Annotated in this window: 49 protein-coding genes and 1 pseudogene (1 of these 50 cut by a window edge); 20 read left to right on the top strand and 30 right to left on the bottom strand. The window is 67.5% G+C overall.

What is annotated here, in order from left to right; all coding sequences use genetic code 11:
• The 18 genes from JANGC3_RS0100260 to JANGC3_RS0100175 all read right to left on the bottom strand — a co-directional run.
• A protein-coding gene (locus JANGC3_RS0100260; protein WP_017874468.1) for an NAD(P)/FAD-dependent oxidoreductase crosses the window boundary here: on the bottom strand, nt 1-1,045 show its 5' portion. 212 nt of this gene lie to the left of the window's left edge; the window shows 1,045 of its 1,257 coding nt (coding positions 1-1,045); the start codon lies at nt 1,043-1,045; its stop codon lies off the left edge, out of view.
• Nucleotides 1,030-3,357, bottom strand: coding sequence for an MMPL family transporter (locus JANGC3_RS0100255; RefSeq protein ID WP_051068349.1), 2,328 nt, complete (start codon nt 3,355-3,357; stop codon nt 1,030-1,032). The genes JANGC3_RS0100260 and JANGC3_RS0100255 overlap by 16 nt, the downstream gene beginning before the upstream one ends.
• A gap of 32 nt (nt 3,358-3,389) precedes the next feature.
• Entirely contained in the window at nt 3,390-4,001 is a 612-nt protein-coding gene (locus JANGC3_RS0100250) for an outer membrane lipoprotein carrier protein LolA (RefSeq protein WP_035787499.1), read from the bottom strand.
• Nucleotides 3,998-4,432, bottom strand: coding sequence for an acyl-CoA thioesterase (locus JANGC3_RS0100245; RefSeq protein ID WP_017874465.1), 435 nt, complete (start codon nt 4,430-4,432; stop codon nt 3,998-4,000). Before JANGC3_RS0100245 ends, JANGC3_RS0100250 begins: the two co-directional genes overlap by 4 nt.
• Nucleotides 4,425-5,981, bottom strand: a complete 1,557-nt coding sequence (locus tag JANGC3_RS0100240; protein ID WP_017874464.1) for an HAL/PAL/TAL family ammonia-lyase — start codon at nt 5,979-5,981, stop codon at nt 4,425-4,427. Before JANGC3_RS0100240 ends, JANGC3_RS0100245 begins: the two co-directional genes overlap by 8 nt.
• Complete coding sequence (locus tag JANGC3_RS0100235; RefSeq protein WP_081611975.1) at nt 5,968-6,912, bottom strand: LpxL/LpxP family acyltransferase; 945 nt, start codon at nt 6,910-6,912, stop codon at nt 5,968-5,970. The genes JANGC3_RS0100240 and JANGC3_RS0100235 overlap by 14 nt, the downstream gene beginning before the upstream one ends.
• Nucleotides 6,909-7,652 carry a glycosyltransferase family 2 protein gene (locus tag JANGC3_RS0100230; protein WP_035787949.1) on the bottom strand — a complete coding sequence of 248 codons (744 nt, stop codon included), beginning with the start codon at nt 7,650-7,652 and terminating at the stop codon, nt 6,909-6,911. Before JANGC3_RS0100230 ends, JANGC3_RS0100235 begins: the two co-directional genes overlap by 4 nt.
• A gap of 50 nt (nt 7,653-7,702) precedes the next feature.
• A complete protein-coding gene (locus JANGC3_RS0100225; RefSeq protein ID WP_035787497.1) occupies nt 7,703-9,493 on the bottom strand; it encodes an AMP-binding protein in 1,791 nt (596 codons plus the stop codon).
• Nucleotides 9,486-10,031, bottom strand: coding sequence for a membrane protein (locus tag JANGC3_RS0100220; protein ID WP_017874460.1), 546 nt, complete (start codon nt 10,029-10,031; stop codon nt 9,486-9,488). Before JANGC3_RS0100220 ends, JANGC3_RS0100225 begins: the two co-directional genes overlap by 8 nt.
• Before the next feature lie 3 nt (nt 10,032-10,034).
• Entirely contained in the window at nt 10,035-10,307 is a 273-nt protein-coding gene (locus JANGC3_RS0100215; protein WP_232429630.1) for an acyl carrier protein, read from the bottom strand.
• 10 nt (nt 10,308-10,317) lie between these two features.
• Nucleotides 10,318-10,572 (bottom strand): phosphopantetheine-binding protein, encoded by a 255-nt coding sequence (locus tag JANGC3_RS0100210; RefSeq protein ID WP_017874458.1) that lies wholly within the window; start codon nt 10,570-10,572, stop codon nt 10,318-10,320.
• The gene (locus tag JANGC3_RS0100205) at nt 10,565-11,338 is read right to left on the bottom strand and encodes a lysophospholipid acyltransferase family protein (RefSeq protein ID WP_026132351.1); all 774 of its coding nucleotides are present in this window, start codon (nt 11,336-11,338) and stop codon (nt 10,565-10,567) included. Before JANGC3_RS0100205 ends, JANGC3_RS0100210 begins: the two co-directional genes overlap by 8 nt.
• On the bottom strand, nt 11,331-12,089 hold the full coding sequence (locus JANGC3_RS0100200; protein ID WP_017874456.1) for a beta-ketoacyl synthase chain length factor: 759 nt from the start codon (nt 12,087-12,089) through the stop codon (nt 11,331-11,333). The genes JANGC3_RS0100205 and JANGC3_RS0100200 overlap by 8 nt, the downstream gene beginning before the upstream one ends.
• Nucleotides 12,090-12,614: 525 nt before the next feature.
• Nucleotides 12,615-13,688 carry an ABC transporter ATP-binding protein gene (locus JANGC3_RS0100195; RefSeq protein ID WP_026132350.1) on the bottom strand — a complete coding sequence of 358 codons (1,074 nt, stop codon included), beginning with the start codon at nt 13,686-13,688 and terminating at the stop codon, nt 12,615-12,617.
• Between the two features lie 21 nt (nt 13,689-13,709).
• Nucleotides 13,710-15,485, bottom strand: coding sequence for an ABC transporter permease (locus tag JANGC3_RS0100190; RefSeq protein WP_017874454.1), 1,776 nt, complete (start codon nt 15,483-15,485; stop codon nt 13,710-13,712).
• Between the two features lie 148 nt (nt 15,486-15,633).
• Nucleotides 15,634-16,719, bottom strand: coding sequence for an ABC transporter substrate-binding protein (locus tag JANGC3_RS0100185; RefSeq protein WP_017874453.1), 1,086 nt, complete (start codon nt 16,717-16,719; stop codon nt 15,634-15,636).
• A 55-nt stretch (nt 16,720-16,774) separates the two neighbouring features.
• Nucleotides 16,775-17,746: a tripartite tricarboxylate transporter substrate binding protein gene (locus JANGC3_RS0100180; protein ID WP_026132349.1), complete on the bottom strand. Its 972-nt coding sequence runs from the start codon at nt 17,744-17,746 to the stop codon at nt 16,775-16,777.
• Nucleotides 17,747-17,834: 88 nt separating this feature from the next.
• Nucleotides 17,835-18,881, bottom strand: a complete 1,047-nt coding sequence (locus tag JANGC3_RS0100175; protein ID WP_026132348.1) for a porin — start codon at nt 18,879-18,881, stop codon at nt 17,835-17,837.
• Between the two features lie 199 nt (nt 18,882-19,080).
• Here JANGC3_RS0100175 and JANGC3_RS0100165 point away from each other — a divergent pair, with 199 nt between their 5' ends.
• The 3 genes from JANGC3_RS0100165 to JANGC3_RS0100155 all read left to right on the top strand — a co-directional run bounded on the left by JANGC3_RS0100165 (nt 19,081) and on the right by JANGC3_RS0100155 (nt 24,012).
• Complete coding sequence (locus tag JANGC3_RS0100165; RefSeq protein ID WP_035787494.1) at nt 19,081-19,785, top strand: response regulator; 705 nt, start codon at nt 19,081-19,083, stop codon at nt 19,783-19,785.
• Between the two features lie 34 nt (nt 19,786-19,819).
• Complete coding sequence (locus JANGC3_RS0100160) at nt 19,820-21,268, top strand: sensor histidine kinase (protein ID WP_035787947.1); 1,449 nt, start codon at nt 19,820-19,822, stop codon at nt 21,266-21,268.
• Between the two features lie 494 nt (nt 21,269-21,762).
• Nucleotides 21,763-24,012: a M9 family metallopeptidase gene (locus JANGC3_RS0100155; RefSeq protein ID WP_035787946.1), complete on the top strand. Its 2,250-nt coding sequence runs from the start codon at nt 21,763-21,765 to the stop codon at nt 24,010-24,012.
• Nucleotides 24,013-24,109: 97 nt separating this feature from the next.
• Here JANGC3_RS0100155 and JANGC3_RS0100150 read toward each other — a convergent pair whose 3' ends face one another.
• On the bottom strand, nt 24,110-24,532 hold the full coding sequence (locus tag JANGC3_RS0100150) for an Lrp/AsnC family transcriptional regulator (protein WP_026132345.1): 423 nt from the start codon (nt 24,530-24,532) through the stop codon (nt 24,110-24,112).
• Between the two features lie 156 nt (nt 24,533-24,688).
• Between JANGC3_RS0100150 and JANGC3_RS0100145 the strand changes: the two genes are divergently transcribed.
• Both JANGC3_RS0100145 and ctlX read left to right on the top strand, forming a co-directional pair.
• The gene (locus JANGC3_RS0100145; RefSeq protein WP_017874445.1) at nt 24,689-25,756 is read left to right on the top strand and encodes an ornithine cyclodeaminase; all 1,068 of its coding nucleotides are present in this window, start codon (nt 24,689-24,691) and stop codon (nt 25,754-25,756) included.
• Nucleotides 25,757-25,790: 34 nt separating this feature from the next.
• Entirely contained in the window at nt 25,791-26,708 is a 918-nt protein-coding gene (gene ctlX, locus JANGC3_RS0100140) for a citrulline utilization hydrolase CtlX (protein WP_232429764.1), read from the top strand.
• Between the two features lie 189 nt (nt 26,709-26,897).
• Here ctlX and JANGC3_RS0100135 read toward each other — a convergent pair whose 3' ends face one another.
• Together JANGC3_RS0100135 and JANGC3_RS0100130 are read right to left on the bottom strand one after the other, a co-directional pair.
• A complete protein-coding gene (locus JANGC3_RS0100135) occupies nt 26,898-28,220 on the bottom strand; it encodes a homoserine dehydrogenase (protein ID WP_017874443.1) in 1,323 nt (440 codons plus the stop codon).
• Between the two features lie 59 nt (nt 28,221-28,279).
• Complete coding sequence (locus JANGC3_RS0100130; protein ID WP_017874442.1) at nt 28,280-29,509, bottom strand: pyridoxal phosphate-dependent aminotransferase; 1,230 nt, start codon at nt 29,507-29,509, stop codon at nt 28,280-28,282.
• Between the two features lie 290 nt (nt 29,510-29,799).
• Here JANGC3_RS0100130 and JANGC3_RS0100125 point away from each other — a divergent pair, with 290 nt between their 5' ends.
• The 9 genes and pseudogenes from JANGC3_RS0100125 (at nt 29,800) to JANGC3_RS0100085 (ending at nt 39,847) form a co-directional block, all read left to right on the top strand.
• A complete protein-coding gene (locus tag JANGC3_RS0100125) occupies nt 29,800-30,189 on the top strand; it encodes an Mth938-like domain-containing protein (RefSeq protein ID WP_017874441.1) in 390 nt (129 codons plus the stop codon).
• Entirely contained in the window at nt 30,186-31,841 is a 1,656-nt protein-coding gene (locus JANGC3_RS0100120; RefSeq protein ID WP_017874440.1) for a glycosyltransferase family 39 protein, read from the top strand. Before JANGC3_RS0100125 ends, JANGC3_RS0100120 begins: the two co-directional genes overlap by 4 nt.
• A gap of 160 nt (nt 31,842-32,001) precedes the next feature.
• Nucleotides 32,002-33,141: a DegT/DnrJ/EryC1/StrS family aminotransferase gene (locus JANGC3_RS0100115; protein WP_026132343.1), complete on the top strand. Its 1,140-nt coding sequence runs from the start codon at nt 32,002-32,004 to the stop codon at nt 33,139-33,141.
• A gap of 11 nt (nt 33,142-33,152) precedes the next feature.
• Nucleotides 33,153-34,139 carry a glycosyltransferase gene (locus tag JANGC3_RS0100110; protein ID WP_017874438.1) on the top strand — a complete coding sequence of 329 codons (987 nt, stop codon included), beginning with the start codon at nt 33,153-33,155 and terminating at the stop codon, nt 34,137-34,139.
• Entirely contained in the window at nt 34,139-35,059 is a 921-nt protein-coding gene (locus tag JANGC3_RS0100105) for a formyltransferase (RefSeq protein ID WP_017874437.1), read from the top strand. Before JANGC3_RS0100110 ends, JANGC3_RS0100105 begins: the two co-directional genes overlap by 1 nt.
• A 22-nt stretch (nt 35,060-35,081) precedes the next feature.
• Nucleotides 35,082-36,134 (top strand): bifunctional UDP-4-keto-pentose/UDP-xylose synthase, encoded by a 1,053-nt coding sequence (locus tag JANGC3_RS0100100; RefSeq protein WP_017874436.1) that lies wholly within the window; start codon nt 35,082-35,084, stop codon nt 36,132-36,134.
• A gap of 4 nt (nt 36,135-36,138) precedes the next feature.
• A pseudogene (locus tag JANGC3_RS27895) lies at nt 36,139-37,114 on the top strand (polysaccharide deacetylase family protein).
• A gap of 117 nt (nt 37,115-37,231) precedes the next feature.
• Nucleotides 37,232-37,702: a peroxiredoxin gene (locus JANGC3_RS0100090; RefSeq protein ID WP_081611714.1), complete on the top strand. Its 471-nt coding sequence runs from the start codon at nt 37,232-37,234 to the stop codon at nt 37,700-37,702.
• Between the two features lie 264 nt (nt 37,703-37,966).
• Nucleotides 37,967-39,847, top strand: coding sequence for a PhoH family protein (locus JANGC3_RS0100085; protein WP_026132342.1), 1,881 nt, complete (start codon nt 37,967-37,969; stop codon nt 39,845-39,847).
• Nucleotides 39,848-40,042: 195 nt separating this feature from the next.
• On the opposite strand, the gene JANGC3_RS0100080 is transcribed toward JANGC3_RS0100085, so the two are convergent.
• Entirely contained in the window at nt 40,043-41,770 is a 1,728-nt protein-coding gene (locus JANGC3_RS0100080) for an alpha amylase C-terminal domain-containing protein (protein WP_081611713.1), read from the bottom strand.
• A gap of 364 nt (nt 41,771-42,134) precedes the next feature.
• Between JANGC3_RS0100080 and JANGC3_RS0100075 the strand changes: the two genes are divergently transcribed.
• Both JANGC3_RS0100075 and JANGC3_RS0100070 read left to right on the top strand, forming a co-directional pair.
• Nucleotides 42,135-42,506, top strand: a complete 372-nt coding sequence (locus tag JANGC3_RS0100075) for a hypothetical protein (protein WP_035787492.1) — start codon at nt 42,135-42,137, stop codon at nt 42,504-42,506.
• Between the two features lie 148 nt (nt 42,507-42,654).
• Nucleotides 42,655-43,086, top strand: a complete 432-nt coding sequence (locus JANGC3_RS0100070) for a MarR family winged helix-turn-helix transcriptional regulator (protein WP_017874431.1) — start codon at nt 42,655-42,657, stop codon at nt 43,084-43,086.
• 43 nt (nt 43,087-43,129) lie between these two features.
• Here JANGC3_RS0100070 and JANGC3_RS0100065 read toward each other — a convergent pair whose 3' ends face one another.
• On the bottom strand, nt 43,130-44,488 hold the full coding sequence (locus tag JANGC3_RS0100065; RefSeq protein ID WP_026132341.1) for a DUF3422 family protein: 1,359 nt from the start codon (nt 44,486-44,488) through the stop codon (nt 43,130-43,132).
• 531 nt (nt 44,489-45,019) lie between these two features.
• Here JANGC3_RS0100065 and JANGC3_RS0100055 point away from each other — a divergent pair.
• The 3 genes from JANGC3_RS0100055 to JANGC3_RS0100045 all read left to right on the top strand — a co-directional run bounded on the left by JANGC3_RS0100055 (nt 45,020) and on the right by JANGC3_RS0100045 (nt 47,679).
• Nucleotides 45,020-45,961 carry a bestrophin family protein gene (locus JANGC3_RS0100055; protein ID WP_017874428.1) on the top strand — a complete coding sequence of 314 codons (942 nt, stop codon included), beginning with the start codon at nt 45,020-45,022 and terminating at the stop codon, nt 45,959-45,961.
• 73 nt (nt 45,962-46,034) lie between these two features.
• A complete protein-coding gene (locus JANGC3_RS0100050) occupies nt 46,035-46,235 on the top strand; it encodes a heavy-metal-associated domain-containing protein (protein ID WP_017874427.1) in 201 nt (66 codons plus the stop codon).
• 103 nt (nt 46,236-46,338) lie between these two features.
• Nucleotides 46,339-47,679: an erythromycin esterase family protein gene (locus JANGC3_RS0100045; RefSeq protein ID WP_017874426.1), complete on the top strand. Its 1,341-nt coding sequence runs from the start codon at nt 46,339-46,341 to the stop codon at nt 47,677-47,679.
• Nucleotides 47,680-47,691: 12 nt separating this feature from the next.
• On the opposite strand, the gene JANGC3_RS0100040 is transcribed toward JANGC3_RS0100045, so the two are convergent.
• Entirely contained in the window at nt 47,692-47,991 is a 300-nt protein-coding gene (locus JANGC3_RS0100040) for a zf-TFIIB domain-containing protein (protein WP_157406377.1), read from the bottom strand.
• Between the two features lie 42 nt (nt 47,992-48,033).
• The gene (locus JANGC3_RS0100035) at nt 48,034-48,762 is read right to left on the bottom strand and encodes a glutathione S-transferase (protein ID WP_017874424.1); all 729 of its coding nucleotides are present in this window, start codon (nt 48,760-48,762) and stop codon (nt 48,034-48,036) included.
• Between the two features lie 171 nt (nt 48,763-48,933).
• Here JANGC3_RS0100035 and JANGC3_RS0100030 point away from each other — a divergent pair, with 171 nt between their 5' ends.
• Nucleotides 48,934-49,695: a sulfite exporter TauE/SafE family protein gene (locus tag JANGC3_RS0100030; RefSeq protein ID WP_017874423.1), complete on the top strand. Its 762-nt coding sequence runs from the start codon at nt 48,934-48,936 to the stop codon at nt 49,693-49,695.
• Between the two features lie 101 nt (nt 49,696-49,796).
• Here the strand turns inward: JANGC3_RS0100030 and JANGC3_RS0100025 are convergent, their stop codons facing one another.
• From JANGC3_RS0100025 to JANGC3_RS27890, 5 genes are all read right to left on the bottom strand, one after another.
• Complete coding sequence (locus JANGC3_RS0100025) at nt 49,797-50,975, bottom strand: chromate transporter (RefSeq protein ID WP_026132340.1); 1,179 nt, start codon at nt 50,973-50,975, stop codon at nt 49,797-49,799.
• A complete protein-coding gene (locus tag JANGC3_RS0100020; protein WP_026132339.1) occupies nt 50,972-51,949 on the bottom strand; it encodes a chromate resistance protein ChrB domain-containing protein in 978 nt (325 codons plus the stop codon). The genes JANGC3_RS0100025 and JANGC3_RS0100020 overlap by 4 nt, the downstream gene beginning before the upstream one ends.
• A 59-nt stretch (nt 51,950-52,008) precedes the next feature.
• Nucleotides 52,009-52,425: a Cu(I)-responsive transcriptional regulator gene (gene cueR / locus JANGC3_RS0100015; RefSeq protein ID WP_017874420.1), complete on the bottom strand. Its 417-nt coding sequence runs from the start codon at nt 52,423-52,425 to the stop codon at nt 52,009-52,011.
• Nucleotides 52,422-54,854 carry a heavy metal translocating P-type ATPase gene (locus JANGC3_RS0100010; protein WP_017874419.1) on the bottom strand — a complete coding sequence of 811 codons (2,433 nt, stop codon included), beginning with the start codon at nt 54,852-54,854 and terminating at the stop codon, nt 52,422-52,424. Before JANGC3_RS0100010 ends, cueR begins: the two co-directional genes overlap by 4 nt.
• A 263-nt stretch (nt 54,855-55,117) precedes the next feature.
• Nucleotides 55,118-56,152 (bottom strand): hypothetical protein (locus tag JANGC3_RS27890; protein WP_035787484.1); only part of this gene is annotated, 1,035 nt, incomplete at its 5' end.

Below are 56,152 nucleotides of genomic sequence, written 5' to 3'. Positions count from 1 at the left end.
GCGGCGCGCCGAAGTCGGCCTGCCAGTCCACCGCCTCGCCGGCGAACTGGCGTTGCAGCGCCGCCGCCGCCAGGCTGGCCGACTTGAAGGCGATCGTCACGCCGGACGAGAACACCGGGTCGAGGAACTCGCCGGCGTTGCCCAGCAGCGCGTAGCCGCGGCCCCACAGCTGCTCGACGTTGGCCGAGTAGCCGACGATTTGCCGCGCCGGCGTGTCCCACTTGGCGTTGGCCAGCAGCGCCCGCAGCGACGGCTCCTCGGCGACGATGGCGCGCAGGCGCTCGGTTTCCGTGCCTTCGTAGCGGGCCAGGAAGCCGGTCTCGGCGACCACGCCGAGCGAGCAGCGCCCGCCGGCGAAGGGAATGGTCCAGAACCAGACGTCGCAATGCCTTGGATGCACCGTCACGCGGATCTTGTTGCGGTCGAAGCCGGGTTCGTCGATGCCGTCCTCGACGTGCGTGAAGAGCGCGCCGCGCACCGGGAAGTTCGACGGCGTCTCCAGTTTCAGCAGCCGCGGCAACACGCGCCCGAAACCGCTGGCGTCGAGCATGAAGCGCGCCTCGATTTGGTACGCCCCGCCGTCGGCGCCGTGCACCGTCACGCGCGGACCGCGCGCGTCGCCCTCCTCGCCCAGGTCGACCGCGGTGACTGCGTGGCGGTAGCGCACCTCGGCGCCGAAGCGCTCGGCCTGCTTGGCCAGCACGTGGTCGAAATCGGCCCGCTGAACCTGGTAGGTGGTGCCCCAGCCCTGCGAAAACTTGTCGCGGAAGTCGAAGTCGGTGTACTCGCCGTTGCGCATGAAGGCGGCGCCGTTCTTGTGCTGGAAGCCGGCTTCGACCACCGCCTGCAGCATGCCGGCCTGCTCCAGATACGCCATGCTTTGCGGCAGCAGGCTCTCGCCGATGGAAAAGCGCGGGAACTGCTCGCGTTCGATCACCAGCACTTGGCGGCCCTGCTGGCGCAGCAGCGCGGCGGCCACCGATCCGGCCGGGCCGGCGCCGACGATGAGGATTTCGACATGTTCAAGCTTCAGTGTGTCGGACATGGTTCGCTTTCAGTTTGGGTGGCGAAACAGGGCACCAGCAGCCACACCAGCGCGGTGCCGAGCAGCATGGTCAGGCCGAAGGCCTGCAAGGCCGGGGTGCGGCTCAGGCCCAGCAGGCCGAACGACAAAATGGTGTTGGCGGCCGACAGGCCGACCGCCAACCACGGCGTGCGGTCGCGCCGGTCGGGGTGCTCCTGCATGAAGATGCCGTAGTCGATGCCGACGCCGAGCAGCAGCATCAGCGCCAGCACGTGGAATAGTTGCAGGTTCTGGCCGGCGAAGCCCAGCAGCGCCAGCGCGGCCACGCTGGCCGCCGCGGTCGGCGCCAGCACGCGCCAGGTGCGCCGGCCGTAGCGCGGCGACAGCAGCAGGAACAGCACCGCGTACGCCGCCAGCAGCACCCAGCCCATGTACTGGCGGTAGCTGCCCAGCACCGAGGAAATCTCCTGCACCTTGTCGACCCATTGTACGCCGTCGAGGCCGGCGCCGGCCTGGCGCAACTGGGGCAGGCCGGCGTAGTCGAGGCCGCGCAGCGCGACGATGCTGGCGTAGCCGCCGCCCGCCACCCGGCCCAGCCACAAATGGCGCCACGGCTCGCTGGCCGGCGCCGCCAGGAAGGCCTCCACCGTCAGCGCCGCGCCGGCGCCGACCAGGCCGGCGCGGGTCGCGCCGACCCAGCGCGGATCTTCGCCGATCCGCGCCGCCAGCGCGCTGAGCGCGGCGCCGTCCTTCAGCAGCTTGTCGTCCAGCAGCGCGCGGCGCGCCGCCTGGGTGCGCGCCGACGGCACCCAGTTCGACATCGCCTGGTAGCCGGAAATGCGGCGCTGGCCGACCAGCGCGTCCAGGCGCAGCTTGAGCGCCTCCTCGCGTTCCAGCACCGCGTCGACCGAGCCGGCGCGCACCAGGTAGAACTGCACCGGCGTCGGCGCGTCCAGCAGTTTGCTCAGTTTCAACTGGTCGCTGAGCAGCCGCGGCGGCGGGGTTTGCAGCAGGCGGATGTCGTCGTTGACGCCGAGCCGGGACACGCCGGCGGCGGCCAGCGCGGCGAACAGCGCCAGCGCCGCCAGGCTGGCCTTGTTGCGGCCCAGCCGCGGCCAGCGCGCCCGCGCCGCGCCGTAGCGGCGCACCAGCGCGCCGCTCTGGAGCGCGCCGGCGCCGACCAGCGGCGGGAACCAGAACACCACGGTGAGCCAGGCGAACACCAGGCCCAGCGCCGAGAACACCGCCATGTGGCGCAGGCCGGGGAACGGCGTCAGCGCCAGGCCCAGGTAGCCGATCACGGCCGCCAACAGCGTCAGGGCCAGGCCCGGCAGCAGGCGCCGCAGCAGCGCGCGCGAATCGAGCGCGGGGTCGGCGCCGAGCCGGTTGCAGAGGAAATAGATGCCGTAGTCCTGGGCCACGCCGATCAGGCTGGCGCCGAACACCAGCGTCAGCAAATGCACCCGGCCGAACAACAACCAGCACACCGACAGCGCGCCCAGGCAGCCGACGCCGATCGACAGCAGGATCAGCGCGATCGGCTTGAGCGAGCGGAACGTCAGCCACATCAGCAGGATGATGCCGAGCAGCGAGCCGATGCCGATGGTCGACATCTCGCGTTCGGCCTGGGCGCCGGCGGCGGCGGCGTGCAGGATCACGCCGGCGCTGACCAGCTCGACCCGCGGCGTGGCGGCGCGGGCGGCGCGGGCGGCGCGTTCGAGCAGCGCCAGCACGGCCTCTTGCGCGCGCATGGAAAACGCCGGCTGCTTCAGCGTCAGCGCCAGCAGCACGTACTGGCGCTGGTCGTCGGCGACGAACAGGCGGCCGTCGCGCGGGCGCACCGGGGTTTCCCGCGCCCTTTCCTGGGCCCAGCCGGCGAACAGGCCGAACGGGTCGTCCTGCCAGGCGCCCAGTTTGGGGCCGCCGAACGGACTGTATAACTTGGCCAGCGCCGCCTCCAGCCAGAACTGCGCCGGCTCGCTGCGCAACTGCGCCTCCTGCTGCGCCGTCAACAGCGTCAGGCGGTGCTGCTGGAACAGCGCCAGCCAGTCGCCCTGGGTTTTCTCGTCGACGGCGGCGGCCTGGAACAAGTCGGCGCGCCCGGCCAGCACGGCGCTGTAGGCGTCGGCGGCGCGGGTCGCGTCGGCCCAGTCGGCGGCGCCGACCAGCACCACCAGGCGCTGCTGCGCGCTGTCGACCATGTGGCCGAACGACTGCTGCAGCACCGGGTCGCGCTGCTGCACCGGCAGCAGCGCCATGATGTCGGTGTCGGGCACGATGCGCTGCACCAGCCACAGGTAGGCGTTGTGCCCCAGCAGCAGGCACACCACCATCGCCCACGCCAGCGCCAGGGTTTTACCGTGTTTCAAAACAGCGCCGCCTCTTCCGCCGTGATGGCGGCGTCGCCGCTCTGGATCGCCGAAAAGACGATGCCGGTGCGGTCGCCGCCGGCCTCGCTGATGCCGATGTTCTTGACGTAGGCGCCGCCGTCGAGCTTGATGCTGCCGATGGCCTTGGCCAGCGCCGGCTGGCGCGCCTTCAGCGCCACCTTCCAGTTGGCGCCGTCGATCTCGCCGTCGACCTCGAACAGGGCTTCGAGCTGGGCCAGGTCGCCGGCCAGCAGCGCGAACAGCACGCTGTTAATCATGCGCACCACCGGCTCGGTCTTGGCGTCGAGCCGCAGCGCCACGCGCTCGCCCTGGAAGTGGACGATCTCGTCGCGCGTCAGGCGCAGCGTGTTGGGGAAGGGTTGCAGCGTGCGCCACAGTACGCCCTTGCCGGCGACCACGCAAAAGCGCCCGTTCGAGGCCAGCGCCTTCTTCATGCCGGTCAACTGCTTGGTCTGGTCGAAGCGGCCGCACAGCACCTTCGGCTTGGCCAGCAGCGCCTGGATGTTGGCGACCGAGGCGCGCTCCGGCGCGGCGGCGGCGACGGCCGCGGCGGCCAGCAGCAGCGCGCCCAAAAGAATTCGTTTCATGTGGCTTGCACTCCCAGTTTGTCAAACAATACCGGCGGCGAAACGAAGCACATCGCGCCGCTGGCGATCTCCACGGCGACCTGCGCCGTGCTGGCCCTGGTCAAGCGCTTGCCACTGTCGGCGTCGCTGATCAGGTAGTCGATCTTCAGGCGGTTTTCCCATTCGACCAGGTCGGCGCGCAGCTTCAGGCGCTGGCCGAAGGTGGCCGGCGCGACATAGCGCAGGTGCAGGTCGATCACCGGCCAGGAAAAGCCGGAGGCCTTCATCTGCACGTAGTTATAGTCTATCTTGTCGAGCAAGGCGCAGCGCACCACCTCCAGGTACTTGACGTAGCGGCCGTGCCAGACGATTTCCATCGGGTCGAGGTCGAAGAACTGCACTTGCATCTCGACCTCGGCGAACCAGCGGCTCTGCTTGGCGGCCCTACGCATACAACTCCCAGTGCCGGCTGCGGATGCGTTCCAACAGCAGGCGCAGGTCCGGCTCCAGGCGGCGGTCCTCCTCGACCACGGCGACGTCGGCGCCGAGCGCCTCCATCATCTTCGCCAGCTTGGCCTGCGGCGCCAGCGCCGGGTTGACCCGGCAGCGCAACCAGACGCCCTGGCGCACCGTGATCAACAGCGCGGCGACGACCTGCTCGGTCAGTTCCAGCACGCGCAGGCAGTCGCGCGCGGCGATGGTGCCCATGCTGACCTTGTCCTGGTTGTGGCACTCGGTCGAGCGCGAGAACACCGACGCCGGCATGGTCAGCTTGAGCGCCTCGGCGGTCCAGGCCGAGGCGCTGATCTGCAGCGCCTTCAGGCCGTGGTTGATGGCCGCGCGCGCGCCGGTGGCGCCGGACAGGTTGGCCGGCAAGCCGTGGTTGTAGCGGCTGTCGACCAGCAGCGCCATCTGCCGGTCCAGCAGGTCGGCCAGGTTGGCCACGGCGTTCTTCATGCCGTCCATGGCGAAGGCGATGTGGCCGCCGTAGAAATGCCCGCCGTGCAGCACGCGCTCGTTCTCGGCGTCGATGATCGGGTTGTCGTTGGCGCTGTTGAGTTCATTTTCGATGGCGCCGCGGAAGAACGGCAGCGCGTCGGCCAGCACGCCGATCACGTGCGGCGCGCAGCGGATCGAATAGCGGTCCTGCAGGCGCTTGCCGTTGCGTTCCCACTGCTCGGTCGGCAGGTCTTGGCGCAACCAGGCCGCGACCTGCTGCATGCCGGCGTGCGGCTTGACCGAGAACAGCACCTCGTCGAAGTGGTGGGCGTTGCCGTCCAGCGCGAACGAGGCCAGCGCCGTGACGCGGGTGCACAGCTTGGCCAGGTAGTCGGCGCGGTCGTAGGCCAGGCAGGCCAGCGCCGTCATCACGGCGGTGCCGTTCATGATCGCCAGGCCCTCCTTCGGGCGCAGCCGCAGCGGCGTGATGCCGGCCTCGCGCAGCGCCTGCGCGGCCGCCACCTGGACGCCGTCGCGCCACACTTCGCGCTCGCCGCACAGCACCGCCGCCAAGTAGGACAGCGGGGTCAGGTCGCCGCTGGCGCCGACCGAGCCCTCGGACGGGATCAGCGGCAGCAGGCCGGCGTCGAGCAGGCGCGCGATCTGCTCCAGCAGTTCCACGCTGACGCCGGAAAAGCCCTTGCACAGCGAGGCCAGCCGGACCGCCATCACGGCGCGGGTCTGGGCCGGGTTGAAGTACTCGCCCAGGCCGCAGCCGTGGTAGGTGTACAGGTGGTGCGGCAGTTCGGCCACCAGCTCGGGCGGCACGGTGACGGTGCAGGAGTCGCCGTAGCCGGTGGTGACGCCGTAGACGGTGCCGTCCTCGCGCAGCAGGCGGTCGAGGAAGTCGGCGCCGCGGGCGATGGCGGCGCGGAAGGCCGGATCGTCCGACAGGCTGGCGTCGGCGCGGCCTTGAGCGATGTCGACGATGTCTTCGATTTGCAGGCGCTCGCGGTCAAAGCGCACGGTGCGCCGGGTGGGGGTCGGTTCAACAAGGTGCATCGGGGATATCCAGTTGGGGTAAATGCCAAAAATCGAAAAAATTGAACCACTGGCCGGGCGCGCGCAGGCAAAAACGCTCGAGCCGGGCGGCGTAGTCGGCCGCCAGCGCGGCCAGGGCGGCGTCGCGTCCCTGCCGCGGCAGCCGCAGCGTGTCGCGGAACAGCTCGAAATGCACCTCGTAGCGGCCGCCGCGGCGCATCGAGAACAACAGGTAGACCGGGCATTGCAGCACGCTGGCCAGCACGTACGGGCCGACCGGGAAGGCCGCCGGCGCGCCCAGGAAGTCGGCCCGCGCCACGCGCGGCTTGGCGGCGACCGGCACGCGGTCGCCGGCGACGACGACGAATTCGCCGCGGCCGACGCGCTCGGCCAGCAGCATCGCCGTGGCCGGCGTCATCTCGGTCACTTGCATCAGGTTCAACTGGCTCTCCGGGTTCAGCCGCGCCAGCACGCGGTTGAAGGCTTGCGCGTGCTTGGTGTGCACCAGCACCGTCAATTTCAGGCCGGCGCGCCGGCGCGACAGCACCCGGCACAACTCCAGGTTGCCGAAGTGCGAACACACCAGCAGCGCGCCGCGGCCCTGCGCCAGCGACGGTTGCAGCGACTCGACGCCGTGCAGGCGCACGCTGTCGGTATCGAACAGGCCACCCCACAGCAGCATCTTGTCGAGGATGGTTTCGGCGAAGGCGGCGAAGTGGCCCAGCACGCCCGGCACGGCCGCGCCCGGCGCCAGCGCGCGCACCCGCCGCAGGTAGTCGGCCGAGGCGTGCCGGGTGCGCGGCCTGGTCAGCAGATACCAGCCCAGCACCGGGTACAGCAGCGCCTGGAACGGCCAGCGCCCGCAGACGCGGGCGACCCAGAACATCAGGCGCATGCCGGCCACGAAACCGAGTTCGTTGATCTCGGCCCAGTGCCGCTGCGGCGCGCTCATCGCTGGCGCCAGGTGCGCGCCAGCAGGCGCGGCGCGCGCCACAGCATGCCGCACAACAGCGTCAGGTGCATGCGCGTGATCAGCACGTTGTCGCGCCACATGCGGAAATGCGAGACGCCGTCGCTCGGGTATACCACCCGGGTCGGCAGGTTGCGCACCTCCAGCCCGTCCCAGTACAGGCGCACCAGGATGTCGGTGTCGAAGTTCATGCGCGCGCCGATCGCGCGGCGCCGCGCCAGCGCCAGCACCGGCGCCAGCGGATACAGGCGGAAGCCGCACATCGAATCCCTGATTTGCAGCGACAGCGTGTTCAGCCAGACGCAGGCGTGGGTCAGGTAGCGCCCGTACAGGCGCACCCGCGGCACCGACGCGTCGAACACCGGACAGCCGGCGATCACCGCCAGCGGGTGCAGCCGCGCCTGCGCCACGAAACGCGGCACGTCGGCGGTGTCGTGCTGGCCGTCGGCGTCGATCTGCAAGGCGTGGCTGAAGCCGCGCGCGGCCGCCTCGCGCATGCCGTCCAGCACCGCCGCGCCCTTGCCCTGGTTGGCGCCGTGGCGCACCAGGGTGAGCTGCTCCGGGTGGGCGGCCGCCAGCGCGTCGAGCGCGCGCGCGCACGGCGCCGCGCTGCCGTCGTCGACCAGCACGCAGTGCAGCTGGTGGCGCAGCAGCGCCGCCACCACCGCGCCGACGGCGTGTTCGTGGTTATAGACCGGCACCACGATGCAGGGCTTAAACATGGGCCGCTGCGGTTGCGCGGGGGCGCCGGCGGGCGCGGAAAAGGCGGTCTTTAACATGCGTTCTTTGCGGGTGAGGTGGCGGCGGCGCCGAACAGGATGCGGCCGCTGGCGTGCTGGCCGGCGGCAGACAGGTAACGGAAGCCCAGGCTGCCCTTGTCGACGTCGTGCGTCAGTTCCAGCTCCAGGCGCACCGGCCGATCGACCTGTATCACTTGCTGGAACTTGAGCGCGTGCAGCGCGCGGAACTGCGCCGGCAGATCGAAGTGCGCGCGGCCGTAGGCGATGGCCCAGTCCAGTTGCACCACGCCGGCCAGGATGGGCGCGCCGGCGAAATGGCCGTCCAGGTAGAACAGGTCGGGCGCCACCGACAGCTCCAGCAGCACCCGCGCGGGCGCGCGTTCGAGCACGCGCAGTTGCGGCCGGCGCGGACGCGCCGCGGCGGCGGCGCCGGTGGCGGCCTCGTCGTCCAGCAGCGCCAGCAACTGCGCCTGGGTGGTCTTGCCCTGCGCGTTGATCGGCATCTGTTCCAGATAGCGCCAGCGGCGCGGCAGCGCGACCGCCTCGACGGCGCCGGCCAGGGCCGCGCGCAGCAGGCGGTTCAGCGCCGGCCTGCCGCCGGCGGCCAGGGCCGCGCGGCCGGCCGCGCTCGGCACGACGAAGGCGGCCAGGCGCTGGCGCTGGCCGCTGGCCGGCGCGCACAGCAGCACGCGCGCCGCCGCCACCAGCGCCGACGCCGTCAGCGCCGCCTCGACGGCGTCGAGCGAGACGCGTTTTTCCTCCATCTTGACGATGCGGTCGCCGCGGCCAAGCAGCTCGAAGCGCGCCGCGCCGCCAGCGCGCGCGCGGTCGGCCAGGCGCAGCCAATCCGGCTCCGCCAGGTGCGGCGAGCGCACCTCCAGCGCGTCGTCGGCGGCCACGCGCCAGTCGACGTTCGGGAAGGCCAGCCAGGACTCGTCGGCGCCGGGGGCGCGCTGGCGCCAGGCCACGCCGCCGGTTTCCGAGCTGCCGTAGACCTCGACCGGCACCCGTCCCAGCAAGTCGCCGGCGGCGTGCGCGGCCGCCAGCGGCAGCGGCCCGCCGGACGAGAACACGGCGCGCAGCTGCGTCCTGGCGCCGGCCCAGGGTAGATGCGCCGGCAGGCGCTGCAAATGGGCCGGGCTGGCCACCAGCACGCTGGGGCGCTCGGCCAACAGCTCGGCAAGTTGTTCGGGATAGCTGACGCTGTCGGCGACGATGGCGCGGCCGGCGCACAAGGGCCACAAGACTTTAAACAACAGGCCGTAGATGTGCTGGTGCGACACCGTCGCGACCACCACGGCGTCGTCCAGGCCGGCGCCGAACAGGCGTTCGAGCACCGCCACTTCGCTGGCCAGCTGGTCCAGCCTTTTCGGCACCGCCTGCGCGGCGCCGGTGCTGCCGGAGGTGTGCACCACCAGCGCGGCGCAGCGCGCCTCGAGCGCGACCGGCGCGACCTCGGTGGCGGCGCCGTCCTGCGCGCCGGGCAGCATCGGCCGCAGTTCGGCCGGGAACGCGCCGAGGAAGCCGTCAACCGCCGCGCCCAGCGCGGCGCAACTGCCGGCCAGCGTGTCGGCGCTGAGCCAGACGGTTTTTCCGGCCTGCCAGGCGCCCAGCAGGGCGGCGCCGAATTCGACGCTATCGTCCAGGTACAAGGCGAAATCGCGGCCGTCCTGGCGCCGCAGCAAGGCCGCCCAGGCTTGCACGCGCGCGCCGAAGTGGGCGTTGCGCACGGGCGCGCCGGCGCGCCAGCCGACGACGGCGTCGGGGCCGCGCGCCGCCAGTTGCACGGCCAGCGTGGCGAGGGCGTTCACGGCCTTAGACATGGTGCAGGCGCTTGAAACGGCGGCGCCACAAGCACTCGGCGCCAAACAACAGCGCCATCAGCAGATACGCGACGACGCCGGTGTAGAACGACCAGAGCGCCTCCGACGCCCACAGCGCGGTGGCCAGCGCGATGGCGCCATTGACGATGAAAAAAACGCACCAGACCTGGGTCACGCGGCGCGTGTAGCCGACCGCGGCGGCCGGCAGGTCCGGCNCGCGCAGGCGCGCCAGCCGCTCCACCATCGACGGCGGCGCCGCCAGGCTGTAGCCGAAGGCGGCCAGCAGCGCGGCGTTCACCAGCACCGGGTACAGCTTCAGCGGCAGCAGCATATTACTCCACACCGCGCAGGCGGCCAGCAGCAACGCGCCGGCCGCCGACCAGCGCGCCGCGACGCCCAGCCTGAGCGCCGGCAGGCGCGTGGCGGCCGCCAGCAGCAACAGGCAGGCCAGCCAGCGCGGCTCCACCTGCCCGCGGCCGTACCAGATCGCCAGCGGGTACAGCAGCGTGATCAACACCGTCAACGCGGTCAGCCACATCGCCTAGGCCGCCGGCTCCGCCGCCAGGGCCGCCAGCGCGTCGACCACGTCGTCGATGGTGCGGATGGTCTTGAACGCCTGCGGCGACAGGCGCCGGCCGGTCAGCTGCGTCAGCTTCACGGTCAGGTCGACCGCGTCGATGCTGTCGATGTCGAGGTCGGCGTACAGGTCCGACCGCGGCGTCAGCGTGGCCAGTTCCAGCCCGAACATCTCGGCCAGCAGCGCGCTCACCCAGGCCAGCAAACGCTCCCGGCTCATCTCGTTCAACACTACCATGGCGTCCCCCTTACTTCTTTCTGTGGCTGGCGACCAGCGCCGCCAGCGCCCGCACCGAGGCGAAATGGCGCCGCGTGTCGTCCGAGTCGGCCGACAGCGAGATGCCGTACTTCTTCTGCAGCGCCACCCCCAGTTCGAGGGCGTCGATCGAGTCGAGGCCGAGGCCGTCGACAAACAGCGGCGCGTCGGTGTCGATGTCGTCGACGCCGATGTCTTCGAGTTGCAGCACCTCGATGATGAGTTCCTTCACTTCCTGTTCAAGCATGGTGTTCTTGTTTCCCAGTAAAATATTGTTGCAAAAAATCGTTCAGCCTGCGCGCCGCCAGCGCCTCGGACACGCCGTCCGGCGCGAAGCCGCCGACCGCCAAATCCTCGCGCACCTCGATGGTGAAGCGGGCCCGGCGCAGCGGCACGCGCCACCATGCCTCGCCCTTGCCCAGCATCGACGGCTGGCAGCTGATCAGCACCGGCGTGACGTCGCGCCCGCCGCGCACGGCGATGTTGGCGGCGCCGCGCTTGAAGCGGACCAGGCCGCCGGCCGGGGTGCGGGTGCCCTCCGGGAAGACGATCAGGTTGTTGCCGCGCCGCAGGGAGGCGATGCAATCGGCGATCAGTTCGGGGCCGCCGGCGTTGTTGATGTACCCGGCCGCGCGCACCGGCCCGGCGGTGAACGGGTTGTGCCACAGCGCCGCCTTGGCGATACAGTCGGCGCGCTTGACGAAGGCCATCAGGAACACCGTGTCGAGCAAGGTCGGATGGTTGGCCAGAATCAGCAAGCCGCCGCGCTCGAGCTTTTCCAGGCCGCTGAGCTCGTAGCGCAGCACCCCCAGCGCCTGCAGCAAGGCGATAAAGCCGCGCAGCGTCAGGCGGATCGCGGCGCGCACCAGCGCCACGCGGCGCTCGCCCTGGCGCACCAGCAGACGCAGCAGCGGGAACGCCAGCACGCGCAGCAACAGCGCGGCGCTGCCGAACACCACGAAGCCCAGGCCCGTGGCCAGCACCCGCCAGCCGCGCGACAACAGCTCAAGCATGTTTGGCCCAGTGCCACAGGCGCGCGCCGGCGCCGCGCTCGAGCCGCGCCGCGTCGCCCAACTGGAAGCGCAGCACGTCCAGGCCGCCGGGCTGGGCCGGCGCGGCCGCGGCGGCGTCGTCCGGCCCGGCCGGCGCGGCGCGCGCCGACCAGGTCAGCGTGATGGGCGCTGCGCCGGCCGCCACCATCAGCCAGGCCCAGGCGTGCGGCTGCTCGGCGCAATCCTCGAATCGGCCGAACGGCGCCGGCAGCGGACAGTCGCTGGCCACCAGCAGCACCATGGGCGCGCCGTCGGCCAGCAGGCCGCAGGCCTCGATGACCGCGTGCTCGATGCTGCTGGCGCCGGCGGCCAGCGCGATGTGGTTGGCGCGGTCGGCGCGGGCGATGGAAAACAGGCCGGCGTTGGCGTTGTGCACGGCCATGCTGAAGGCCGTCGGCGACAGCGGCTCGCCGCGCGCCAGGCAGCCCAGCAACTCGACCGCGCGCAGCACCTCGCCGTGGCGCGAACAAAACACCGTGGGCACGTCGGCGCGCTGCTCCAGGCACTGGTAGGCCACTTCCAGCGCCATCTTGCCGAGCGCGCCGGCGCGGCGCCGCAGCATCGGCGCCATCATGCGCACGCCGGGCTCGTCGGCGCCGGCGATGGCAAACGGCGCGCGCGCCCAGTCCCGCCAGGCCTGGGGCGTGTCGAGCCCCGGCGCCCAGGCCGCATGTCTTGCAATCGAAAAACTTACGCCTTGTGTGCGCATCATTCCCTTACCCCGAGCGCGGATCAAAAAAGTAGCCCGCATCGCGTCACACTACGGTATTGCGTCAGCGTACTTGCTGGGGTGAAGTATAGACGAATGCGGCAAAATAGGCCGGGCAGAGTTCCGTAAGGAAACCACGACGGTCTCTTTTTTGCGCGTTTTGATGGGGAAATCCGACAAAGGCGCGGCCTGTGTCGCAACCGCCCCGGAACTGGCCCGCCTTTGGCGCCACCGGCGCGCGCCGATTGCCGGTGCCACGGTCGCGCCCCTGCTTGCGTATCCGTCTCGCAAAAAAGCCGGCTGCTAGCCGGCAATGCCGTTCAGTAATCCGACGCCGAGCCGCTGCCGACGCCAGTCGGGTTACGCCGTTCCGGCTAACCCGACCGACGAAAACCATTAGCTTAGCGGCATGACGGTCAGACCCCGGCTCCTTGCCCTGGCTTCATTTTCAACGTTGCCGGCTCGCCAACTGAACAGCATTGCAGCCGCCAACCGGCTTTGTCGCGCGCCCGGGTCGGGGCGCGCCACTTAAAACACCCAGAGCTTGTCGGCCGGCATGTGCAACCAGTACTTGCCGGCGTCCAGCTTGTACTTCGAGTAGGCGCGCAGGCTGATCTCGTTGTGGCCACCGCGGTGAAACAGGCACTCCCAGCGGTCGCCCAGGTACATGCAGGTCAGCAGCGGCAGCTCGATCGCGTTCTCGACCGCGGTCGCGCTGATCTTCACCTCCTCGACCCGGATCACCGTGTGCACGTCGGCGCCGGTGTTGACGCCGCGCGCCGTGCCCCGCATCGTCACGCCGTCGACGTTCAGGCGCACGGCCGCGCCGTCGCGCTGGATCACCTGGCCCGGCAGGCGGTTGTTGCTGCCCATGAACTCGGCGGTAAACAAGGTGTCCGGCGTTTCATACATGCTTTGCGGGGCGCCCTGCTGTTCGATCTTGCCGTTGTTGAGCAGCAGGATGCGGTCCGAGATCGCCATCGCCTCGGCCTGGTCGTGCGTCACCATCAGCGCCGACAGGCCGAGCCGCACGATCAGCTCGCGCAGGAAGGCGCGCGCCTCCTCGCGCAGCTTGGCGTCCAGGTTCGACAGCGGCTCGTCGAGCAGGATCACCGGCGGGTTGTACACCAGCGCGCGGGCGATCGCCACGCGCTGCTGCTGGCCGCCCGACAACTGGTGCGGGAAGCGCCCGCCCAGGTGCCCCAGGCCCAGTTGCGTCAACACCTCGTTGACGCGCGCGGCGATTTCCGTCGTCGCCATCTTGCGCAGCTTCAGGCCGTAGGCGACGTTGTCGAACACGGTCTTGTGCGGCCACAGCGCGTAGGACTGGAACACCAGGCCCAGGTTGCGCTGCTCGGCCGGCATCTCGAAGTTGCGCGCGCCGTCGAACACCAGCCGCTCGCCGATGTTGATGGTGCCCGCCTTCGGGCTTTCCAACCCGGCCACCGCGCGCAACAGCGTGGTCTTGCCGCTGCCGGACGGCCCCAGCAAGGCCACCACTTCGCCTTTTTTCAAGTGCATCGACACGCCCTTCAGGATCGCGTTGGCGCTGGCGCCGGTGCCGTAGTCGAGGTACAAGTCGTTGACTGATAATTCGTTCATGATGGAGTCTCGTTATATATATTAGTTATGCAGCTTGACGCCGAAGCGCAGCGCGATGCCCAGGCCGATCGCGACCAGGGTGATGTTGATGAACGACAGCGCCGCCACCAGGTCGGTCGAGCCGCCCGCCCACAGCGACACCAGCATCGCGCCGATCACCTCGGTGCCCGGCGTGAGCAGGTAGACCCCGGTCGAGTATTCGCGCTCGAAGATCAGGAACACCATCAGCCAGGCGCCCAGCAGGCCGAATTTGATCAGCGGCAGCGTGACGTCGCGGGTGACCTGGCCGCGGCTGGCGCCGACGGCGCGGGCGGCCTCCTCCAGCTCCGGCCCGACCTGCAGCAGCGCCGTGGAGATCAGGCGCATGCCGTAGGCCAGCCACACCACCGAGTAGGCCAGCCACAGCGCGAAGATGGTCGAACGCACTTCGCGCAGCAGCGGGATCACATGGCCGCTGAGCCAGACCGCGACGCCGTTGTCCATGGTTTTCAGCAGGCCGTCGAGCCAGGCCGGCACGAACAGGAACACCCACAGGAAGGCCAGGCCGGCCAGCAGGCCCGGCACGGCGCGCGGCACCAGCACGCTGTAGTCGAGCAGGCGGGTGATGCCGTCGGGCTTGCGGTGCATCGCCAGCGCGATGCCGCAGTAGCAGGCCACCGCCAGCGCGCCGCCGACGACGCCGATCAGGACGGTGTTGACGATGCCGCGCACCAGCGAGGGTTGTTCGAAGATGTCGCGGAAATGCTGCAAGGTCAGCACGTCGGCCAGCTTCACGCCCTCGCCCCAGTACTGCACGAAGGAGCGCAACACGATGCCCGACAGCGGCAGGACGATGGTAAACAGCAGCCAGCCGGCCAGCAGCGCGAACGCCAGCCACTTCCAGCGGCCCAGCGGCATGGCCTTGCTGCGCGCGCCCTTGCCCTTGATCGACACGTATTTGTTGGCCGACTTCAGCAGCCAGCGCTGCGCCATCACCAGCGGCATCGTCACCATCACCAGCGACACCGCGACGGCGGCCATCAGGTGGTAGGACGGCGTGCCGAGCTTGTTGGTCAGCTTGTACAGGTAGGTCGCCAGCACCAGGTGGCCCTCCGGGTCGCCCAGCACCAGCACCAGGCCGAACACCTCGAAGCCGAGAAAGAACACCAGCACGCCGGCGTAGGCCAGCGCCGGCATGATCATCGGCAGCGAGACGTTGAGCATCACCTGCAGCGGCGAGGCGCCGGCCACGCGGGCCGCCTCCTCGACGTCGGAGCCGAGGCTTTTCAACGCCGACGAGGCGTACAGGTAGACGTGCGGCACGTGGGTCAGGCCGGCGATGATGACGATGCTGGTAAACGAATAGATGTTCCACGGGATGAAGCCGAGCAGTTGCTTGGCCCACAGCGAGTAGAAACCCACCGGCCCCATCGAGACGACGTAGCCGAAGCCCATCACCATCGGCGAGACGAAGATCGGCACCAGCAGCATCGGCGCGATCCAGCCGCGCCCGGGCAGGTCGGTGCGCACCATCAGGAAGGCCAGCATGCCGCCCAGCGGCACGGCGATCGCGGCCAGGCCGGTGGCCAGGATCAGGCCGTTTTTGAACGCCATCGAGAAGTCCGGGTCGTCGAGGATGAAGCGGTAGGCGTCGAAACCGAACTCCTTGACCGGCATGAAGAACGGCGCCGACAGGAAGCTCTGGTAGAAAATCAGGAACAGCGGCAGGAAGATGGCGACGCAGGTGAGCGTCACCACCACGCCGCGCGGCCAGTTGAGGCGCGGCCGCGAGGGGCGCGCAAGTTGTGCAGTTTGCATGACGAAAGTCCGGTGGATTGGGGGGCGCCTTCCCGCGGCCGGCGTGGGAAGGCCCTTGGCGCCAGCTGCTGGCGTCAATGGGGTACTGCGGGTGCTGCGTTGTCGGGAACGGGCGCGGCCACCCGGACGGGCGCCGCGCCGCGCCGGGCTATTTCTTGCCGGCCGTTTCTTTCCACTGCTTCAGGAAGGCCATGCGCTTGGCCGGCCCGAGGAATTGCAGGATGATCGGGTGCACCGGCACCGGCTTGACGTTGGCCGCGCCGATGAGCTTGATCAGCTCGGCCGAGGTGGTCTCGCCGGTGACGTCGGCGCGGATGGCGAACAGCTTGGAGTGGTCGGCGATGACGCTCTGGCCGCGCTTGGACAGGATGTAGTCGAGCCAGAGCTTGGCGCCGTTCGGGTTTTTCGCCGCCTTGTTGATGAACTGTACGCGCGACAGTATCAGCGTGTAGTCCTTCGGCAGCACCACGCCGATCGACGGGTCGGTCTTGGCGCGCACCAGCGCGTACGAGCCGAGCACGTTGTAGCCGATCAGGTTCTCGCCCGACGAGATGCGCTCCATCATGGTGCCGGTGGACGACTGCACCCGCACCTTGGCTTCGCCGAAGGCGTTGAGCAGCTCGGTGAATTTCGTGTTCTCGCGCGCGTCCTGGGTCATGAACATGAAGCCGACGCCGGATTTTTCGATGTCGTAGGTGGTGACCTTGTCCTTGAACTTCGGCTGCGTGATCAGCTTGGCGAAGTCGGCGTGGGTCTGCGGCACCTCCTTGGCGTCGAGCATGCGCTTGTTGTAGACGATCGCCGCCGGCTCGAACGTGGTGCCGTAGGCGGTGTCGTCCCACACCGCCCAGCCGGGGATCTTGGCCGCCTCGACCGACTTGTACTTGAGCGCGTAGCCGTCCGAGGCCAGGCGCATCTGCAGGTCCATCGCCGACGACCACATCACGTCGGCGGTGTTGCCGCCGGCCGCCACCTCGGAGATGAAGCGGTTGTACACCTCGGTCGAATTCATGTCGTTGTACTCGACCGTGATGCCGGGGTAGAGCGCGTTGAAGTCTTTGATCAGGGGTTGCGCCGCCTTGCTGTCGGTGGCGCCGTAGATCACCACCTTGCCCTCCTTCTTGGCGCCGTCGATGATCTTCTGGTAGTCGGCCGGATAGCCGGCCGGCACCTGCGCCAGCGCCGACGAAGCCAGGGTTGCCAATGCGGCGCCGATCAAGGTTTTTGCGAACATGTGTCTCTCCGTTATAGTTGGTTTATTCTGTTACCGCTACTCGTCACTCATTTGCTCAGCGCACCAGCCCCAGCTCGCTGGCACGCCGGCCGTAGTCGTCCACGGCCTTCTTTACGTAATCGGTCAGCGCCGCGCCGGTCAGGCCGAACGGGTACAGGCCGTGCGCCGCGCGCAGCTGCGCAAACTCCTTGGTCTCCAGCATGCGGGCGAAGATCGCCACCCATTTCTGGTAATCCTCGTCACTCACCTTCGGCCCCATCCAGACGCCGCGGATCACCGGCCAGACCACGTCGATGCCCTGCTCGCGCGCGGTCGGCACGTTCGCCAGCACGCCCGGCAGGCGCCGCTCCGACAGCACCGCCAGCACGCGGGTGTTGCCGCGGCCGTCGTTCAGCGTGGCCTCCGAGGCGTCGCCCGGCACCACCTGGACGTAGCTGGCCTGCATCGCCGTGAAGGCTTCGCCGCCGCCCTCCAGCGCGACGAAACGCAGCACCTTCGGATTGATCCCGGCCTGCCTGGCCACCAGCGCCATCTTCACCCAGTCCTGGCTGCCGATGGTGCCGGAAACGCCGATCAGCACCTGTTCAGGATGCCGCTTGAGCGCGTCGATCAGGTCGGCCAGGTTCTTGAACGGCGAATCCTTGCGCACCGCGATCATGCCGTAGTCGGCCCCCAGCGCCGCCACCCAGCGCACGTCGGCGGCGCTGGCCTTGCCGAACTTGCCCTGCGCCAGATTCAGCAGCGAGCCGCCGGAAAACACCACCAGCGTATTGGCTTCGGCGCGCCGGCGCGCCGAAGCCATCGAATGCCAGGCCACCGCGCCGATACCGCCCGGCAGGTAGCTGATGCGCACCTCGCGCGGCGCCTCCGGCACCAGCTGGAAGCCCTTCTGCGCCAGCTTGCAGGTCAGGTCCATCGCCCCGCCCGGCTTGGACGGGACGATGCACTCGACCTGCGCGGCGGCCGCCGGGAAGGCCCACGCCAAGGGCGCCAAGGCCAGGGCCAGCCATACGAATAATGTAGTCATGCTGGTACCATCCCGATTCCCCGCGAACGTCCACTGTCGGCGCGGCCCGGCCCGGCCGCTTTTCCGGCCGGGCCGGGCGCCGCCCCGCTTAGAAGCGGTGCTGGATGCCGGTGATGACGCCGCGCTGGGTGTTGCCCAGGCCTGCGTCGTCGCGCGACAGGCCGGTCAGCAGGTCGTGCTTGGCCTTGCTGTAGGCGGCGGCGACGTACAGGTCGGTGCGCTTGGACAGCGCGTACTTGACGCGGCCGACATACATGACCGGATCGGCGTCGGCGTTGGCGGCGACGTTTTTCACGTTCAGCAGGTACACCGCGCCGGTCAGCGTAATCGCCGGCGTGCTCTGGTAGTTGACGCCGGCCCAGTAGGTAGTGCCCTTAACGTCGGCGCCGGTCGCGGCCGGGTCCTTCTTGTAGTCGCGCATCGCCGCCTGCAGCTTCAGCGGGCCGTTGCTGTACATCGCGCCCAGGTGGTAGACGGTGGTCTTGTCGCGCCCGGCGGCGACGCTGTTGCCGTTGACTTGCTCGTAGGTAGCCATGACGCTGACCGGGCCGAAGCCGTAGCTCGCGCCCAGCGCGTACTTGGCGCTGTCGCTGGTGCCGCCGGCCTGTTCGCCGAAGCCGTAGGTGGCGCCGAATTTCAGCTCGCCGACCTTGCCGCTGTACTTGACCAGGTTGTCAAAGGAGGTGGTCATGCCGTACTTGCCCTGCTTGGTGGTGGCGTTGGCCGACGTGCCCCACGAGTACAGGGGCGCATAAGCCATCGGGTCGTATGGCAGCACGAAGTCGTACGCGGTGGTGAAGGACTTGCCCAGCACGACGCGGCCAAAGTCGCCTTCCAGGCCGACGTAGGCCTGGCGCTTAAACAGCGGGCCGTCGGAAGTGCCGTTGTCGAGGAAGATGCCGCCTTCCAGATTAAAGACCGCCTTCAGACCGTTGCCCAGGTCCTCGGTGCCGCGGAAACCCCAGCGCGAAGTGTTCATGCCGCCCGACGTGACGCGCGTGGAGGCCGGGGCGTCGCTGGCGTAGTCGACGCCGGCGTCGATCAAGCCGTACACGGTCACGTTCGATTGCGCCTGGGCGCCGAAGGCTGCGCCCAGGGCGGCGACGGCGGCGAGCGACAATGCTGTTCTTTTCATTTGGATCTCCACAGATATAGTTATTGGTGATATGCCTGATCAATTACATGAATCAGGTGGCCACTATAGAGCTTGTTTCCTTTCAATTCCCTTTCAACGACAGCGCTGTCGCCGCCGCGCCACACAATTCGCCGGCGGCGCGGCGGCGGCGCCGCTTCGGGCTTACACTGCATCATTTCCAGGGCGGCGGCGGGCACATATGCGAATTTTATTAGTGGAAGACCATGTCGAACTGTCGCGCTGGCTGGCCAAGGCGCTGCGCGACGCCCACCTGACGGTGGAGACGGTCGACAACGGCGCCGACGCCGACGCCCTGCTGCACACCCAGGAGTATTCGCTGGTGCTGCTCGACCTGACGCTGCCGCGCATGGACGGCCTGGAGGTGCTCAAGCGCCTGCGCGCGCGTGGCGGCCCGCGCGGCAAGACCCCGGTGATGATACTCACCGCGCGCGGCGGCCTGGACGAGCGCGTGCAGGGCCTGAACCTGGGCGCCGACGACTACCTGGCCAAGCCGTTCGAGCTGGCCGAGCTGGAGGCGCGCGTCAAGGCGCTGCTGCGCCGCAGCCAGGGCAACGAGGCGCTGGTGCACCACTGCGGCGCGCTCAGCTTCGACACCGTCACGCGCATGTTCAGCTACGCCGGCGCGGCGCTGGCGCTGACGCCGCGCGAGCACGCCGTGCTGGAGGCGCTGATCACCCGCTCCGGCCGCGCCGTCTCGAAGGAAAAGCTGTTCGACGAAGTGTTCGCGCTGGAGGACGACGCCAACCTCGACGCCATCGAGCTGTACATCCACCGCGTGCGCAAGAAGCTCGAAAGCAGCGCGCCGGACGCCGCCGCCATCACCACGCTGCGCGGCATCGGCTACCTGCTGCAACCGCGCAGCGCGACGGCGGCGGCGCGCTGACGTGGCGCCCGCCCTGCTGGCGCGGCTGGGCGGCATGCTGGCGCCGGGGGCGCCGCTGGGCAGCCTGCGCAACGAACTGCTGCGCTGGCTGCTGATCCCGCTGCTGCTGCTGGTGGCGCTGAACGCCGTCTCGGTCTACCGCAACGCCCTCGACGCGGCCGACATGGCCTACGACCGCTCGCTGCTGGCCTCGACCCGGGCGCTGGCCGAGCGCGTCTCCGTCGTCGGCGGCAAGGTCGTCGCCGACGTGCCCTACGTCGCGCTCGACAGCTTCGAGACCGACACGCTGGGGCGCATCTACTACAAAGTCACCGGCATCCACGGCGAGCTGGTGTCCGGCTACGGCGACCTGCCGGCGGTGCCGGCCAACGTGCCGCGCTCGGAAGCCTACCCGGCCCTGGTGCGCTTTTACCACGCCAACTACAACGGCGAGCCGGTGCGCATCGCCGCGCTGCTGCAGCCGGTCTATGACGATTCGATGCGCGGCATCGCCCTGATCCAGGTCGGCGAAACGCTGGACGCGCGGCGCGGCCTATCGAACCAGATCCTGTTCGACACCCTGCTGTGGCAGGCCGGCATGGTGCTGGCGGTGGCGGCCATGGTCTGGTTTGCGGTGCGGCTGGTGCTGCGCCCGCTGATGCGCCTGAAAAGCGCGCTGGAAACGCGCACGCTGTCGGACCTGTCGGACGTCGACCCGGCCCTGGTGCATCGCGAAATGCGCCCGCTGGTGACGGCGATGAACGTCTCGATGGCGCGCCTGCAGGAGCTGATCGCCAACCAGCGCCGCTTCATCGCCGACGCCTCGCACCAGTTGCGCACGCCGCTGACGGTGTTGAAAACCCAGGCCGAGCTGGCCCAGCGCGAGATCGACCGCGACCCCGGCGGCGAGCGCGCCGACCCGGCCGCGCTGCGCGAAATCGTGCGCAGCATCGCCGCCACCACCGACTCCACCGTGCACCTGGCGAACCGCCTGCTGACGCTGGCGCGCATCGAACACGGCGGCGAGGCGGCCGGCATGGCGCCGGTGTCGCTGCGCGCGGTGGTGCACCAGGTGGCGCTGGAGATGGCGCTGGCGGCCGTCAACAAGGAAATCGACCTGTCGCTGGAGGCCGAGCACGACGTGCTGGTACACGGCCAGGCGCTGCTGCTGCATGAAATGGTGGCTAACCTGGTCGACAACGCGCTGCACTACACCCCGGCCGGCGGCAGCGTAACGCTGCGCGTGGCGCGCCACGGCGACGCCGGCGGCGCCCTGCTGCAGGTCGAGGACAGCGGCGCCGGCATCGCCGCGGCCGAACGCGAAAGCGTCTTCACGCCGTTCTACCGGTCCGCCGCCGCGCTGGAACGCAACCCCGGCGGCGCCGGCCTCGGGCTGGCGATCGTGCGCGACATCGCCACGCTGCACGGCGCCGGCGTGACGCTGGCCGACGGCGCCGGCGGCCGCGGCCTGCGCGTGACGCTGGCGTTCCCGGCCGCCGCCTGACAGCGGCCCGGGCAAGCCGCCGGCCCGATAACACCACCGGCCTGAAACCGGGTCTGCCCCCATGCCGCCAAGTTAAGGAATTGCGTAGGTCGGGTTAGCCGGAACGGCGTAGGCCGACTGGCGTCGGCAGCGGCTCGGCGTCGCTGCCCAAGCGGGATGCAGAAGTTTTCCCTAAGAGAAAAGTTTGTTACACGGGCCAAACTAGCCTTTCCTCCACTGCCACAACGGCCCTCGCACGCGCCGCGCGGCTACCACGCCGCCGCGAATTCCTCAACCAAATAGTTATCACAAAAACTAAATAAATATATTAAAAACATATTTCAACGCGACGTTTATGGCTAATATATCGATTCCCGCCAGTTACCTGGAGGATGGAAAGGCGGGAGGGTGATTGATCGATTTTTATCCATTACTTCAATCGCCGCGATTTGACTTGTAAAAATCACGCATTACCCATGCATATATTTTTCAATAAAAAAACGGAGACATATAAAATGCATTTCCATAGCAAATCCATTTATCTTGCGGGTCTGATTGCAGCCTGCCTCAGCCCGGTCCTGCACGCCGCCGGCCAAGCCGTCCAGCATGCCGACGACCGGGTCCGCCTGACGCAAGCGCCGCAGCCACGCGAACGGCAAACCCTGCCGCCGTCGGTCGAGCAATCGCAGTTCAACTTGTCGAAAACGGCCAAGCCGCGTCTCGACCTGTTGACGCCGGAACAACGCAACAAGAGCCAGCGGGCGCTGGCCGCGCCGCCGGAATGCCAGGACATGAACAAGCTGGCCAGCTATAGCGGCGCGGCGCTGGCCGATTACCTCGTCAGTCTGCCGGACTATGAATGCCACTACGGCTTGTTTTCGCTGAGCGCGACGCAAGCCGCCCAGGTCTATTCGGCGGCCAATTTCAGCGCCGTCGCCAGCCGCTTCGCGCAAGAGGCCGCCGCCTACAGCGCCACCAACATCAAACTGGTGAATGTGCTGATCTACCTGCGGGCCGGCTACTACCTGGCCGAAGGCGGCACGCTAGCGATGCCGTCGCCGGCGCTGCTGGGCACGCTGCGCGCGCCGCTCAAGCAACTGATCGACGGCAACAAGCTGTTCACCACCAACACCAGCGCCACCAGCACGGCGGGCGAAACCTTGAAGCTCGTCAATAACATGCACGACGAGCCGTATTTCCTGCCTAGCCTGAAAAACCTGGTGCTGCGCTACACCAACACCAGCGCCAATCCGACGGCGGCGGACGCCCTCAAGCAAGCGAGCGCCGGCGGCGGCTTCACCGGCGCGCTGTCGGCGATCTTCTACGCCCACTTCCGCAGCGACGGCGTGGCCCTGTTGCAAAACGACCCGTCGTACGCGACCGCGCTGAACAACTTCGCGGTCAACAACAAGGCCGCCCTGCTGTCCAGCGCCGCCTACCAGTTGCACGACGCGGCCAGCGAGGCCTTCCGCTTCATGCAATATTCCGGCCTGAAGGCCAGCGTCAAGCCGATGGTCAAGAGCATGCTGGCCAGCAGCACGATGTTGGGCGCCGACAGCACGCTGTGGCTGGCCGCCGCGTCGGCCGTCAAATACTACGACAACGCCAATTGCGCCGAATACGGCACCTGCAATTACACGGCCACGCTGGCCAACGCGGTGCTGAAAAACAGTTACACCTGCAGTCCGACCCTGCGCGTGCGCGCGCAGGACATGACGACGGCGCAGTTGCAGGACTCCTGCGCCAGGCTGCAGACCGAGGAAAGCTACTTCCACGCCATGTTGCAGACCAAGCAGACGCCGGTGGCGAACGACAACAACACCGCGCTGGAACTGGTGGTGTTCGACGACTACAGCAACTACAGCAAGTACGCCGGCATCATCTACGATATCGACACCAACAACGGCGGCATGTACCTGGAGGGCAACCCCGGCGTCGTCGGCAACCAGGCCCGCTTCATCGCGCACGAGGCGTCATGGCTGCGGCCAAGCTTCCAGGTCTGGAATCTGGAGCACGAATACGTCCACTATCTGGACGGGCGCTTTAATATGTACGGCGACTTCGGCGCCGGCGTCTCCAAGCCGACCGTCTGGTGGATCGAGGGCATCGGCGAATACCTGTCGTATAAAAACAATAACCAGGCGTCGATCGACGTCGCCCGCGGCGGCGCCTACCGGCTCAGCCAGATCTTCGGCAACACCTACCAGATGTCCGACTACCAGGCGCGCGCCTACCGCTGGGGCTACATGGCGACCCGCTTCATGATGGAACGGCACCGCGCCGACATCGATCCGATCCTGGCCAAGTTCAGGGTTGGCGACTACGCCGGCTACCAGACCTATATGGACTACATCGGCACGCGCTACGACACCGAGTTCGCCTCCTGGGCCGGCACGGCCACCACGGCGGGCGAGCCGCCGATGCCGGCCGACCCGCTGTTGCCGGAATGCCCGTCGACGAGTTACCTTGGCAAGAACTGCTCGATCCGCAACCTCTCCTCCAGCACCCAGGCGTATGTCTTCCTGATGCTGCCGGCCGGCGCGAAAAACGTCAAAGTGAGCACCAGCGGCGGTACCGGCGACGTCGACCTGTACCAGGCGCTGGACCGCTACCCGACCATCAGCAGCTACGACGTCGGCTCGGCCAATGCCGGCAACCGCGAAAGCGTCGCCATCGGCTCGCCGGTCGCCGGCCGCTGGTACTACGTCATGCTGAAGGCGAAGCAGCCGTTCAGCGGCGTCAACGTCAGCGCCACCTACGACTGAGGCGCCAATCAAATAGAGGCAAGCGCCGTAGGTGGGGTTACGCCGTTCCGGCTAAGCCGACCTACGAAAAGCGCCACGCTCTTTCGGCGCGCCAGCCTCACAGCTTGTGCGTCGACAGCAGGATGCTGGTCTCGGTGTTGGCGATGCCGTCGATGCGCCGCACCCGGCCCAGCACCCGGTCCAAGCCCTCCAAGTTGTCCGCCCTTAGCTCCGCCATGAAGTCCCAGCGCCCGTTGGTCGAATGCAGCGTGTGCACGCCCGGTTCGCCGCGCAGCGCCTTGAGCACGGCGGTGGCGGTGTTGCCCTCGACCGCGATGCCGGTCCAGGCCCTGATCCGGTGCGCCTCCGCCTCCGGCTTCAGGCGCACCGTATAGCCGGCGATGACGCCGCTTTCCTCCAGTTTGGCCAGGCGGTTCTGCACCGTGCCGCGCGACACGCGCAGCTTCTGCGCCAGCGTCGTCAGCGACATCCGGGCGTCGTCGCGCAGCAGCGCCAGCAATTGGTGGTCGGTGTCGTTCATCTTCAATCCCGTTCAAAACGTCAATTTATACTGCCGATTCGACAGATTTTATATAAAAACGTTAGTTTCCTCCACTTTTAGTTAACCCTCCACCCTCCGATAATGGTTCCAACGCGGCAGAGAACGCCGCAGACAAAAACCACAAGGAGATTTACCATGACACGCTACATCGATTTCAACGCCATGCAAAAACTGGTGCGCAGGGTCGGCGCCGACACCTTCATCACGCAACTGGCCGGCTACATCCGCGCCGATTATCTGCGCTGGAGCGAATTCGAGAAGTCGGCGCGCGTCGCCAACCACAACGACGTCGGCGTTATCGAGCTGATGCCGATCTCCGACCGCAGCCTGTACGCCTTCAAGTACGTCAACGGCCATCCGCAGAACACGCTGCTCAAGCTGCCCACGGTGATGGCCTTCGGCGTGCTGGCCGACATGGCCACCGGCTATCCGCAACTGCTGAGCGAATTGACGCTGGTGACGGCGCTGCGCACCGCCGCCACGTCGGCGCTGGTGGCGCGCGAGCTGGCCAGGCCGGACGCGCGCTGCATGGCGGTGATCGGCAACGGCGCGCAAAGCGAGTTCCAAATCCTCGCCTTCAAGGCGATGCTGGGCATAGACCGCGTGCGCATCTACGACACCGACCGCGCCGCCTCGGAAAAACTGCTGCGCAACCTCGGCCGGATCGACGGCCTGGAGATCAGCATCGCCGCCTCCGCGCGCGCGGCCGTCAGCGGCGCCGACATCGTCACCACCATCACCGCCGACAAGCATTACGCGACCATCCTGACGCCGGACATGGTCGAACCCGGCATGCACATCAACGCCGTCGGCGGCGACTGCCCGGGAAAAACCGAGCTGCACGCCGACATCCTGCGCGGCGCCCGCGTCATCGTCGAATTCGAGGAGCAGACCCGCGTCGAAGGCGACATCCAGCAAATGCCGGCCGATTTCCCGGTCACCGAATTGTGGCGCGTGCTGGCCGGCGAGCAGCCCGGGCGCGAGCACGCCGGCCAGGTGACGGTGTTCGATTCGGTCGGCTTCGCGCTGGAGGACTTCTCGGCGCTGCGCTACGTGCACGACCTGGCGGCGGCGCACGACATCGGCGTCGCCACCGAGCTGGTGCCGACGCCGGCCGATCCGAAGGATTTGTTCGCCTGCCTTGGCGAAGCGCGACGCGGCGCCGCGGAAAGCGCGTCGGCGCCCGGCGCGGTGCTGGCCTGACATGGCGGCGACGACGCAAACGAGTAGCCATGTGATGATGGTGCGCCCGGCGCGATTCCTGTCGAATCCGCAGACGCTGGCCAGCAACGCCTTCCAGCAGCCCGCGGCGCACGCCGGCCAGGCGCAGATACAGGAGCGGGGGCAAGAGCAGGCCCTGCTCGAATTCGACGCCTATGTCGCGGCGCTGCGCGCGGCCGGCGTCGCCGTCCTGGTGGTCGAGGACGGCGCCGAGCCGCACACGCCGGACTCGGTATTCCCGAACAACTGGATCAGCTTCCACGAAAACGGCGAGGCGCTGCTGTATCCGATGGCGGCCGAGAACCGCCGGCTGGAACGCAGCGCCGCCACGCTGGAACAGATCGGGCGGCGCTTCGCGCTCGGGCGCGTGACGGACTTCAGCTTCCACGAGGCGGACGGGCATTTTTTGGAAGGCACCGGCTCGATGGTGCTGGACCGGCGCCGCCGCATCGCCTACGTCTGCCATTCGCTGCGCAGCCATCCGGCGGCGATGGACAGCTTCCTGCGCCACACCGGCTATCGCGCGCACTGGTTCCACGCCTGCGATGGCGCCGGCCAGGCGATTTACCACACCAACGTGATGATGGCGGTCGGCGCCACGCTGGCGGTGGCCTGCCTGGAGGCGTTGCGCGACGAGGATGAACGCGCCGCGCTGCGCGAATCGCTGTGCCGGGACGGCGCCGAGCTGGTCGAGATCAGCCTGGCGCAGATGGGCGAATTCGCCGGCAACATGCTGGAGCTGCGCTCCGCCCTCGGCCGGCCCTTGTGGGCCATGTCGCGGCGCGCCTGGAACGCGCTGCGGCCGGAGCAGCGCGCGCGCATCGCCGCGCACGGCGAGCCGCTGGTGGCGGCGCTCGACACCATCGAGCGGCTCGGCGGCGGCGGCGCGCGCTGCATGCTGGCGGAGGTATTCCTGCCGCCGTTGACCGCGTAAACAAGGTCGGCCTGGCGCGGCGCGGCCCGCTTCGGCGGACATGGTCGGATTACGCGTCCCGCTAATCCGAGCCACGACACTGTCGCGGCGGATAACAAGTTCGGGGGCCTGCCCCGGGGTTGCGTCTTTGCTTTTCGGGCGAAAAAAAAGCGGCGAGTGCATCGCCGCTTTTTTACGCGCGCTCGAAAATCAGCTCAGGTTTTCCAGGCGGATCTTGGTGACGCTGCCGACCACGCTGGCCAGCGCTTCCATCTTGGCGATCGCCGCCACCACGTTCTTTTCCTGCGTCTGGTGCGTCAGCATGATGATGTCGGTGTGGGTCTCGCCCTCGGCCGGCTCTTTTTGCAGCATCGCGTCGATCGAGATGGTGGCGTCGGCCAGGATGCGGGTCAGGTCGGCCAGCACGCCCGGCCGGTCGGCCACGTGCATGCGCAGGTAGTAGCTGGTGGTGATTTCGGACATCGGCAAAATCTCGATGTCGGTCATCGCGTTCGGCTGGAACGCCAGGTGCGGCACGCGGTGCTCCGGGTCGGCCGTGGCCAGGCGGGTGATGTCGACCAGGTCGGCGATCACCGCCGAGGCGGTCGGCTCGGCGCCGGCGCCCTTGCCGTAGTACAGCGTGGCGCCGATGGCGTCGCCCTGCACCAGCACGGCGTTCATCGCCCCTTCGACGTTGGCGATCAGGCGCTTGCTCGGGATCAGCGTCGGGTGCACGCGCAGTTCGATGCCCTCGACGCCGTTGACCAGCGCGCGCTTGGTGATGCCCAGCAGCTTGATGCGGTAGCCCAGTTGCTCGGCGTACTGGATGTCGATCGCCTGCAGCTTGCTGATGCCCTCGACGTGCGCCTTGGCGAACTGCACCGGGATGCCGAAGGCGATCGCCGACATGATGGTGGCCTTGTGCGCGGCGTCGACGCCCTCGATGTCGAAGGTCGGGTCGGCTTCGGCGTAGCCCAGCTCCTGCGCCTGCTTGAGCGCGGTGCCGAAGTCCAGGCCCTTGTCGCGCATTTCCGAGAGGATGAAGTTGGTGGTGCCGTTGATGATGCCGGCGATCCATTCGATGCGGTTGGCCGTCAGGCCTTCGCGCAGCGCCTTGATGATCGGGATGCCGCCGGCGACCGCCGCCTCGAACGCCACCATCACGCCCTTGTCCTGGGCCGCGGCGAAGATCTCGTTGCCGTGCGTGGCCAGCAGCGCCTTGTTGGCGGTGACGACGTGCTTGCCGTTGGCGATGGCCTGCATCACCAGGTCCTTGGCGATGCCGTAGCCGCCGATCAGCTCGATGACGATGTCGATTTCCGGATCGTTGACGATGGCGTTGGCGTCGCCGACCACGGCGCAGGCGCCGCCGGTCAGTTCCAGCGCGCGCGCCGTGTTCAGGTCGGCGACGGCGACGATCTCGATGCCGCGGCCGGCGCGGCGTTTGATCTCGGCCTGGTTGCGCTGCAGGACGTTGAAGGTGCCGAGGCCGACGGTGCCGAGGCCTAGCAGGCCTACTTTGATGGGTTTCATAAATCTCTTCGTTGCGGCGCCCGCGCAATGCGGACGCCAGGTTAATTGGTCAAACCGGCTTAGCCGAAGCTGGCGCGGCGGCGGTAGCCGTCGAGGAAGCGGGCGATGCGGCCGAAGGCGTCGGTCAGGTCGTCGGAGTTCGGCAGGAACACCACGCGGAAGTGGTCCGGCGCGATCCAGTTGAAACCGGTGCCCTGGACGATCAGCACCTTTTCCTCGGCCAGCAGCTCGTAGGCGAATTGCTGGTCGTCGGCGATCGGATAAATCTTCGGATCGAGACGGGGGAACATATACAGCGCCGCCTTCGGCTTCACGCAGCTCACGCCCGGGATATCGGTGAGTAACTGGTGCGCCAAATCGCGCTGCTTCAACAGGCGTCCGCCCGGCCCGACCAGCTCTTGTATGCTCTGGTGGCCGCCAAGCGCAGTCTGGATCGCAAACTGGCCCGGTACGTTCGCGCACAAACGCATCGAGGCCAGCATGTTCAGGCCCTCGATGTAGTCCTTGGCATGGCGCTTCTCGCCCGACACCACCATCCAGCCGGCGCGGTAGCCGCAGGAGCGGTAGTTCTTCGACAGGCCGTTGAGGGTGATGAACAGGACGTCGTCGGCCAGCGAGGCCATCGACACGTGTTCGGCCATGTCGTACAGCGTCTTGTCGTAGATTTCATCGGCGAAGATGATCAACTGGTGCTGGCGCGCCAGTTCGACGATCTGCCGCAGCACCTCGACCGGGTACAGCGCGCCGGTCGGGTTGTTCGGGTTGATGACGACGATGGCGCGCGTGTTGCTGGTGATCTTGCGGCGCATGTCGTCGATGTCGGGATACCAGTCGGCCTGCTCGTCGCAGACGTAATGCACCGGCCGCCCGCCCGACAGGCTGACCGCGGCGGTCCACAGCGGGTAGTCCGGCGCCGGCACCAGCACCTCGTCGCCGTCGTTGAGCAGCGCGTTCATCGACATCACGATCAGCTCGGAGGCGCCGTTGCCCAGGTAGATGTCGTCGATCGTCACGCCGGCGATGTTCTTGCTCTGGGTGTAGTGCATGACCGCCTTGCGCGGCGCGAACATGCCCTTCGAGTCGGTGTAGCCGGCGGCGCCGTGCAGGTTGACGATCATGTCGTGCACGATCTCGTCGGGCGGATCGAAGCCGAACACCGCCAGATTGCCGATGTTCAGTTTGATGATCTTGTGGCCCTCGTCCTCCATCTGCTTGGATTTCTCCAAGACCGGGCCGCGGATGTCGTAGCAGACGTCCGCCAGTTTGTTCGATTTCTGAATCAGTCGCAAAGTAAAATCCTGTCTAGATGGGGGCTGCCGGCGCGCGGCCGGCGCCGCGATTGCTGCGATGCGAAAATAACCATTCTGCCGAAACCCTCCCATTTTATCAACCTTATTACTGGTCGCCGCGAAAAAGCGCAGCCCGCGGCGCGGTTTATCCGGCGCGGCGGCGGCGCCGGCCGGCGATTTGCATTTTTTTGGCGCATGTGTGAATTTTATGGCATGCTTACGGCCTTCGGCCCCGCCGGCGCAGCGCCGGGGCGCCGCAGTTCGCCGACCAATCCACCACCGACACGTCCATGAAGCTCCATCCCAGCACCACCAAACAATACCAGACCGTCACCGGCTACGACGACAGCGGCGTCGAAATCAACGCCCGGCACTTCGGCAGGAGCCTGGTCGTCATGCCCGAAACCGCCCCGCGCGACTGGGACGTCGCCGCCTTCGAAGAACTCACCGAGGCGCACTTCGCGCAGATCCTGGCCGACCGGCCGGACGTGGTGATCCTCGGCACCGGCGCGCGCCAGCGCTTCGTGCACCCGAAACTGAGCGCCGCGCTGACCATGGCCCGGATCGGCGTCGAATGCATGGACAACAAGGCCGCCTGCCGCACCTACAATATCTTGATGGGCGAGGGCCGCAAGGTCACGCTGGCCCTGATCATCGAAAGCGGCGCGCCGGCCCGATGAACCAACTGCACAAGTCGAAACCGCTGCTCTGGTGCCTGCTGCTCGCCTTCGTCGCCATCACCCTGTACATGCTGGGCGTGCGCACCCTGGTGCCGCCCGACGAGGGCCGCTACGCCGAAATGGCGCGCGAGATGTTCGTCAGCGGCGACTGGATCACCACGCGCCTGAACGGCATCAAGTACTTCGAGAAGCCGCCGCTGCAAACCTGGATGAACGCGCTGACCTTCGCCGCCTTCGGCGTCGGCGAGTGGCAGGCGCGCCTGTGGACCGGCCTGTGCGGCCTGCTCGGCGTGGCGCTGACGGCGCACGCCGGCGCCAAGCTGTTCGGCGCGCGCGTCGGCCTGTACGCCGCCCTGGTGCTCGCCTCAAGCCTGTTCTGGAGCGCCGCCGGGCAAATCGACTCGCTCGACATGGGCCTGGCGGCGATGATGACGCTGAGCCTGGCCGGCCTGCTGCTGGCCCAGCGCGACGGCGCCGGCGCCGCCGGGCGGCGCAACTGGATGCTGGCCTGCTGGGCCGGCATGGCGCTGGCGGTGCTGAGCAAGGGTTTGATCGGCCTGGTGCTGCCGGGCGCGGTGCTGGTGCTGTACACGCTGGCCGCGCGCGACTGGGCCATCTGGGGCCGCCTGCACCTGGCCAAGGGCGCCCTGCTGTTTTTCGCCATCGCCGCGCCGTGGTTCGTGCTGGTGGCGCTGAACAACCCGGAACAGCCGCACTTCTTTTTCATCCACGAGCACGTCGAGCGCTTCCTGCTCAAGACCCACCACCGCGAAGGCGCCTGGTACTACTTCGTGCCGCTGCTGCTGGTCGGCGTGATGCCGTGGCTGACCCTGCTGCCGCACAGCCTGGCCGCGGCGCTGCGCCGCGCGCCGGGCGCGTTCCAACCCAAGTTGCTGCTACTGGTGTGGGCCGCCTTCATCGTTGTCTTCTTCAGCTGCTCGAGTTCCAAACTGCCCGGCTACATCGTGCCGGTCTTCCCGGCGCTGGCGCTGCTGATCGCGCTGCAGCTGGAGACGGCGTCGCGGCGCGGCCACATGCTGTGCGCCGCGCTGGTGGCGCTGCTCGGCGCGGCCGCGCTGGTGGCGGTGCCGCTGGCGATACAGGGTTCGCAGCGCCCGCCCGCCGAATTGCTGCCGCTCAAGGCTTACGAGCCGTGGTTGCTGGCGGCCGCCTTCGTCTTGCTGGCCGGCGGCGCGCTGGCGCTGCTGCGCGCGCGCCAGGTGCGGCGCGACGTGACGGTGCTGACGCTCGCTTGCGCCGGCTTCCTGGCGACGCATTTGATACTCGCCGGCTTCGAGCCCTACGGCCGCTTGCGCGCCGGCGTCGCGCTGTTGCCGCAGATCAGGGCGGAACTCGGGCCGGCGACGACGATCTACTCGGTTGGCACCTACGAGCAAGCGCTGACGTTCTACCTGGGCCGCACCGTCACGCTGGTCGACTACAGCGACGAGTTCGAGTTCGGCCTGCGCCAGCAGCCCGCGCTGGCGCGGGACGTCGACGCCTTCGTCGCGCAATGGCGCGCCGACGCCCAGGCCGGCGTGCGCGACCTGGCCATCCTGCGCCCCGACTATTACGCCAAGTTGCGCCTGCGCGGCGTGCCGATGCGGGTGGTGGCGCAGGACAGCCGGCGCATGGTCGTGGCCAACCGCTAGGGCGCGCCGACGCCGGCCGGCGCGACGAATAGCGCAGGCAATTCCACTGCCAATCCGATTAAGCTTTAAAATGTACCCGACCCGCCCCGGCCGACACGGCCCGGGCCACGCGGTCCGCGCCGACGCGGCGCGGACCACCCAGAACAACGCCGAGAACCCCATGACCGCTACCCTACCCTTTTTGCCTTTCTCCAAACCCAGCATCGACGAGGCCACCATCGCCGCCGTCGGCGAGGTGCTGCGTTCGGGCTGGATCACCAGCGGGCCGAAGGTGCAAGCGTTCGAGGCCCAGCTGTCCGAGTATTTCGGCGGCCGGCCGGTACGCACCTTCAACTCCGGCACCTGCACCATGGAGATCGCGCTGCGCATCGCCGGCATCGGCCCCGGCGACGAGGTCATCACCACGCCGATTTCCTGGGTCGCCACCGCCAACGTCATCATCGCCGTCGGCGCCACCCCGGTTTTCGCCGACATCGACCCGGCCACCCGCAACATCGACCTCGACAAGCTGGAGGCGGCCATCACCGCGCGCACCCGGGCCATCATACCGGTCCACCTGTCCGGCCTGCCGGTCGACATGGAGCGCCTGTACGCCATCGCCGCCAGGCACAAGCTGCGCGTGGTCGAGGACGCCGCCCAGGCGATCGGCACGCGCTGGCACGGCCAACGCATCGGCGCCTTCGGCGACCTGGTCTCGTTCAGCTTCCAGGCCAACAAGAACATCACCACCGGCGAGGGCGGCTGCCTGGTGCTGAACAACGCCGATGAGGCCCGCCTGGCCGAGAAATACCGCCTGCAGGGCGTCAGCCGCAGCGGCGTCGACGGCATCGACGTCGACCTGCTCGGCGGCAAATACAACATGAGCGACATCATGGCCGCGATCGGCCTGGGCCAGCTGGCCAACATCGAGGCCATCACGGCGCACCGGCGCGCGCTGGCGCGCCACTACTTCGACCAGTTCGGCGCCGGCTTCGAGGCCGCCAGCGGCGCGCAACTGCCGCTGGCCGACTTCGAGAACAGCAACTGGCACCTGTTCCAGATCATCCTGCCCGACAACGGCCCGGACAGCCGCGCCGCCTTCATGACCGAAATGGCCGCCGCGCACAACGTCGGCACCGGCTTCCACTACGCGCCGATCCACCTGTTTTCGATGTACCGCGCGCGCGGCTTCGGCGAGGGCATGTTCCCGTGCGCCGAGCGTATCGGGCGCCTGACCGTGACGCTGCCGATGTTCTACGCGATGACGTTGGCCGACGTCGAACGCGCCGTCGCCGCCGTCAAGTCGGTGCTGCTCAAATGAAGGGCGAGTCGATGAAACCCGAACTCTCCGTCATCATTCCGATCTACAACGAGCAGGCCGGCCTGGCCGCGCTGTTCGCCCGCCTGTACCCGGCGCTGGACGCGCTGCGCGTGGCCTACGAGATCATCTTCGTCAACGACGGCAGCCGCGACAACTCGGTGTCGATCCTGGCCGAGCAGTTCCGCCAGCGCCCCGACGTCACGCGCGTGGTGCTATTTAACGGCAACTACGGCCAGCACATGGCGATCCTGGCCGGCTTCGAGGCCTCGCGCGGCGAAACCATGGTCACGCTCGACGCCGACCTGCAAAACCCGCCCGAGGAAATCAAGAACCTGCTGGCGAAAATGCGCGAAGGCTACGACTACGTCGGCTCGATCCGCCGCAAGCGGCAGGACTCGGCCTGGCGCACGCTCGCCTCGAAGGCGATGAACCGCATGCGCGAACGCATCACCAACATCCGCATCACCGACCAGGGCAACATGCTGCGCGCCTACGGGCGCAACGTCATCGACCTGGTCAACCAGTGCGCCGAGGTCAACACCTTCGTGCCGGCGCTGGCCTACACCTTCGCCCGCAAGCCGACCGAGATCACGGTCGAGCACGAGGAGCGCGCCGCCGGCGAGTCGAAGTATTCGCTGTACAGCCTGATCCGCCTGAACTTCGACCTGGTCACCGGTTTTTCGCTGATTCCGCTGCAAATCTTCTCGATGCTGGGGATGGCGCTGTCGGCCGGCTCGGCGCTGCTGGTGGTGTTCCTGCTGGGGCGCCGCTTCCTGCTCGGCGCCGAGGCCGAGGGCGTCTTCACGCTGTTCGCCATCGCCTTCTTCTTCATGGGCGTGATCCTGTTCGGCATCGGCCTGGTCGGCGAATACGTCGGGCGCATCTTCCAGCAAGTGCGCGCGCGCCCGCGCTACGTGGTGCAAACCATCCTGCAGCAGGGCCGCGCCAGCCAAGGCAGGGACGGCGACGCGGTTGAAAAACGCCAGGTGGGGCGCTGATGGCCGCCGCCCCGGGCGCGGTGGTGTTCGCCTACCACAACGTCGGCGTGCGCTGCCTGAAGGTGTTGCTGGCCGGCGGCGTCGACGTGCGCCTGGTCGTCACGCACGACGACAACCCGGCCGAGGCGATCTGGTTCGAGTCGGTGGCGGCGCTGTGCCGCGCCGAGGGCATCGCCCACCTCACCCCGGCCGACGCCAACTCGGCCGAGCTGCTGGCGGCGGTGGCCGCGGCCGCTCCCGACTTCCTGTTCAGCTTTTACTACCGCCACATGCTGCCGGCCGCGCTGCTGGCGCTGGCGCCGGCCTACAATATGCACGGTTCGCTGCTGCCGCGGTTCCGCGGCCGCGCGCCGGTCAACTGGGCGGTGCTGCACGGCGCCGACGCCACCGGCGCCACGCTGCACGAGATGACGGTCAAGCCGGACGCCGGCGCCATCGTGGCGCAGACGGCGGTGCCGATCCTGCCCGACGACACCGCCTTCGAGGTGTTCGGCAAGGTCACCGTGGCGGCCGAGCAAACCCTGTGGACGGCGTTGCCGGCGCTGCTGGCCGGCACGGCGCCGCGGCTGCCGAACGACTTGCGGCTGGGCGGCTATTTCGGCGGGCGCACGCCGGCGGACGGCCGCATCGACTGGCGCCAGCCGGCGCAGGCGGTGTACAACCTGCACCGCGCGGTGGCGCCGCCCTACCCCGGCGCGTTCACCGAGCTCGACGGTGTCATATATACAATACAACAGGCCCGCTTGAGCCCGCTGTCCGCCGGAAGTTTGCAACAAGGCTTGGCAGTAGTGGATAATCGCGTCTTTGGCGTGTGCGGCGATGGCCGCATGCTGGCGATTTCCGCCCTCCACACCGGCGGCGTTGCCGTGACGGCGGCGCAACTGCGCGCGGCCCTGGACGGCGCGGCCGGCGCGCAATGAACATTTAAGAAGAGCAGATCCCATGAAAAAAGTCCTCATCCTCGGCGTCAACGGTTTCATCGGCCACCACCTGTCGAAACGCATCCTGGAAACCACCGACTGGCACGTCTACGGCATGGACATGATGTCGGACCGCATCAGCGAACTGCTCGAGAATCCCGACTTCCAGTCGCGCATCCACTTCTTCGAGGGCGACATCACCATCAACAAGGAATGGGTCGAGTACCACGTCAAGAAATGCGACGTGATCCTGCCTCTGGTGGCGATCGCCACGCCGTCGACCTACGTCAAGCAGCCGCTGCGCGTGTTCGAGCTGGACTTCGAGGCCAACCTGCCGATCGTGCGCTCGGCCGCCAAATACGGCAAGCACCTGGTGTTCCCGTCGACCTCGGAAGTGTATGGCATGTGCCACGACGAGGAATTCGACCCGGAGAACTCGGAACTGGTCTGCGGCCCGATCAACAAACCGCGCTGGATCTACTCGAACGCCAAGCAGCTGATGGACCGCGTCATCTGGGGTTACGGCATGGAGGGCCTGAACTTCACGCTGTTCCGCCCGTTCAACTGGATCGGCGCCGGACTCGACTCGATCCACACGGCGAAAGAAGGCTCGTCGCGCGTGGTCACCCAGTTCTTCGGCCACATCGTGCGCGGCGAGAACATCTCGCTGGTCGACGGCGGCTCGCAAAAGCGCGCCTTCACCTACATCGACGACGGCATCGACGCGCTGATGCACATCATCGCCAACCAGGACGGCGTGGCCAGCGGCAAGATCTACAACATCGGCAACCCGCGCAACAACTACTCGATCCGCGAACTGGCCGGCATGATGCTGACGCTGGCGGCCGACTACCCGGAATACGCCGACAGCGCGAAACAGGTGCAAATCGTCGAAACCACCGCCGGCGCCTACTACGGCAGCGGCTACCAGGACGTGCAGAACCGCGTGCCGAAGATCACCAACACCTGCGAGGAGCTGGGCTGGGCGCCGCGCACCGACATGGCCGACTCGCTGCGCAACATCTTCGACGCCTACCGCGGCCAGGTGGGCCAAGCCAAAGCGCTGATGGACTGATGGTTTGACTGAAACGACGCACCACCAACGCCCGCTGCTGACGCTGAAGATCGACGTCGACACCTACCGCGGCACCCGCCTGGGCGTGCCGAACCTGGTGCGCATGCTGGGCGCGCACCGCGCCGGCGCCACCTTCCTGTTTTCGCTCGGCCCGGACCACACCGGCCGGGCCATGAAGCGCGCCTTCAAACCCGGCTTTTTCGGCAAGGTCGCGCGCACCTCGGTGCTTGAGCACTACGGCTTGAAGACGCTGCTGTACGGCGTGCTGCTGCCGGGTCCGGACATCGGCGAGCAATGCGCCGCCGAGCTGCGCGCGGTGCGCGACGCCGGCTTCGAATGCGGCATCCACACCTGGGACCACGTGCTGTGGCAGGACGACGTCGCCGCGCGCGGCGCGGCCTGGACGCTGGCCATGATGCGCAAGGCGGCGGCGCGCTACGGCGCCGTGTTCGGCGCCGCGGCGGCGACCCACGGCGCGGCGGGCTGGCAAATGAACGGCGCCGCCTTCGGCGAACACGACAGCGCCGGCTACCGCTACGCCTCGGACGGGCGCGCGCCGCTGCGCCAGGACGGCGCCCTGCTCGACGCCGCCAGCGGACCGCACCGCCTGGCCGACGCCGGGCGGGTGCTGGCGTGCGTGCAGTTGCCGACCACGCTGCCGACGCTCGACGAGTTGCTGGGCCGCGACATCGACGGCGTGACGATCACGCCGGCCAACATCGCCGCCCATCTGCTCAAGCTGACGGCCGGCGCCGAGCGCGACCACGTGTACACCTTGCACGCGGAGCTTGAAGGACAAAAACTCGCCCCCATTTTCGAACAACTGCTGGTCCGGTTGGAAGGAACAGGGCTACCGCCTGGCGTCGATGGCCGATTATTACGATAAAGTGAAGGACCAGGCGCTGCCGGTCTGCCCGCTCAGTTGGGGCGAAGTGCCGGGACGCTCGGGCCAATTGATCGTGCAGGGCAAGGCGCGTTGACGACGCGCCGGCGCCGGCGGCATGTAGTGAGCGGTATGGAAAGTGCAGCACCGAGCACCCTGAGTGCGCTGTCAGGTTTGACATCAGCGCGGAAGTTCACCTTTCAGGAGAGAACCTGTGGCTGATAGCCAATCCGTAACAGCAGTACCCGATTTTTCCGCCGCCATGACCGGCGCCCAGCGTTTCCAGCTGGCCGGCCGGCCGGCCAAGTACACGGTGCTGTATTTCTACCCGAAGGACAACACTCCGGGTTGCACCACGGAAAGCATGGCTTTCCGCGACCTGCATCCGCAATTCCAGCAGGCCGGCGTCGAGATTTACGGCATCAGCCGCGATTCGCTGCGCTCGCACGAGGGCTTCAAGTCCAAGCTGGAACTGCCGTTCGAACTGATCTCCGATACGGACGAGGCGGTATGCCTGCAATTTGGCGTCATGAAGATGAAACAGATGTATGGTAAGACAGTACGTGGCGTCGAACGCAGCACGTTTCTCATTGACGCTGAGGGCAACTTGGTGAAAGAATGGAGAGGCGTGAAAGTCGCAGGTCACGTCGACGAAGTGCTGGAATTTGTAGCGCGTCAGAAATAGTGCGCGTTGCCGGCTTCCAGAAAGTTGATCAACCGTAGCAAAACCAAAGACCTAAGCAGCCCATTTTGAGTCACCGACGAGCGTTCTTCTCCATCGCCATCAGGCGGGCATTCTGCCCCCTCTCGGTATCCGCACAGGGCCAGACCAAGGCCTGCAGGCAGTTCTATAACCCCATTATCCATCGCATCCAACCCATGTGCGCGGCCGCAGCAACCGGGCTGCCCGTGGGCGGACCATTCCAGAAATTTTTTGATTGAGATCCTGATGCCACTGCCAAAATTACCTAGCAAGCCCGCCACCATACTGCTGGCGGAAGATTACTCCTCGGTTGGCCGCGCCAAACCCGTGGCTGTCGCCCCGGCCGCGGCCACGGCCCGCAAGGCCGCGGTGCAAGCCGTGGCCCAGCCTAAGGCCGCGCCCGTCGCCAAGCCAAAAGCGGTGCCGGCGCCAGCGCCGGTGGCGGCCGCGCCGGCCGCGCCGAAGCGCAACGCCGCCACCAAGATCAAGCAAGTGGCCGCGCTGATGGTGGCGAAACCGGCCGCGCCGGTCGCGCCGCCGCTGCTCCAGCCGGTCGCGGCGCCGGCCCCGGCCCCGGCCGCCCCGGCGGTCAAGGCCAAGGCAGCCGTTGCCAAGGCCAAGGTGACGCCGATCACCCCGGTCGAGAAGCCGCATCCGGCCCAGCACAAGCCGGTCGAGGTGCCGATCAAGTCCTCGGCCAGCCGCGCCGCCGACCAGACCGGCGTGACCAAGCTGTTCGTGCTCGACACCAACGTGCTGATGCACGACCCGTCGTCGCTGTTCCGCTTCGAGGAACACGACGTCTACCTGCCGATGATGACGCTGGAAGAGCTTGACGACCACAAGAAGGGCATGACCGAGGTGGCGCGCAACGCCCGCCAAGTCTCGCGCACGCTCGACGCGCTGGTCGGCAGCACCGACGACGAGGCCATCGAAAAGGGCATCCCGCTGTCGAAGCTGGGCAACAAGGAAGCCAAGGGCCGCCTGTTCTTCCAGACCCGCCTGCAGAGCGCCGACCTGCCGATGGGCCTGCCCGTCGGCAAGGCCGACAACCAGATCCTGGCGGTGGTCCGCTCGCTCGAATCGGAGCAGCCGGAGCGGCCGGTGGTGCTGGTGTCGAAAGACATCAACATGCGCATCAAGGCGCGCGCGCTGGGCCTGCCGGCCGAGGACTACTTCAACGACCATGTGATGGAAGATACCGACCTGCTGTATTCGGGTATCGTCCAGCTGCCGGACGACTTCTGGAACAAGCACGGCAAGGACATGGAGTCGTGGCAGGAGAACAAGGGTGGCACCAGCGCGACCTTCTACCGCGTCACCGGCCCGTTCGTGCCGTCGATGCTGGTCAACCAGTTCGTCTACCTGGAGCCGAAAAACGGCGAGGCGCCGTTCTACGGCCAGGTGAAGCAGATCACCGGCAAGACCGCCGTGCTGCAAACGCTGCGCGACTTCAGCCATAGCAAGAACAACGTCTGGGGCGTGACGGCGCGCAACCGCGAGCAAAACTTCGCGCTGAACCTGTTGATGAATCCGGAATGCGACTTCGTCACCCTGCTCGGCCAGGCCGGCACCGGCAAGACCCTGCTGGCGCTCGCCGCCGGCCTGGCGCAGGTGCTGGAAACCAAGCTCTATAACGAAATCATCGTGACCCGCGTCACGGTGCCGGTCGGCGAGGACATCGGTTTCCTGCCGGGCACCGAGGAAGAGAAGATGTCGCCGTGGATGGGCGCCTTCGACGACAACCTCGAAGTGCTCAACAAGTCCGATTCGGACGGTGGCGAATGGGGTCGCGCGGCAACGCAAGACTTGATCCGCTCGCGCATCAAGATCAAATCGCTCAACTTCATGCGCGGCCGCACCTTCGTCAACAAGTTCCTGATCATCGACGAGGCGCAGAACTTGACGCCGAAGCAGGTCAAGACCCTGGTCACGCGCGCCGGTCCGGGCACCAAGATCCTGTGCCTGGGCAACATCGCGCAGATCGACACGCCGTACCTGACCGAAGGCTCAAGCGGCCTGACCTACGTGGTCGACCGTTTCAAGGGCTGGGCGCACAGCGGCCACGTGACGCTGGCGCGCGGCGAGCGTTCGCGCCTGGCCGACCACGCCAGCGAAGTGCTGTAACAACTGCGTAAATACCGCGACGCGCGGCCGGCAACGGCCCGCCGCATCATCCGAAAGCCCCGCCTGCCCCGCACGCGGGGCTTTTTTTAATACCGCTAGTGAAGCTTCCGTAGGTCGGACGAGCAAAGCGTCATCCGGCGCCGCGCCGCCGCCGACGCCAGTCGGGTTGCGCCCGGCGCATGCTTGGCGGCCCGCTTAGCGCTTGGCCGTGCCGGCCAGCCTGGTCAGGGTGTACGCCAGCGTTTGGTCGTTGACGCGGACCTGGTACTGGCCGACCACGGCGGTGGCAATATCGGCGCCGGTCTGGTCCAGCACGCCGTCGTTGCCGTTGTCGCCGTAATTCACCGACCAATTGCCGCTGACGTCGAACTTGAAACGCTGCTGGGCCTGGCCGTCGAAGTTGACGCTGGCCTCCCAGGTGTTGTCGGCCACCAGCGCCATCGGCAGGCTGGCCCAGCCGTTCGGCGTGCCGCGCAGGTTCAAGCTTGGAAACACCTGTTTAAAGCAGCCCGCGCAAGCGCCGCCCTTGGCGCCGCCGTGGATCGCCGCGGCCGCCATCGCCCCGACCGAGAAGGTGGCGTAACCGTTGCCGTCGACGCGGACCATCGATCCGCTGCAGGCCTCGGCGCCGGCCAGGATGTTGCAATAGTCGCCGGCCGGCATGCCGGTTTGCAGGGTTTGGTACAGGCCGGTCGACTCGTTGTTGATGACGACGAAACCGGCGCTGCCACGCCCGAAGGCGATCTGGTTGTTGCCGTTGTCCCACCAGCGGTCGACCGTCCAGGCGCCCTTGGTATAGTTGCGGAACCCCACCATGTTGGCGATGTTGGCCCAACGGTGTTGGCAGGTCCAGGCGCTGTTGGCGCAACCGCCGGCGCCGGGCGGACCGGCGTCGGTGTCGGTGAAGTTATAGCCCGACATTACACTCGGATAACCGTAGGGGAAGGCCAGCATGTAGACATTGGCCAGGTTGTAGCGGGCGCCGTCCTTGTAGGTGAAGTTGCCGCCGCCGCCGTGGCCGCGCTCGCGGTCGTGGTTGTCGATGAACGACACCGCGTTGGCCGAATTGAGCAAGCCCCAGCCGCTGCCGAGCGTCTTCAGGTTCTTGATCTGGCCCTTGAAGTTGCTCGCCACCGCCGGGCCGAAGGCAAACTCGGTCACCAGCCCGTACTGCGTGTATTTGCCGGGTTGAATCTCCGCCGCCTCGCCGCCCGCGCCGATCACTTCGATAAAGTTCCACGGATTGCCCGCCTGCGCCAGGATCGCGCCCAGCTCGCTCGGCCGGATGTGCTTGCCGGCATCGATGCGGAAGCCGTCCACGCCCATCGCCTTGAGCTTTTTCATGTAGGTGGCAGCGTACTGTTGCGGATAGGCGGCGCCGGTGTTCAGGTCGGGCATATTGTAGAGTTCGCAGTCCCAGACCGAATTGGCGTTGCCGTAGGAAATCGTACAAGACGGTTGGTGGAAGTCCCGCGGCGACAGGCCCGGGTAGTTGCGCGGCGTCCAGGTACTACCGCCCGAGCCGGTGTTGCCGCCGTCGAGGTTGTTGGCCCAGTTGTTCAAGACCACGTCGGCGATGATTTTCACGCCTTTCGCGTGGCAGCGCTGGATCATGCTGTGGAGTTCCGCCTCGGTGCCGCTGCGGCTGGTGAGGTTGGTGAACGATACGGGCTGGTAGCGCGCCCACCACGTATGGAAATTGACGTGTTCGTTGGGCGGCGAGATCTGCACGGCGTCGTATCCCTTCGGGCCGAGGAAGGATTCACACTCGGCGGCGATGTCGTTCCATTTCCATTCGAACAGATGGACGAAGGCCGTGCCTTCGGCGTGCGCCGGCGCGACCGCCGCCACGCACAGGGAGGCCGCCAAGGCGGCATTGCGCAGCATGGCCGCACGCTTGCTCAACTCTTTAACTTTTCGCATTTTCTATCTCCGTAATTGTTTTTTTGGTGAAATTTTGCTCGGTTTGTCGGCGCTGTGTCGGCTGGTGGCGACCTCCTTTTGGCTAGGATCAGGTATCCAAACTACTTCCCATGAAATTTACAACAAAGTAAATGTAGCATGAAAGTAAAAATCCAAAGCGCTTTAAGTAGACAAAACAACGGAATTTTGGCGTATTCGCCTATCATTGACGTATATTTTGTAGTATTGCTACATTTTTTTGGGTTGGCGGCGCCGGCGCGCACGCTGCAGCTATGCGCGCTAGCGAACAGATGCACGACGCACAAGCCGGCATAGTGGGTCATCCGGCCGCAATCTCCGCCGCGTAACTTACAAGGAACACATCATGAAAAAATATTCAATGTCGGCACTGGTACTGCTCGCGGCAATCGGCCTGAGCGCTTGTACAGGACCAATGGGTCCGCAGGGCAACCAAGGTAACACCGGTAACACTGGCGACACCGGCAACACCGGTTTCACCGGCGCGCAGGGCGCGCAAGGCAATACGGGTAACCAGGGCAACACCGGCGCAACGGGCGAAACCGGCAGCCAGGGTAATCAAGGCAACACGGGTAACACCGGCAGCACCGGCGCCGATGGCATGACCGGCGACACCGGCGCGACTGGCCGCACCGGCAACACGGGGAATACGGGGAATACGGGTAACACCGGCAAGACCGGCACCGGCGGCAGCACGATCGTGGTACTGCCGAAGTAATCCGGCGCAAGCACGCCGGAGCGGGTGCCCGGGGCGCGTCCCGCGTCGATCAAGCCAGCCGCTGCACGCAGTCGCTGGCTTTTTTCATGTCCAGGCACAATACATCATATTGTGATATATTTGTCGCCCCACCCAAGCGAGCACGGCAATGAAGAAAGCGCTTTACCCTCCGCTGGACAAGGCGGATTTTTCCGCCTTGTCGGAATTCCGCCACCAGATGCGGCGTTACGAGCGCTTTTCCGAAAACGCCGTCCAGGCCGAGGGCATCACGCCGCTGCAATACCTGCTGATGCTGCACATCAAGGGCTACCCGGGCCGCGACTGGGCCACCGTCGGCGAACTGGCCGAGCGCCTGCAGGCCAAGCCGCACGGCGTGGTGGCGCTGGTGTCGCGCTGCGAAGCGAGCGCCCTGGTGCGGCGCCAAGTCAGCGACAGCGACCGCCGCCGCGTGGAAATCCACCTGGAGCCGGAGGGCGAGGTGATCCTGGCGCATCTGGCCGAACTGCACCGCGCCGAGCTGCTGTCGCTCGACGGCGTGTTCGCCGTGCCCAAGTTGATCCAAGAGCGGCGCCATGAATGAGCACGGGCACGACCGCGCCGCGACTTTTGCGGCGGGGCGCGCCCTAGTCGGCGTGCATGCTCTTGTGCAGGCGGCGCAGCGCCAACCAGACCCCGGCCGCCACCAGCGGCACCATCAGCCCGGTCGCGACGTCGGTGTTGATCGGCGCGCCGGCCGCCTTCAGCGCCTTCGCCGCGTAGCTGAGCAAGCCCACCGAGTAGTAGGAAATGGCCACCACCGACAGCCCCTCGACCGCTTGTTGCAGACGCAACTGCTGCGCCGCGCGCCGGTTCATCGACTGCAGGATGCGCCGGTTCTGGTGCTCCTGGATGATGCCGACGCGGGTGCGCAGCAAGTCATTGGTGTGGGCGATGCGCCGCGCCAGCGCTTCCTGCCGGCCGGCGATGGCGGCGCAGGTGTTCATCGCCGGCGTCAGGCGCCGTTCCATGAATTCGCCCACCGTCGGAATACCCTCGATGCGCGTCTCGCGCAATTCCTCGATGCGCGCGTGGACCAGGCGGAAGTAGGCTTGCGAGGCCGAAAAGCGGTAGTTGTTGTCCAGCGACAGCTTCTCGACGCGCGCCGCCAGCCGCGTGATGTGGCCCAGCAGCGCCTGCTCCGGGTCGGCGTCCTGGGCCGAGCGCTCGGCGAAGGTGTTGGCGCTGGTGTCGTCGATGTCGACCATGGTCGCCGTCAGCGTCGCCAGCTCCTCCTCGACCGCGTTCAGGGCCGGCGCCGCGGTTTGCGCGTATGGCAGGCCGAGCAGCGCCATCATGCGGTAGGTTTCGATTTCCAGCACGCGCTGCACCAGGCTGCCGGCCTGCTGCTCGCGCAAACCGGCGTCGCGCACGACGAAGCGGCTGAAGCCGTCCGACTGGATCAGGAAGTCGGTCCACACCTCGCCGCCCTGCAACACCTGGCTGCCGACCAGCAGGCGGCCCTCGAAGACGCGCTGCAGGTCTTGCGCGAATTCGTCGGCCGGGGTGGCGCTCTTGTCGAGCACGACGTGCGCGGCCACCATGATCTTGCCCTGCAGGCTGGCCAGCCAGTCCTGCGGAATGTGCATCAGCGGCACCCGCGCGAACGCCTCGCCCAGCGCGATGTTGCCCTGGTGCGGCTCGGCGAAGGTGTAGGTGGCGAATTCGGTGTGGCATTCCCACTTCAGGCGGAAGCGGCCGAAGTCGTGGTAAAAATATTTGGCGTCGGCGTGCGGCGCGGCCACGCCGAAATGCAGGCACAGCGCCGCCAGCATCGTCTGGCGCCCGGCCAGGTTGGCGCCGCGCGGCTCGGCGCCGTCGCGGCAATACACGGCCAGGTGGCTGATGCTCTCGGGGGCCTCCAGGCGCAGGAAGGGCCGCGAATGGACTTCGGCGGCCAAGGGGATGCGCAGCGCGTGGTTCAAATTGGAATAACGTATCGGTATCGGATTGGCGGCTAAATTGGACATGGTCGGTGACTTGGTTGTAAGCGAAAGGCGTGCGTTTAACATTGCAGCGGGCGCATGGATGGCGCCTACCCGGAGCAACGCGGCGCACCAGTTGGTAACCAGTGTCACGCCAACATCTTGCAATGATTCCAAATATTATGCAATGATCATCCCCCGCGCGGCGCAATCCAACAACACCCGCCCGCCTATCGACACAATGTATGAGAAAGATCATCGGCACCGCGCGCGACATCATGAAGAAAATGGCACTGGGTGCCATTTCCGTTTATCAACGCCATCTGTCGCCGCTGAAAGGCTATTGCTGCGCCTATCGTGGGCGCACCGGCGGCGCCAGCTGTTTTTTTGGCCGCGCCCGCGGCCCCTTATACTTAACCCATCTACCCCACCCATGCAGATCGACTTCCAGCGGCCGCTCCAGCGCGCGTTGCGCTTCACAGCAACGCCGTCCGCCCCCACCTATTTCGCGGCGGCGCATGCGCGCCAGCCCCGGCGGCGCAGGGGGGCGGCGTGATCCTGCGCGAGCGGCCGTCCGGGCTGCGCCTGTTCCTGGTGTTGCGCGGCTCGGTGCTGCCGCGCATCCGCCTGACGCTGTTCGTCAACATCCTCTTCGCCAGCCTGGTGACGCTGTGCCACGGCGTGCTGTTCGACCAGAAGGTCACGCTGACGACGATCCCGTTCACGCTGATCGGCCTGCCGCTGGCGATCTTCCTCGGCTTTCGCAACAACGCCGCCTACGACCGTTACTGGGAGGGCCGCAAGCTGTGGGGCGAGCTGGTGCACCGCTGCCGCAGCCTGTCGCGCCAGTGCCAGAGCCTGATCGGCGCGGCCGCGCCGGCAAGCGCCGCGCTCGGCCTGGACGACGTGCGCGTGCGCATGATTTACCGCGCCATCGCCTATGCCCACGCGCTGCGCCAACACCTGCGCGACCTGCGCCGGCACGAGGAACTGCAGGCGCTGCTGCGCCCGGACGAGTGGCGCGGCGTCGGCGGCAGCGCCAACGTGCCGGACTACCTGATGCTGCACATGGGCCGCGACCTGCGCCTGTGCCTGGAAGAAAAGCGCCTCGACGGCTGCCTGGGCGCGGCGATCGACGCCACGCTGTCGCAGATGGCGGCGGCGGCCGTCGGTTGCGAGCGCATCAAGACCACGCCAATCCCGTTTTCCTACTCGCTGCTGCTGCACCGCACCGCCTACCTGTATTGCTTCCTGCTGCCCTTCGGCCTGGTGGACGCGCTCGGCTTCATGACGCCCTTCGTGGTCGGCATCGTCGCCTACACCTTCTTCGGGCTGGACGCGCTGGGCGACGAGATCGAGGAACCGTTCGGCCTCGACAGCAACGACCTGCCGCTCGACGCCATGTGCCGCACCATCGAAATCAACCTGCGCGAATCGCTGGGCGAGAGCGCGCTGCCAGCGCCGCTGCGCGCGGTCGACTACTGCCTGAGCTGAAACGCGCGCTTGACCTTGCCACGATGGGAAGCGCTAGACTGTCGTTTCAATGCTATTTTCAGGAGTCCTTGCCATGTATGAGTTACAAGTCGAAGAAATGAGTTGCGGCCACTGCGTCGGCGCCGTCACGGCCGCCGTGCGCGCGCTGGACCCGCAGGCGCAGGTGCAGGTCGACCTGGCCGCCAAAACCGTCACGGTGCACACCGACGTCGCGCTGGCGCGCGTGCGCGGCGCTATCGAAGAAGCCGGCTACCCGGTCGCCGCCGCGCACTGAGCCGGTCGCGCCGGGCCGGGCGCGCCGCCCTGCCCGGCCCAAGGAACCGCGCCGCGCCGCGCCGGTCTAACACCGACTATGTGTTTTACCGGGAGCGGCCGCCATGTCCGAGCCATCTATCATTCAAGCGCTTCGCAAGGAAGCGCTTCCCCTCGCCGCCGACTTCAACGCCGAGCCTTTGCTGGAACTGATCGGCGACGCCGGCGTCGTGCTGCTGGGCGAGGCCAGCCACGGCACCCAGGATTTCTACCGCTGGCGTTCGGCCATCAGCCACCAGTTAATCGTCGAAAAAGGTTTCGACGCGATCGCCGTCGAAGCCGACTGGCCCGACGCGCTGCAAGCGAGCCGCTACGCCCAACTGGCCAGCAGCGAACGCAGCGCCGACCAGGCGCTGGGCGGCTTCCAGCGCTTTCCGCAATGGATGTGGCGCAACGTCGAAGTCATCGAATTCCTGTCCTGGCTGCGCCTGCACAACGCCCAGGTGGCGGCGCCGGAATGCCGCATCGGCTGGTACGGGCTGGACCTGTACAGCCTGCGCAAGTCGGCGCACGCGGTCATCCGCTACCTCGACCAGTCCGACCCGGGCGCGGCGCGGCGCGCGCGCGAGCGCTACAACTGCTTCGACCACTTGGCGCAGGACCCGCAGCACTACGCCGCCGCGGCCCGTTTCGGCCTGCGCAAAAGCTGCCAGGAGGAAGTTCTGGAACAGTTGCTGGACATGGCGGAACAGGCCGCCGGCCACTTGTCGCAGGACGACGGCAGCGTGCCCGACACGCTGTTTTACGCACTGCAGAACGCGCGCGTGGTGAAAAACGCCGAATACTATTACCGCGCCATGTTCGAGAGCCGCGACCAGTCGTGGAACGTGCGCGACAGCCACATGGCCGACACGCTGGACGCGCTGCGCGCCCACCTGAGCCGGCACAAGGGCAGCCCGGCCAAGATCATCGTGTGGGCCCACAATTCGCACCTGGGCGACGCCCGCGCCACCGAAATGGGCCAGCGCGGGCAGCTCAACCTGGGTCAACTGGTGCGCCAGCAATACGGCCCCGACGACTGCTTCCTGCTCGGCTTCACCACCCACACCGGCAGCGTCACCGCCGCCAGCGACTGGGACGGCCACGCCGAACTGAAGTCGGTGCTGCCGTCGCTGCCGGACAGCGTCGAGCGCCTGCTGCACGACACCGGGCTGCACAATTTCCTGCTGCCGCTGCGCGGGCGCAAGGCCTTGGCCACGGCCGGCATGCGCTACCTGGAGCGCGCCATCGGCGTCATCTACCGGCCCGACAACGAGCGCCTCAGCCACTACTTCCACGCCGACCTGGCGCAGCAGTTCGACGCGGTGATCCACATCGACCACAGCAGCGCGCTGCGGCCGCTGGAATTCTCGCCGCACTGGAGCGCCCGGGAAGAGGTGCCGGAAACCTATCCGTTCGGCGTGTGAGCGCCGGCCGGCCTACTTGGCCGGCGGCGGCGCAGCGCTTGTGAGGTCCAGGCCGCAACCGGGGCAGGCGCGCAGCTTGTCGGCCAGGCCGAGGCCGAAGCGCTGCTGCGGCAGCTTGACCTTGCACTTCGGACACTTCGCGGTGAAGTGGATGTAAGCGGTGCTGGCGACCACGCCGGCGAAGGGAAACAGCATCAGCGCCTGGGCGTAGGCTTTCGGCAAGAACAGGCCGACCAGATAGACGGCGAAGCAGGCGAAGCCGGCCAGGCGGGCGGCGACGATTTTCCGCTGCATAGATGAGGCAATACTCAATTCGATATCCTTACATGAAAAATGGCGCCGCCCAGCGACCCGCTAGTGGTCAAGCTCGGGATAGCGCCGGAAAATGTCTTCGTCGTTGAACGGCAGGCGCCGCTTCGACGCCAGGTAGGCGGCAATATTCGGACGCCGCGCCACCCGCTCGTGCAAGCCGACCAGCCCGGGATAATCGCGTTCCAGCCGCGCCATCGCCTTCGGAAAGGCGTAGCGCAAGCCGGCGATCATCTGGAACATCGACAAGTCGACATAGCTCAGCCTGGCACCGACGAGAAAACCGCCGCGGCGCGGGTTGTTGGCCAGCACCAGTTCGAAATAATCGAGGAACTTGGCCAGCCGCTGCCCGGTGAACTCGCCGGCGCGCCGCCGCGCCTCCTTCTTCTGGTCCGCGTAATACAGGTTGACCGACACCGGGTGGTGCGTATCATGCACCTCGCCCAGCAAATCGGCAATGGTCAGTTGCAACTGGTGCGCCCACAGCCGGCCCGCCTCGGCGCGCGGCGCCAGGCCCAGGCGCGGGCCGAGGAACAGCAAAATGTTGGCGGTCTGGCCAATCAAGGCTTCGCCCGCCTTCAATAGCGGCGGCGCGAACGCCGGCTGGCCGCCGGCGCCGCCGTCGAGGCAGGCCAGCAGCGCCGGCATGCCCATACCCTTGCGAGCCGGCATGCGCGCGACGTCGACGTAGTCGGCGCCGGCCTCTTCCAGCGCCAGCCGGACGAATTCGCCGCGGCCCTGGATGGTCGGCCAGTAATACAGTTCGTAACGCATCGCGCCTCCGGCATGGTTGTCAGAATTGAATTCTAGCGACAATCATAACCCGGCGGCGGCCAGCGTTTATCGCAAAAGCGACAAAGCGCGGGGCCGGCCGCGGCCGCCGCGCCGGCACGGTTATAATCGATATCGACCTTCCCACTATGCAACATTGCCCGCAGCCACCCCATGACCCCGATTCCCCCGCTTGAACTCCACGTCGTCCTCCTCATCGCCGCGGCCGGCTTCGTCGCCGGGGTGCAAAACGCGCTGGCCGGCGGCGGCTCCTTCATCACCTTCCCGGCGCTGTTGCTGGCGGGGCTGAACCCGCTGGCGGCCAACATCACCTCGACGGTGGCGATGTTCCCGAGCCAGACCACGTCGGCGGTGGCCGGGCGCAAACTGGTCGACGACGTCGGCCCGCTAAGCTTTCGCAACATGTTCCTGATCAGCGTGGCGGGCGGCATCCTTGGCGCGCTGCTGCTGCTGAGCACGCCGGCGACCTTCTTCGCCCGCATCGTGCCGTGGCTGGTGCTGTTCGCCACCAGCGTATTCGCCTGGGGCACGTTGCGCCGCAAACCGCTGCACGCGGCCGGCAGCATGCCGCTGCCGGTGCTGATCGGCGTACAAAGCTGCATCGCCGTCTACGGCGGCTACTTCGGCGGCGGCATCGGCTTCCTGATGCTGGCGGCGCTGACCATCGCCGGCATGCAAGTGCGGGCCGCGACGGCGACCAAAAACATGCTGGCGATGGCGATGAACGCCGCCGCCACGCTGATCTTCGCGTTTTCCGACATGATCAGCTGGCCGGCGGCGTTCGCGCTGGCCAGCGGCGGCATCGCCGGCGGCGTCTGCGGCGCCTGGCTGATCCACCGCCTGCCCGAGCGCATCATGCGCGGCTTCGTCGTCCTCATCGGCGCCCTCCTCACCGTCTGGATGTTCATCCGCTAACGCAACGCGACAGCCCCTGGGGCCAGGTCTCGATGTGGCGGTTTGTGTTCCAACGGAATGAAAAACGCCATTCCGATGGGTAACAATGGGTCCATGGCGATTCAATGCATCAGCGGGAAAATGACGAGTCCGATCGCCGCGGCGCCGGCGACCACAAATGGCTCTTGCAGCTTTTTGAATTTCCACAACAGCAGGATCGTGGCCGCAGCGATCAGCACCGAGGGCATATCGACAATCGAGCGCTTGGCGATGACGATGACGGAGCCGGTGATCGCGCCGATGGCCGCTGCCGTGATGCCGTCAACGAAAGCGACGACGCCGGGAACCTTGCCATACTTTTTGAAGTACGGCGCCGGAATGATGGTGAACAAGTAACAGGGAATGAAGGTGGCCAGCGCGGCAACGCAGGCGCCCGGCAATCCGGCTATCAGGTAGCCGATGAAACCGACGGTGATGACCACCGGGCCCGGCGTGATCATGGCGACCGCCACCGCGTCGACAAATTGCTTGTCCGTGAGCCAGTGATGTTCCGTGACCACGCCGCCATACAGGAACGGCACGATCGCCAGACCGGAGCCGAACACGAAGGCGCCGGCCTTGGCAAAGAAGATGCCGACCGTCGTCAGCAGCGACGCATCCACGGCACCGTGCAGGCCGCCCGCCAGCGGCAGTTGCATCAGCGCCACCGCGTTCAGCTTTCCTTTGCGGAGCCATGCCGGCGGCGCGCGCAGCAGCCAGACCAGGATGCCGGCGGCGATGAACAAGGAAGCCACCTCGGATTCGGTGACGACCGTGACTATGGCGAGCAGCAGGAAGATGGCCCACAGCAGCTTGTCCTTGCCAATGCTCTTGGCCGCCAGCTTTCTTGCGCTCATCGCGATGATGCCGACGACGGCGGAGCCGACGCCGTAAAAGACGGCCTGCATCCAAGACAGCCCGCCGAAGCGCGTATAAGCCCAGCCAAGCGCGACCACCATCAAGAAAGACGGTATCACGAAAGCGAGGCCGGCCAGCGTCGCCCCAAGGATACGGTAGTGCACGTAGCCCATATAAATACCCAGTTGCGCCGCCAGCGGCCCCGGCGCGAGCTGCGCAAGCGCCAGGCCTTCCTTGTAGTCGGCTGCCGTGATCCAAGCTCGTTCCTCGACCAGGTCGCGCTGCATATAGCCGACCAGTGCAACCGGCCCGCCGAAGCCGAACGTCCCCAGGCGCAACATGTACAACACCATCTGCCACAGAGTATAGGACGGGCTTGCCGCAGTCGATTCGGTGGTGTTCATGCCTGTCCTTGCGTCTGTGGATGGTCGCTGGAAAAGTGGGCGTACAGGGAGTCGAGCACGACGCCGACTTCGGCCAATAGTTGGTCGTCGCTTGTAGTACGCTGTCGCGCGCCGGCCAGCATCGCCTCGAAACCGCTCGCCTCCGGCACGAAGCCGTCGCCGACGTCCAGTGTATGCACCAGGGCGCCAAGCCGTACCAAGGCGCGATCTTGGTCGAGCCCGAAACTGCCGAGCAATACCTCGAAACTGACCTTGTCGCCGATGTGGGTAAAGGCGGCGCCGTCGAAGTCGAAGCCGAGCGCGTCGGCCGGGCAATGCGCGGGCGCGTCGAGCCACAAGAAGCGCGCCTGCCGGTCGATGAAGCGCCGGATCAGCCAGGCGCTGGCGACGCGGTCGACCCACAGCCGTCTACGCGTGGCCCATGTGCGTCCTTGATAGGCGTCGATATCGAGGCGCGCAATCCCGGCGCGCACCGGCTGCGGCTCGTCCGGCGACAGGATGCTGTCGGCGGCGCTGACGAAATCCATCCACGCCGCTTCCGCCTGGGCACCCGCGTCATTCGGAAAATAGTCGATGGCGCGCACTATGTCGTAGTCGCGCCGCAGCTTGCGCATCAGTTTTGTGATGGCCGGCGGCGCCATGCTGGCCAGCCTGGACCGACCGGCCGAGACTTCCTTGAGCCATTCGTTGTAAACGCCGCCTCGGTCGAACAATGCGCGGTAGGCCTCGCTGTCGGCGTCCGATTGCGCATGCGCCGTCAACAGCCATGCGCTGCCGCCCTCGCGGACGGTTTCATCGGCGAGCTGCTGCAGCGCCTGCTGCGTTTCCGGCGTATAGGGAAGGAGGTAGGCGCCGTCGCGCAAGGCGCCGCAGCCAAGTGCCTTCAGCGCGCGCCAGATACGCATGCGCGCCGTGGCACTGGTCGATGGCAGGCTGATCACAAGAAGCAGCCACCGTGGTGTAGGTGAGTTCATCTACATATAATAGTATATTGTCCTTATCGTTACAATAAATGTAGATGCATCTGATATGTTTAACGTCGGACCGGCGTCGTCCGGTCGTTCATGCTGGACAGGTTGTGCAGGATCGGGCAGTCGGGCTGGTCGTTGCCTTGGCAGTCGCCCGCCAGCTCGCTCAGGGTGCAGCGCATCGCGGTCAGTTCGGCGATGCGCCCGTCCAGCTCGGCAACGTGCGCCAGCGCGATGCGTTTGACGTCGGCGCTGGCGCGGCCGTCGTTTTGCCACAGCGATAGCAGGTCGCGGATCTGTTCGAGCGCGAAGCCCAGCGTGCGCGCCCGTTTGATGAAGCGCAGCGCGTGCAGGTCGCCGTCGGTGTAGGTGCGGTAGCCGGCCTCGCTGCGCGCGCTCGCTTTGAGCAGCGCGATGCTTTCGTAGTAGCGTATCATTTTGGCCGTGATGCCGCTTTCTTTTGCCGCTTGTCCTATGTTCATTGTTTTCTCCCTTGCATGGCGCCGCCCGGACGCCAGCGCCGCAGCAGCAGCGCGTTGCCGATCACGCTCACCGAACTGAAGGCCATCGCCGCGCCGGCCAGCATCGGGTTGAGCAACCCGAACGCCGCCAGCGGGATGCCGACCAGGTTGTAGATAAAGGCCCAAAACAGGTTTTGACGTATTTTGTTGTAGCTGCGCCGCGCGATGTCGATGGCGTCCGCCACCAACGCCGGGTCGCCGCGCATCAGGGTGATGCCGGCGGCGTGCATGGCGACGTCGGTGCCGGTCGACATGGCGATGCCGACGTCGGCCGCCGCCAGCGCCGGCGCGTCGTTGATGCCGTCGCCGACCATCGCGACCCGTTCGCCGGCCCGTTTCAAGGCTTCGATTGTAGCCGTTTTGTCGGCAGGCAGCATTTTCGCGGCGACTTCGCCTATGCCCAGCAGGCCGCCGACGGCGTCGGCGCTGCCCTGGTTGTCGCCGGTGAGCATCAGCGTGCGCAGGCCCAGCGCGTGCAGGCGCGCGACGGCGGCGCGCGCGCCCGGTTTGACGCGGTCGCTGAAGGCGAACAGGCCCAGCAGTTGCGGCTGCGGCGCGCCCACGGCCAGCCACGAGATGGTGTGGCCGCCGTCCTCCAGTTCGGCGGCGCGCGCGGCCAGCGGCGCCAGGTCGACGCCCTGCTCGCGCATCAGGCGGGCGCTGCCCAGTTTCAGCGCCAGGCCGTCGACGCTGGCCGTCAGGCCGCGCCCGGGCAGCGCCGCCAGCGCCGTCGCCGGCAGCGGCGCCAGCGCGCGCGCGGCGGCGGCGTCGAGCACCGCGCGCGCCAGGCTGTGCTCGCTGCCGTTCTGGATCGCGGCGGCCAGTTGCAGCAGCCGGTCTTCGTCGACGCCGTGCGCCACCAGATGCGCCAGCGCCGGCCGGCCCTCGGTCAGCGTGCCGGTCTTGTCGAACACCACGGTGGTGACGCCGTGCGCCACTTCGAGCGCCTCGGCGTCCTTGATCAGGATGCCGTAGCGCGCCGCCGCGCCGGTGCCGGCCATGATCGCCGTCGGCGTGGCCAGCCCCAGCGCGCACGGACAGGCGATCACCAGCACGGCGACGGCGTTGATGATGGCGCGCTCCGGCGCGCCGGTGGCGAACCACCAGCCGGCCAGGGTCAGCAGGGCCAGCAGCAGCACCACCGGCACGAACACCGCGCTGACGCGGTCGACCAGGCGCTGGATCGGCGCTTTCACCGCCTGCGCGTCCTCGACCAGGCGGATGATGCGCGCCAGCGTGGTTTCGGCGCCGACCGCCGTGGTGCGCACCAGCAGCAGGCCGTCGGCGTTGATGGCGCCGCCGGTGACCCGGTCGCCGGCGTGTTTGTCGACCGGCAGGCTTTCGCCGGTGATCAGCGCTTCGTTGACCGCGCTGGCACCCTCGACGACGACGCCGTCGACGGCGACGCGCTCGCCGGGGCGGATCACCACCAGCTCGCCGACCTTGACCTGGGCCGCCGCCACGTCGACGTCCTGGCCGCCGCGGCGCACCCGCGCCGTTTCCGGGCGCAGCAGCTGCAACGCGCGGATCGCCGCCGTGGTCTGGCGCTTGGCGCGCGCCTCCAGCCATTTGCCCAGCAACACCAGCGTGATGACCACGGCCGCCGCTTCGAAATACAGCGCGTGGCCGCCGCCCCCGGCCAGCAGCCATTGGTACAGGCTCAGGCCGTAGGCCGCGCTGGTGCCCAGCGCCACCAGCAAATCCATATTGCCGCTACGCGCCAGCAGCGCCTTCCAGCCGGCCCGGTAAAAGCGCGCGCCGAGCCAGAATTGCACCGGCGTGGCCAGCAGGAATTGCGCCGCGGCCGGCAGCATCAGGTGGCGGCCCGTCCACTCCAGCAGCATCGGCGCCAGCAGCGGCAGCGACAGCAGCGCCGCCAGCAGCACTTTGGCGCCGTCGCCCAGACCCGGCTTGGCGGCGGCGGTGGCGACAGCGCCGCCGGGTGCCGCCGGCGCCGCGGCGTGGTAGCCGGCTTTTTCCACCGCGCCGATCAGCGCGTCGATGCCGGCGTCGCCGGTCAGCGTCACGCGCGCGCTTTCGGTGGCCAGGTTGACGCTGGCGGCGAGCACGCCCGGCACCTTGCGCAGCACCCTTTCGACCCGGCCCACGCAAGACGCGCAAGTCATGCCCTCGATGTCGAGCGCGACCTCGCGCTGCGCCAGCTGGTAGCCGGCCTTGTCGACGGCCTGGCGCAAGCTCTCCAGCGCCAACGGCGCGTCCGACTCGACCCGCGCCGTTTCGCTGGCTAGGTTGACGCTGGCGTGGCGCACGCCCGGCACTGCGGTCAGGGCTTTTTCCAGGCGGGCGACGCAGGACGCGCAGCTCATGCCAACAATGCCCAGCGTTTGCGCATGGGCGGGGGCGGTGAAATCGGGGGCGGGCTGGTTCATGGCAACGTATCCTTATGGTGCGCGATACGGCAAGGATCAACTATCCAATGATGGGAAGGTCAAGCGAATTTTTCAAGGGGGGGAGAATGCGGCAGGTAATGCGGCAGGTAATGCGGCAGGTAAAAGGGTGGACACATTCTTGTGCCCACCCGAGAACGTCAAGTACTAGCGTCCTGAATCACGGATTCGTTGAATAAATATGACGACAATCGCCGCGATGCTGCGTCGCAAATGCGGCGCGGCACAGCAGCGCCAGCCATGCCTTAATTGCAGAATGTCTTCTTGATGCCATCATTTTTTTCCACTCCCTGTTCATTGCTTGTTGATCTCGCGTCGTCGATCACCCTCGCCACGCCGCCCTTGTCGTTGGCCGACTCCGGTTCCGACGCCACCGTTCCCAGCGGCGGCATCTGCGCCGGCGCCGGGTCCAGCCCGCCGGACGAGCTGGTGTTGATCAGGTTGATGGTCGTGTTCAGCGCCTGCGTCAACGGCGCGACCTGCACCGGCGTCGCGCCGGTGCCGCTTTCCACCACCGGCACCGCGCCGCCGGCGAAGACCGAGCCGGGCGCCACCACCGCGCCTTGCGGCGCCGACAGCAGCACCGAGGCGCCGCTGATGCTGGCGCCGCCGCCGGCGACGATGCTGCCGCTGGCGGTGGCGATATGGATGCTGCCGGCGCTCGCCGTCAGACTGGACGTGCCGTCCAGCGTGACGCCGGTGCCGGCCGCCAGGGCGATATTGCCGCCGGCGTTCACGCGCGCCGCGCCCTGCAGCGCAATGCCGGTGCCGGCGCTCATGCTGACGTCGCTCAGCGCGGCCAGCCGGGCGCCGTCGCCGAGCACGATGTCGGTGCTGGCCGACAGGTCGATGTCGGCGCCGCTGATGGCGCCCTCGACCTGGATCGGGCTGTGCGCCGTCAGCGAGACGTTGCCGCCGTTGGCGTTGATGGCGTGGCTTTCAATGCCACCGGTATTGTCGATGACGATGTCGCCGGCGCCGCTGCTCAAGGTACCCAGCACCAGCGTGCCGGGCTTGCTGACGTTGGTCAGCGCGATGCCGCCGGCGCCGCTGTTGCTGGCGCTGAAGCCGCCGACGCGGTTGCCGGCGTTGCTCAACGCGACGCCGTTTTGCGCCCGCGCCACCAGGTTGGCGCTGACCACCGGACCGCTCTGGCTGATGCGCCCGGCCTCGGCGAACAGCGACACGCTGGCCGCGCTCAGGTTCGAGAACGCCAGGTCGCCGCTGGCCTGGACGATCGCCAGCGCGCCGTCGACGCCGAGGTTGCCGGCGCTTTGGCT

It is taken from the genome of Janthinobacterium sp. CG3 (genome assembly GCF_000344615.1).
Classification (GTDB): Bacteria; Pseudomonadota; Gammaproteobacteria; order Burkholderiales; family Burkholderiaceae_D; genus Janthinobacterium.
Note: the sequence above shows the minus strand (reverse complement) of the source record. Positions and strands in the feature narration are given on the sequence as shown.

What these genes read in the sequence shown, in the direction of transcription:
- JANGC3_RS0100255 (WP_051068349.1), bottom strand. Translation starts at nt 3,357, where the DNA reads ATGGTGGTGTGCCTGCTGCTGGGGCACAACGCCTACCTGTGGCTGGTG.
- JANGC3_RS0100250 (WP_035787499.1), bottom strand. Translation starts at nt 4,001, where the DNA reads ATGAAACGAATTCTTTTGGGCGCGCTGCTGCTGGCCGCCGCGGCCGTC.
- JANGC3_RS0100245 (WP_017874465.1), bottom strand. Translation starts at nt 4,432, where the DNA reads ATGCGTAGGGCCGCCAAGCAGAGCCGCTGGTTCGCCGAGGTCGAGATG.
- JANGC3_RS0100240 (WP_017874464.1), bottom strand. Translation starts at nt 5,981, where the DNA reads ATGCACCTTGTTGAACCGACCCCCACCCGGCGCACCGTGCGCTTTGAC.
- JANGC3_RS0100235 (WP_081611975.1), bottom strand. Translation starts at nt 6,912, where the DNA reads ATGAGCGCGCCGCAGCGGCACTGGGCCGAGATCAACGAACTCGGTTTC.
- JANGC3_RS0100230 (WP_035787949.1), bottom strand. Translation starts at nt 7,652, where the DNA reads ATGTTTAAGCCCTGCATCGTGGTGCCGGTCTATAACCACGAACACGCC.
- JANGC3_RS0100225 (WP_035787497.1), bottom strand. Translation starts at nt 9,493, where the DNA reads ATGTCTAAGGCCGTGAACGCCCTCGCCACGCTGGCCGTGCAACTGGCG.
- JANGC3_RS0100215 (WP_232429630.1), bottom strand. Translation starts at nt 10,307, where the DNA reads ATGGTAGTGTTGAACGAGATGAGCCGGGAGCGTTTGCTGGCCTGGGTG.
- JANGC3_RS0100210 (WP_017874458.1), bottom strand. Translation starts at nt 10,572, where the DNA reads ATGCTTGAACAGGAAGTGAAGGAACTCATCATCGAGGTGCTGCAACTC.
- JANGC3_RS0100205 (WP_026132351.1), bottom strand. Translation starts at nt 11,338, where the DNA reads ATGCTTGAGCTGTTGTCGCGCGGCTGGCGGGTGCTGGCCACGGGCCTG.
- JANGC3_RS0100200 (WP_017874456.1), bottom strand. Translation starts at nt 12,089, where the DNA reads ATGATGCGCACACAAGGCGTAAGTTTTTCGATTGCAAGACATGCGGCC.
- JANGC3_RS0100195 (WP_026132350.1), bottom strand. Translation starts at nt 13,688, where the DNA reads ATGAACGAATTATCAGTCAACGACTTGTACCTCGACTACGGCACCGGC.
- JANGC3_RS0100190 (WP_017874454.1), bottom strand. Translation starts at nt 15,485, where the DNA reads ATGCAAACTGCACAACTTGCGCGCCCCTCGCGGCCGCGCCTCAACTGG.
- JANGC3_RS0100185 (WP_017874453.1), bottom strand. Translation starts at nt 16,719, where the DNA reads ATGTTCGCAAAAACCTTGATCGGCGCCGCATTGGCAACCCTGGCTTCG.
- JANGC3_RS0100180 (WP_026132349.1), bottom strand. Translation starts at nt 17,746, where the DNA reads ATGACTACATTATTCGTATGGCTGGCCCTGGCCTTGGCGCCCTTGGCG.
- JANGC3_RS0100175 (WP_026132348.1), bottom strand. Translation starts at nt 18,881, where the DNA reads ATGAAAAGAACAGCATTGTCGCTCGCCGCCGTCGCCGCCCTGGGCGCA.
- JANGC3_RS0100165 (WP_035787494.1), top strand. Translation starts at nt 19,081, where the DNA reads ATGCGAATTTTATTAGTGGAAGACCATGTCGAACTGTCGCGCTGGCTG.
- JANGC3_RS0100160 (WP_035787947.1), top strand. Translation starts at nt 19,820, where the DNA reads ATGCTGGCGCCGGGGGCGCCGCTGGGCAGCCTGCGCAACGAACTGCTG.
- JANGC3_RS0100155 (WP_035787946.1), top strand. Translation starts at nt 21,763, where the DNA reads ATGCATTTCCATAGCAAATCCATTTATCTTGCGGGTCTGATTGCAGCC.
- JANGC3_RS0100150 (WP_026132345.1), bottom strand. Translation starts at nt 24,532, where the DNA reads ATGAACGACACCGACCACCAATTGCTGGCGCTGCTGCGCGACGACGCC.
- JANGC3_RS0100145 (WP_017874445.1), top strand. Translation starts at nt 24,689, where the DNA reads ATGACACGCTACATCGATTTCAACGCCATGCAAAAACTGGTGCGCAGG.
- ctlX (WP_232429764.1), top strand. Translation starts at nt 25,791, where the DNA reads ATGATGGTGCGCCCGGCGCGATTCCTGTCGAATCCGCAGACGCTGGCC.
- JANGC3_RS0100135 (WP_017874443.1), bottom strand. Translation starts at nt 28,220, where the DNA reads ATGAAACCCATCAAAGTAGGCCTGCTAGGCCTCGGCACCGTCGGCCTC.
- JANGC3_RS0100125 (WP_017874441.1), top strand. Translation starts at nt 29,800, where the DNA reads ATGAAGCTCCATCCCAGCACCACCAAACAATACCAGACCGTCACCGGC.
- JANGC3_RS0100120 (WP_017874440.1), top strand. Translation starts at nt 30,186, where the DNA reads ATGAACCAACTGCACAAGTCGAAACCGCTGCTCTGGTGCCTGCTGCTC.
- JANGC3_RS0100115 (WP_026132343.1), top strand. Translation starts at nt 32,002, where the DNA reads ATGACCGCTACCCTACCCTTTTTGCCTTTCTCCAAACCCAGCATCGAC.
- JANGC3_RS0100110 (WP_017874438.1), top strand. Translation starts at nt 33,153, where the DNA reads ATGAAACCCGAACTCTCCGTCATCATTCCGATCTACAACGAGCAGGCC.
- JANGC3_RS0100105 (WP_017874437.1), top strand. Translation starts at nt 34,139, where the DNA reads ATGGCCGCCGCCCCGGGCGCGGTGGTGTTCGCCTACCACAACGTCGGC.
- JANGC3_RS0100100 (WP_017874436.1), top strand. Translation starts at nt 35,082, where the DNA reads ATGAAAAAAGTCCTCATCCTCGGCGTCAACGGTTTCATCGGCCACCAC.
- JANGC3_RS0100085 (WP_026132342.1), top strand. Translation starts at nt 37,967, where the DNA reads ATGCCACTGCCAAAATTACCTAGCAAGCCCGCCACCATACTGCTGGCG.
- JANGC3_RS0100080 (WP_081611713.1), bottom strand. Translation starts at nt 41,770, where the DNA reads ATGCGAAAAGTTAAAGAGTTGAGCAAGCGTGCGGCCATGCTGCGCAAT.
- JANGC3_RS0100075 (WP_035787492.1), top strand. Translation starts at nt 42,135, where the DNA reads ATGAAAAAATATTCAATGTCGGCACTGGTACTGCTCGCGGCAATCGGC.
- JANGC3_RS0100070 (WP_017874431.1), top strand. Translation starts at nt 42,655, where the DNA reads ATGAAGAAAGCGCTTTACCCTCCGCTGGACAAGGCGGATTTTTCCGCC.
- JANGC3_RS0100050 (WP_017874427.1), top strand. Translation starts at nt 46,035, where the DNA reads ATGTATGAGTTACAAGTCGAAGAAATGAGTTGCGGCCACTGCGTCGGC.
- JANGC3_RS0100045 (WP_017874426.1), top strand. Translation starts at nt 46,339, where the DNA reads ATGTCCGAGCCATCTATCATTCAAGCGCTTCGCAAGGAAGCGCTTCCC.
- JANGC3_RS0100035 (WP_017874424.1), bottom strand. Translation starts at nt 48,762, where the DNA reads ATGCGTTACGAACTGTATTACTGGCCGACCATCCAGGGCCGCGGCGAA.
- JANGC3_RS0100030 (WP_017874423.1), top strand. Translation starts at nt 48,934, where the DNA reads ATGACCCCGATTCCCCCGCTTGAACTCCACGTCGTCCTCCTCATCGCC.
- JANGC3_RS0100025 (WP_026132340.1), bottom strand. Translation starts at nt 50,975, where the DNA reads ATGAACACCACCGAATCGACTGCGGCAAGCCCGTCCTATACTCTGTGG.
- JANGC3_RS0100020 (WP_026132339.1), bottom strand. Translation starts at nt 51,949, where the DNA reads ATGAACTCACCTACACCACGGTGGCTGCTTCTTGTGATCAGCCTGCCA.
- cueR (WP_017874420.1), bottom strand. Translation starts at nt 52,425, where the DNA reads ATGAACATAGGACAAGCGGCAAAAGAAAGCGGCATCACGGCCAAAATG.
- JANGC3_RS0100010 (WP_017874419.1), bottom strand. Translation starts at nt 54,854, where the DNA reads ATGAACCAGCCCGCCCCCGATTTCACCGCCCCCGCCCATGCGCAAACG.